Origin of the sequence: Cytobacillus sp. T106, from assembly GCF_040492155.1 — a bacterium.
GTDB classification, from domain to species: Bacteria; Bacillota; Bacilli; order Bacillales; family Cytobacillaceae; genus Bacillus_AB; species Bacillus_AB infantis.
Genome location: NZ_JBEUMK010000016.1, coordinates 1 through 57,671 on the forward strand (window position 1 = coordinate 1; position 57,671 = coordinate 57,671).

General features: G+C 40.1%; 46 protein-coding genes and 2 riboswitches (1 of these 48 running past the window's edge). Of the genes, 2 read left to right on the plus strand and 44 right to left on the minus strand.

Going from position 1 to position 57,671, the window contains the following annotated elements:
* Positions 1-228 precede the first annotated feature (228 nt).
* The 13 genes from ptsG to ABU165_RS21185 all read right to left on the minus strand — a co-directional run bounded on the left by ptsG (position 229) and on the right by ABU165_RS21185 (position 19,011).
* On the minus strand, positions 229-2,295 hold the full coding sequence (ptsG, locus tag ABU165_RS21125) for a glucose-specific PTS transporter subunit IIBC (RefSeq protein WP_094769990.1): 2,067 nt from the start codon (positions 2,293-2,295) through the stop codon (positions 229-231).
* Positions 2,296-2,484: 189 nt separating this feature from the next.
* Complete coding sequence (gene glcT, locus ABU165_RS21130; RefSeq protein ID WP_009791724.1) at positions 2,485-3,327, minus strand: glucose PTS transporter transcription antiterminator GlcT; 843 nt, start codon at positions 3,325-3,327, stop codon at positions 2,485-2,487.
* Positions 3,328-3,556: 229 nt separating this feature from the next.
* Positions 3,557-4,885 (minus strand): NCS2 family permease, encoded by a 1,329-nt coding sequence (locus ABU165_RS21135; protein ID WP_094769991.1) that lies wholly within the window; start codon positions 4,883-4,885, stop codon positions 3,557-3,559.
* A 111-nt stretch (positions 4,886-4,996) separates the two neighbouring features.
* Positions 4,997-5,098: riboswitch (purine riboswitch) on the minus strand.
* Between the two features lie 85 nt (positions 5,099-5,183).
* The gene (gene guaA, locus ABU165_RS21140; RefSeq protein WP_318060934.1) at positions 5,184-6,704 is read right to left on the minus strand and encodes a glutamine-hydrolyzing GMP synthase; all 1,521 of its coding nucleotides are present in this window, start codon (positions 6,702-6,704) and stop codon (positions 5,184-5,186) included.
* Positions 6,705-6,974: 270 nt separating this feature from the next.
* Positions 6,975-7,076, minus strand: a riboswitch (purine riboswitch).
* A 37-nt stretch (positions 7,077-7,113) separates the two neighbouring features.
* Positions 7,114-9,315 carry a transglutaminase TgpA family protein gene (locus ABU165_RS21145; RefSeq protein ID WP_318060932.1) on the minus strand — a complete coding sequence of 734 codons (2,202 nt, stop codon included), beginning with the start codon at positions 9,313-9,315 and terminating at the stop codon, positions 7,114-7,116.
* Positions 9,312-10,529, minus strand: a complete 1,218-nt coding sequence (locus ABU165_RS21150) for a DUF58 domain-containing protein (protein ID WP_101552935.1) — start codon at positions 10,527-10,529, stop codon at positions 9,312-9,314. Before ABU165_RS21150 ends, ABU165_RS21145 begins: the two co-directional genes overlap by 4 nt.
* A gap of 1 nt (position 10,530) precedes the next feature.
* Positions 10,531-11,484: an AAA family ATPase gene (locus ABU165_RS21155; protein WP_035403445.1), complete on the minus strand. Its 954-nt coding sequence runs from the start codon at positions 11,482-11,484 to the stop codon at positions 10,531-10,533.
* Between the two features lie 377 nt (positions 11,485-11,861).
* Positions 11,862-13,292 (minus strand): vWA domain-containing protein, encoded by a 1,431-nt coding sequence (locus ABU165_RS21160; RefSeq protein WP_318060931.1) that lies wholly within the window; start codon positions 13,290-13,292, stop codon positions 11,862-11,864.
* Positions 13,293-13,308: 16 nt separating this feature from the next.
* Positions 13,309-13,680, minus strand: a complete 372-nt coding sequence (locus ABU165_RS21165; RefSeq protein WP_170939625.1) for a DUF4064 domain-containing protein — start codon at positions 13,678-13,680, stop codon at positions 13,309-13,311.
* Positions 13,681-14,327: 647 nt separating this feature from the next.
* A complete protein-coding gene (locus ABU165_RS21170; protein ID WP_094769996.1) occupies positions 14,328-14,618 on the minus strand; it encodes a hypothetical protein in 291 nt (96 codons plus the stop codon).
* A gap of 19 nt (positions 14,619-14,637) precedes the next feature.
* Positions 14,638-14,916: a hypothetical protein gene (locus tag ABU165_RS21175; protein ID WP_187445547.1), complete on the minus strand. Its 279-nt coding sequence runs from the start codon at positions 14,914-14,916 to the stop codon at positions 14,638-14,640.
* Between the two features lie 104 nt (positions 14,917-15,020).
* Positions 15,021-15,311, minus strand: coding sequence for a hypothetical protein (locus tag ABU165_RS21180; RefSeq protein WP_148951065.1), 291 nt, complete (start codon positions 15,309-15,311; stop codon positions 15,021-15,023).
* A gap of 58 nt (positions 15,312-15,369) precedes the next feature.
* On the minus strand, positions 15,370-19,011 hold the full coding sequence (locus ABU165_RS21185; protein WP_318060930.1) for a chitobiase/beta-hexosaminidase C-terminal domain-containing protein: 3,642 nt from the start codon (positions 19,009-19,011) through the stop codon (positions 15,370-15,372).
* A 414-nt stretch (positions 19,012-19,425) separates the two neighbouring features.
* Here ABU165_RS21185 and ABU165_RS21190 point away from each other — a divergent pair, with 414 nt between their 5' ends.
* On the plus strand, positions 19,426-19,725 hold the full coding sequence (locus ABU165_RS21190) for a hypothetical protein (protein ID WP_009795838.1): 300 nt from the start codon (positions 19,426-19,428) through the stop codon (positions 19,723-19,725).
* 203 nt (positions 19,726-19,928) lie between these two features.
* On the opposite strand, the gene ABU165_RS21195 is transcribed toward ABU165_RS21190, so the two are convergent.
* The 20 genes from ABU165_RS21195 to ABU165_RS21290 form a co-directional block, all read right to left on the minus strand.
* The gene (locus ABU165_RS21195) at positions 19,929-21,617 is read right to left on the minus strand and encodes a hypothetical protein (protein WP_318060929.1); all 1,689 of its coding nucleotides are present in this window, start codon (positions 21,615-21,617) and stop codon (positions 19,929-19,931) included.
* A 102-nt stretch (positions 21,618-21,719) separates the two neighbouring features.
* A complete protein-coding gene (locus ABU165_RS21200; RefSeq protein WP_318060928.1) occupies positions 21,720-22,565 on the minus strand; it encodes a hypothetical protein in 846 nt (281 codons plus the stop codon).
* A 147-nt stretch (positions 22,566-22,712) separates the two neighbouring features.
* On the minus strand, positions 22,713-24,158 hold the full coding sequence (locus ABU165_RS21205) for a VWA domain-containing protein (protein ID WP_318060927.1): 1,446 nt from the start codon (positions 24,156-24,158) through the stop codon (positions 22,713-22,715).
* A 314-nt stretch (positions 24,159-24,472) separates the two neighbouring features.
* Complete coding sequence (locus ABU165_RS21210; RefSeq protein ID WP_318060926.1) at positions 24,473-25,150, minus strand: hypothetical protein; 678 nt, start codon at positions 25,148-25,150, stop codon at positions 24,473-24,475.
* Positions 25,131-26,000, minus strand: coding sequence for a hypothetical protein (locus tag ABU165_RS21215; protein ID WP_318060925.1), 870 nt, complete (start codon positions 25,998-26,000; stop codon positions 25,131-25,133). The genes ABU165_RS21210 and ABU165_RS21215 overlap by 20 nt, the downstream gene beginning before the upstream one ends.
* A gap of 9 nt (positions 26,001-26,009) precedes the next feature.
* Positions 26,010-27,239 carry a hypothetical protein gene (locus ABU165_RS21220; RefSeq protein ID WP_318060924.1) on the minus strand — a complete coding sequence of 410 codons (1,230 nt, stop codon included), beginning with the start codon at positions 27,237-27,239 and terminating at the stop codon, positions 26,010-26,012.
* Between the two features lie 49 nt (positions 27,240-27,288).
* Positions 27,289-27,975: a hypothetical protein gene (locus ABU165_RS21225; protein WP_318060923.1), complete on the minus strand. Its 687-nt coding sequence runs from the start codon at positions 27,973-27,975 to the stop codon at positions 27,289-27,291.
* 29 nt (positions 27,976-28,004) lie between these two features.
* Positions 28,005-28,847, minus strand: a complete 843-nt coding sequence (locus tag ABU165_RS21230) for a hypothetical protein (RefSeq protein ID WP_318060922.1) — start codon at positions 28,845-28,847, stop codon at positions 28,005-28,007.
* 44 nt (positions 28,848-28,891) lie between these two features.
* Entirely contained in the window at positions 28,892-30,220 is a 1,329-nt protein-coding gene (locus ABU165_RS21235; protein ID WP_318060921.1) for a hypothetical protein, read from the minus strand.
* Positions 30,221-30,258: 38 nt separating this feature from the next.
* Entirely contained in the window at positions 30,259-30,909 is a 651-nt protein-coding gene (locus ABU165_RS21240) for a hypothetical protein (protein ID WP_318060920.1), read from the minus strand.
* Positions 30,909-31,295: a TadE/TadG family type IV pilus assembly protein gene (locus ABU165_RS21245; protein ID WP_318060919.1), complete on the minus strand. Its 387-nt coding sequence runs from the start codon at positions 31,293-31,295 to the stop codon at positions 30,909-30,911. Before ABU165_RS21245 ends, ABU165_RS21240 begins: the two co-directional genes overlap by 1 nt.
* Before the next feature lie 22 nt (positions 31,296-31,317).
* Complete coding sequence (locus ABU165_RS21250; RefSeq protein WP_318060918.1) at positions 31,318-32,691, minus strand: VWA domain-containing protein; 1,374 nt, start codon at positions 32,689-32,691, stop codon at positions 31,318-31,320.
* Between the two features lie 29 nt (positions 32,692-32,720).
* Positions 32,721-32,951, minus strand: a complete 231-nt coding sequence (locus tag ABU165_RS21255; RefSeq protein ID WP_318060917.1) for a hypothetical protein — start codon at positions 32,949-32,951, stop codon at positions 32,721-32,723.
* A gap of 87 nt (positions 32,952-33,038) precedes the next feature.
* Positions 33,039-33,977: a type II secretion system F family protein gene (locus ABU165_RS21260; RefSeq protein WP_318060916.1), complete on the minus strand. Its 939-nt coding sequence runs from the start codon at positions 33,975-33,977 to the stop codon at positions 33,039-33,041.
* A 2-nt stretch (positions 33,978-33,979) separates the two neighbouring features.
* On the minus strand, positions 33,980-34,906 hold the full coding sequence (locus tag ABU165_RS21265) for a type II secretion system F family protein (protein ID WP_318060915.1): 927 nt from the start codon (positions 34,904-34,906) through the stop codon (positions 33,980-33,982).
* A 12-nt stretch (positions 34,907-34,918) separates the two neighbouring features.
* Positions 34,919-36,247, minus strand: coding sequence for a TadA family conjugal transfer-associated ATPase (locus ABU165_RS21270; protein WP_396349996.1), 1,329 nt, complete (start codon positions 36,245-36,247; stop codon positions 34,919-34,921).
* A 15-nt stretch (positions 36,248-36,262) separates the two neighbouring features.
* Entirely contained in the window at positions 36,263-37,423 is a 1,161-nt protein-coding gene (locus ABU165_RS21275; RefSeq protein WP_318060914.1) for a CpaE/TadZ family protein, read from the minus strand.
* 34 nt (positions 37,424-37,457) lie between these two features.
* Positions 37,458-38,246, minus strand: coding sequence for a Flp pilus assembly protein CpaB (cpaB, locus tag ABU165_RS21280; RefSeq protein ID WP_318060913.1), 789 nt, complete (start codon positions 38,244-38,246; stop codon positions 37,458-37,460).
* A gap of 680 nt (positions 38,247-38,926) precedes the next feature.
* Complete coding sequence (locus ABU165_RS21285; RefSeq protein WP_318060912.1) at positions 38,927-39,616, minus strand: N-acetylmuramoyl-L-alanine amidase family protein; 690 nt, start codon at positions 39,614-39,616, stop codon at positions 38,927-38,929.
* 111 nt (positions 39,617-39,727) lie between these two features.
* Complete coding sequence (locus ABU165_RS21290) at positions 39,728-40,312, minus strand: histidine phosphatase family protein (RefSeq protein WP_318060911.1); 585 nt, start codon at positions 40,310-40,312, stop codon at positions 39,728-39,730.
* Positions 40,313-40,721: 409 nt separating this feature from the next.
* On the opposite strand from ABU165_RS21290, the gene ABU165_RS21295 reads away from it, so the two are divergent.
* Entirely contained in the window at positions 40,722-41,906 is a 1,185-nt protein-coding gene (locus tag ABU165_RS21295) for a DUF4317 domain-containing protein (protein WP_318060910.1), read from the plus strand.
* A 120-nt stretch (positions 41,907-42,026) separates the two neighbouring features.
* Here the strand turns inward: ABU165_RS21295 and ABU165_RS21300 are convergent, their stop codons facing one another.
* From ABU165_RS21300 to ABU165_RS21350, 11 genes are all read right to left on the minus strand, one after another.
* On the minus strand, positions 42,027-42,419 hold the full coding sequence (locus ABU165_RS21300) for an RloB domain-containing protein (protein ID WP_318060909.1): 393 nt from the start codon (positions 42,417-42,419) through the stop codon (positions 42,027-42,029).
* Positions 42,403-42,885 carry a hypothetical protein gene (locus ABU165_RS21305; protein WP_318060908.1) on the minus strand — a complete coding sequence of 161 codons (483 nt, stop codon included), beginning with the start codon at positions 42,883-42,885 and terminating at the stop codon, positions 42,403-42,405. The genes ABU165_RS21300 and ABU165_RS21305 overlap by 17 nt, the downstream gene beginning before the upstream one ends.
* A gap of 27 nt (positions 42,886-42,912) precedes the next feature.
* Positions 42,913-44,256 carry an AAA family ATPase gene (locus tag ABU165_RS21310; protein ID WP_318060907.1) on the minus strand — a complete coding sequence of 448 codons (1,344 nt, stop codon included), beginning with the start codon at positions 44,254-44,256 and terminating at the stop codon, positions 42,913-42,915.
* 538 nt (positions 44,257-44,794) lie between these two features.
* Entirely contained in the window at positions 44,795-44,977 is a 183-nt protein-coding gene (locus ABU165_RS21315; protein ID WP_318060906.1) for a hypothetical protein, read from the minus strand.
* 131 nt (positions 44,978-45,108) lie between these two features.
* On the minus strand, positions 45,109-46,791 hold the full coding sequence (locus ABU165_RS21320) for an ATP-dependent nuclease (protein WP_318060905.1): 1,683 nt from the start codon (positions 46,789-46,791) through the stop codon (positions 45,109-45,111).
* Between the two features lie 71 nt (positions 46,792-46,862).
* Entirely contained in the window at positions 46,863-47,615 is a 753-nt protein-coding gene (locus ABU165_RS21325; RefSeq protein ID WP_318060904.1) for a hypothetical protein, read from the minus strand.
* A 344-nt stretch (positions 47,616-47,959) separates the two neighbouring features.
* A complete protein-coding gene (locus ABU165_RS21330; protein WP_318060903.1) occupies positions 47,960-52,192 on the minus strand; it encodes an NACHT domain-containing protein in 4,233 nt (1,410 codons plus the stop codon).
* Positions 52,193-52,306: 114 nt separating this feature from the next.
* Positions 52,307-52,573, minus strand: a complete 267-nt coding sequence (locus ABU165_RS21335) for a hypothetical protein (protein ID WP_318060902.1) — start codon at positions 52,571-52,573, stop codon at positions 52,307-52,309.
* A gap of 40 nt (positions 52,574-52,613) precedes the next feature.
* The gene (locus ABU165_RS21340) at positions 52,614-53,633 is read right to left on the minus strand and encodes a hypothetical protein (RefSeq protein WP_318060901.1); all 1,020 of its coding nucleotides are present in this window, start codon (positions 53,631-53,633) and stop codon (positions 52,614-52,616) included.
* Between the two features lie 145 nt (positions 53,634-53,778).
* A complete protein-coding gene (locus ABU165_RS21345) occupies positions 53,779-56,931 on the minus strand; it encodes a type I restriction endonuclease subunit R (protein ID WP_318060900.1) in 3,153 nt (1,050 codons plus the stop codon).
* 3 nt (positions 56,932-56,934) lie between these two features.
* Positions 56,935-57,671, minus strand: partial view of a restriction endonuclease subunit S gene (locus tag ABU165_RS21350; RefSeq protein WP_318060899.1) — the 3' portion only. Its footprint extends 514 nt past the window's final position; only the last 737 of its 1,251 coding nucleotides appear in the window; its start codon lies beyond the right edge, outside the window — the gene reads right to left on this strand; it ends in the stop codon at positions 56,935-56,937.

Sequence of the window (57,671 nt, forward strand, 5' to 3'; positions counted from 1 at the left end):
GAAGCAACTATATTAGAATAACATTTTCTCGTAGCGTTTGTCAACAGCTTTTTTCAAGATTCAAGTTGAAAGCTTTTGCCGAAAACGACTGCTCACCTATATTAACATCGTTCCTCTATACACGTCAACACCAGAATAAATATTTTTATACATGAAATATATCCCATTTATAAAAGCCGGCTGCTATCCGCAGCCGGCTTTACATTTACTTCTATATTATATAGGAGCTTATTTCTTAATCGTAATAATATCTTCTTCTTTCAGATCGACGCTGCCAGTTTTGTTAATAACAACTGCCTCGCCTTCAGCCAAATTAGTAAATACAATCGGCGTCATAATGGATGGTGCATTTTCTTTTACAAAGTCCAGGTCGACCTTCAAGAGAGGCTGTCCTTTTTCCACTCTGTCATTTTCTTTAACGAGTGTTTCAAAGCCCTGACCTTTCAGGTTGACTGTATCGATGCCGACATGAATCAGAATTTCGCGGCCTGAATCTGAAAGAAGGCCAAGAGCATGCTTCGTTGGGAACAGATTGACGATCTTTCCGTCAACCGGAGAAACGATAGTACCCTCACTTGGAACGATCGCGAAGCCATCGCCCATCATTTTGCCGGAGAATACAGCATCAGGTACATCTGTAATCGGCTTGATTTCTCCTTTAATAGGAGAAACGAAAACATCTTCACCCTTATGCTCTGTCTGAAGCGCTTCTGGGTTTACTTCCTCAATTTGCTGCTCAACACCCTTTTCAGGAGCCTTTTCTGCCGGACGAGGTTTTTTGCCGGTCATGATATCTTTCATTTGGCCTTTAATCGTTTCAGATCTAGGACCGAAGATTGCTTGGATATTGTTCCCTACTTCAAGGACACCGGATGCCCCCAGTTTCTTCAAGCGGTTTTTATCTACATCTTTAATATCATTTACAGAAACACGCAGGCGCGTGATGCAAGCATCAAGATGAGAGATGTTTTCCTGTCCGCCCATTGCTTCAAGGATCTGGTACGGCAGATCTCCACCTTTATTCTCACCTTCAGCAACATCTTCCTCTTCTACATCTTCGCGTCCAGGTGTCTTAAGGTTGAACTTGCGGATCGCAAAACGGAAGCCGAAGTAGTAAATAACTGCAAAAACAATACCTACCGGGATGACAATCCATGCGTTTGTCTGAGGGTTGATCAGACCGAACAGGATATAATCAATCAATCCTCCGGAGAAGGTCATGCCAATTTTTACGTCTAATAGGTGCATTGTCATAAAGGACAATCCGGCGAAAATTGCATGGATACCGAAAAGTACAGGAGCAACGAATAGGAATGAGAATTCCAGCGGCTCAGTAATACCAGTCAGGAATGAAGTCAAAGCTGCTGAAGCCATTAGGCCTCCGACAATCGCTTTTCTTTCCGGACGGGCTTCATGGTAGATCGCCAAAGCAGCTGCCGGAAGACCGAACATCATGAACGGGAATTTACCAGTCATGAAAGTACCTGCCGATAGATCTTGGACACGGTCCTTAATTTCAGCCATGAAGATCCTTTGGTCGCCACGCACCAATTCACCTGCATTTGTTGTATATTGCCCGAACTCATACCAGAATGGTGAATAGAAAATATGGTGCAGTCCAAAAGGAATAAGAGAGCGTTCAATAACACCAAACACAAACGCTGATAATGTAAGGTTCGCGTGAACCATGTTTTGAGAAAAAGCATTAAGTGCAGATTGGATCGGAGGCCAGATGATAATCATCAAGAGCCCAAGGACTACTGCACTTGCAGCTGTCGCAATAGGTACAAAGCGCTTTCCTGCAAAGAATCCTAAGTAAGACGGAAGCTCAATTTCAAAGAACTTATTATACATGGATGCTGCGAGAATACCTACAATAATACCGCCGAACACACCCGTCTGGAGGGTTGGTATTCCCAGTACATTGGCATATTCCATACTTCCTTCAAGGTCTTTTGCTTCAATGCCCAATACAGTACCCATCGTTACATTCATAATGAGGTAACCGATGATGGCAGCCAGGGCAGCTACACCTTCCCCGCCTGCAAGGCCGACCGCAACGCCGACCGCAAATAAGAGGGCAAGGTTACTGAAGACTATATTACCGGCGTTTTCCATGACGGAAGCGACCATTTCCACTCCGCCATTTTCCAGGAATGGCGCTAAATCAAGCAGCGCAGGGTTTTGCAGAGCATTACCAAAGGCTAGCAGGATACCTGCAGCCGGAAGGAGCGCTACCGGGAGCATTAATGCCTTGCCGACTTTTTGCAAGACACCAAAAGCTTTTTTAAACATGTGAATTCCTCCTTTTTTTATAAGCTCATAAAGCGTTTCCAATACTGAGCACAATTAAGCAGAAAGCAAAAAAGGCATGAGGAAAAAATAACCGAAAAAAGCTGTACAGGTGTATATTACCCATAAAACTTGTTTTCAATTATCTAATCACTCATGCCTGATCGTATCAGTAACACGTAATTATGATATCTATTTGATTTTCTTTTGAAGCCTCTGCAGGTGCATCGTCAAATACACCGCTTCTGCATCAAAAACCTTTTTTCGCAATGCTTGCTGCATCACTTTAATGAGCTTCCAGGAAAGATTGTAACACACAGGATACTCTGACTTCAAGAGGTCTGCAATTTTTTCTGGCTCTTCCACCTGCTCGCCGGTATGGACCCTCTCGATTGTAAACCTTAGATGCCGGACAAGCCTCATATAATCAATGCTTTCTTTATCGATTTTTATATCAAGCTGCTCTTCAATCATATTAACCAGATGGGTCACAAGCTGCGAGTGCTGGTTAACCTCGGAAAGATTCCGGTTCATGACGGCACTGTGGATATGGAGGGCGATGAATCCAACTTCCCCTTCAGGCAGATGGACCCCGGCCCTTTCTCCAATCAGCTGGACAACATCTCTAGCGACATCATACTCGAAAGGATACAGCGCTTTCGTTTCAATCAGGAAGGGATTGCGCATTTCCATGCCAATGGACAGCCTGCTGACAGCGAACATCAGGTGGTCGGTCAGCGCCACATGGATATGCTCATTCAATTCAGAGTTAGTCCGCTGCTTAATCAGTTCAAGAGAGGAAATAATAACATCCAGCAGTTCATTGTCCACATGCGGGAGAAGCTTGATATAGTTTTCCTGCTCTTTTTCATTCTTCAGGATAAAAAGCTTTTCTACTGAAGCTTCATCAATGAAATCACCTTTCTTATGGCTGAAGCCAATCCCCTTCCCTATGAGGACAACCTCGCCATGCTCCTGGTGATGGCCGATCAATACATTATTGTTTAATGCCTTTTTCACTTCAAGCGTTTTCATATCCTCTTCCTCTTTTCAGTCTCCATCAAGTAGTTTCATGTTATAAAAGACAAAATCGGAAGTCAATAAAAAGAAAAGCGGAGGCGGCTGTTCACTAAGGAACGCAGGCTAAGTACGCCACGTCCTGTGGCAGCGCCTGCATGGCCCACTTCCTGTGGGCCTCAAGGATAAGACAATCCTATACACAAAAACAAAAAGAGCCCCCAGTATAAGGAGGCTCCCCAAATAATTATTTCAAGAAAATAAAGTATAGGACAAACACTGCAAACAGGAAGTACATGATCGGGTGGATCTCTTTAGCTTTGCCTTTTACGATCATGGTGATTGGGTAGAAGATAAAGCCGATTGCGATTCCGGTTGCAATGCTGTATGTGAGCGGCATGGCTATGATCGTCAGGAAGGCTGGAACAGCAATTTCGAATCTCTTCCAGTCAATCTGCCCAAGCGACGAGACCATCAGGACACCTACAATGATCAGAGCCGGAGCTGTAACTGGCGCTGTTATTACATCGAGCAGCGGGAAGAAGAACAGTGAAAGCAAGAAGAACGCAGCCGTCACAATTGCAGCGAATCCTGTCCTTGCTCCGGCAGCCACGCCAGCAGATGATTCAATATAAGATGTTGTTGTTGAAGTTCCTAGTATAGCTCCCGCTACAGTGGCACAAGAGTCAGCCAGCAGTCCTTTGCCTGCGCGCGGAAGGATATTCCCCTTCATGAGACCCGCCTGGTTAGCGACCGCGACGAGTGTTCCTGCTGTATCAAAGAAGTCAACGAACAGGAACGTCAGAATAACCACAAGCATTTCTGTCGAAAAGAATGAACTATCGCCAAATGCTGTAAAAGCAGCTCCGAATGTAGGCTCAAGGCTTGGTACAGCCCCTACAATACTTTCAGGAGCATTGATCAGTCCGAAAATCATACCGGCTATAGCAGTCACTGCCATCCCGATGAAGATACCGCCCTTGACGTTTTTTGTCATTAAGATGACCGTAATAATAATACCGAAGATGGCCAAAAGGACATTTCCGTCTGAAAGATCTCCAAGCCCGAGCAGGACAGCATCATCATTGACAATGATTCCGGCGTTCTGGAACCCGATAAAGGCGATGAACAGCCCGATTCCCGCTCCTACTGCAAACTTCAGTTCAGCAGGAATGGCATTGATTATTTTTTCCCTGATGCCTGAAAGCGTGAGAAGTATGAAAATCAGACCGGAAATGAGCACTCCGCCGAGTGCATGCTGCCAGGAGATTCCCATCGTCAATATGACTGTATAGGCGAAAAACGCATTTAAGCCCATCCCCGGCGCAAGTCCGATCGGATATTTAGCAATCAGGCCCATCAAGATCGACCCGATGGCAGCAGCAAGGGCTGTCGCCACGAAGACTGCACCCTGATCCATCCTCATGCTGTCAGGAAGATCAGGAACCGACTGCAATGACAATGTGAGCGGGTTGACGGCCAGGATATAGGCCATTGATAAAAAGGTAGTTAATCCGCCAATGATTTCGCGGCGGTAATTCGTGCCAAGCTCTTCAAACTGGAAATACTTTTTCATTCTTTTCCCCCCTAGTGTAAAAACCAAATAAAAAACGCCCGCCGGTTTCCGGGAGCGTGACAACAGGTTCCTGCCTATAGGGGGAATTTATAATAAGTTCAGTAAAATGATCCCTATAAACATTTACCTCGTAGTCAAGCTATTTACGGCAGCTCGGTAGAAACTTTCAGGCCATATCCCTGATATTATACGACGTAATACGACATATTCAGTTCTTCTTCATTTTAGCAGGAGCGCTATTTTCAGTCAATAAAAAAAGCGAACATTTTTCATGTTCGCTTTTTTATTGTTCGTATTTTTATTCCCATTCAATTGTTGCAGGCGGCTTGCTTGTAATATCATATACAACACGGTTGATATGATCCACTTCATTGACGATTCGGGTGGATATGATCTCCAGCACATCCCATGGCACCCTTGCCCAGTCTGAAGTCATTCCATCAATAGAGGTTACGGCACGGATCCCGATTGTATAATCATAGGTACGGGCATCACCCATCACACCTACGCTGCGGATATCAGGAAGAACGGTAAAGTACTGCCAGATATCGCGGTCAAGACCTGCCTTCTTGATTTCGTCCCGTAAAATCGCGTCTGATTCACGAACAATTTCGAGCTTTTCATCTGAAATTTCTCCGAGTACACGGATTCCGAGACCTGGTCCAGGGAATGGCTGCCTCCATACCACTTCATCAGCGATACCAAGCTCAGTCCCCAATGCCCTGACTTCATCCTTGAATAAAGTATTTAAAGGCTCAATCAGCTTAAACTGCATATCCTCCGGCAATCCCCCGACATTATGATGGGACTTGATTGTCTGGGCAGTTGCCGTGCCGCTTTCAATAATATCGGTATACAAAGTTCCCTGTGCAAGGAACTCAATTCCTTCCAGCTTGGCCGCTTCATCATCAAACACATATATAAATTCGTTCCCGATGATTTTCCGTTTTTGTTCCGGATCGCTGACACCTTTCAGCTTGTTAAGGAAGCGGTCTTTTGCATCAACTTTAATAACGTTCATGTTGAAGCCCTCAGAGAAGGTCTTCATGACACTTTCGGCTTCTCCTTTCCGGAGCAGGCCATGGTCTACGAAAATACATGCCAGCTGATCACCGATCGCTTTATGGATAAGGACAGCGACAACAGAAGAATCCACCCCGCCGCTCAGTGCGCATAAAACCTTCTTATCGCCTACAGCCTGGCGGATTTTCTCTGTCTCGATTTCTATGAAGTTCTCCATTGACCATTCGCCTTTGCACCCGCAGACGCCAAAGACAAAGTTCTTCAGTATATCGTTTCCGTATACAGAATGGCGGACTTCCGGGTGGAATTGAACCGCATAAAGCCCGCGCTCTTCATTGCTCATCGCAGCGATTGGGCAGGAAGGATTGATTCCATCAACAGAAAAACCTTCAGGTGCTTCTGTAACAAGGTCACCGTGGCTCATCCAGACTGTCTGCTCATTCGGAAGTCCGGCAAAAAGCTTGGACTCATGTTCGAGTGTCAGGACAGCCTTGCCATACTCTCTGTGCTTCGCGCGCTCAACTTTGCCTCCGAAATGCATAGTCATCAGCTGCATGCCGTAGCAGATGCCGAAAATAGGCAAGCCCAGCTCAAAAATTCTTTCATCGCAGCCGAAGGCATTTTCGCCGTATACACTGTTCGGGCCGCCGGAGAAAATGATGCCGCTAGGATTCATTTCCTTGATTTCTTCTGCTGTAATTGTATGGGGGTGAAGCTCACTGTACACCCCAAACTCGCGGATCCTTCTAGTTATCAGCTGATTGTACTGACTGCCAAAGTCTAGCACGACAATCATTTCCTGGTTTTGCAGTTCTGTTTTCCCCGTCAAATCTGTCCACCTCGGTTATGTTATTTTTTCTTATCCTGCTCTCCCGGCCCTTACTTTAACCGCAGTCCGAAACAGCAACTCTTATCTCATGCTCCATATATCCGGTTAATTTCGACCGGCTCTTGCCGCATGCCTGTCCAGCACCAGCCAAATCAAACAAAAAAAACCGGAACTCTCCTCCGCAAATACGCTGAAGGCAGAATTCCGGTTTTTAAGCATAAATGCCATAAAACGCTATATAGAATGACCTGCCTTCATAGTCAAGTCATTTAAGGTGACCTGGTAGAGACTTTCGAACCGTATTATCGAGGATATATGAAGGTGCATATTAAATTATGATTCTCGTGAACATTGTATCAACAGGTCATTTTTTTGGTCAAGCTATTGTCTTTTTAATTAAATTTTCCCACAATTCCCTGATTTCTTCCCAGCGTCCTTCTTCTTGGCTGCCTCTGTACAGAACCCGCTCATACTGGGCAGTAATCCTGCTCATTTCCTGTGTAGAGAAGAAATGATCGATATATGCAGCATATTCCCTCAGCGTCTGGTCCTGTTTCCTTTTCAGGCCATAGCGTTCAAGCTGTTTGAGCAGAGTCAGATACGCTGAAACAAAGCGGCCGTCCTTATTTTTCATCCGCCTGAACTTCCAGATGAAATAGACTGGAAGCCATTTGGACCTTTTCAGGTAAGCAGCCGCAGCGGCCGCGGCAAGAAGCAGTAAGATCAGAGACATCGCCTTCCAGGAGCCAGTGAAGAATTCCTTTGCCTTTACACCCAGGTCAGCGAGCGTAAAGGATGATGCCTTATCACTGTTTTCTTCCGGGGAATCTGGTGCAGCCGGCTCTTCTTCCGGCTGGGCCGCAGTTTCTGCCGTATCCGTTTCAGCAGTGTCTGGCGATTGAGTGTCATAGGAATACTGGATATTATTTGAAAAGCCCTGTGTCGGCTCAAAAGGAACCCAGCCAATTTCAGGGAAGTAAACCTCCACCCATGAATGAGCATTGTTATTCGTGACTTCAAAGGTCCTGCTTGTTTCACTTTCCCTTGCCTGATATTCTCCTTCTGTATAGCCTTTCACCCATCTGGCAGGGATACCGAGGCTTCGTACAAGAACAGCCATCGAGGAAGAGAAGTTATCGCAATAGCCCCTTTTTGTATCAAACAAGAATTGATCTACATAATCATCGCGGGCACCGGGAACGGCCACATCTGTCTGGTCATAAGCAAAGCCGGACATCCGGAAATAGCGTTCTATCTCCCTAGCCTTATTAAACCAGCTTGTTTCATTGGCCGTAATCTCCTCTGCCAGCTCTTTCACCCTTGCCGGAAGATTATTAGGCAGCTGGGTATACCTGTCAAGGAAACTGCCGTCCAGACTTTGGCCATCTCCGGACTCCTGGAGTGCAGAAACACTATATTTCGGCACCTCATAGCTCACACTGTATTCCTTCAGGGGAATCGGCTGGACAGCATAAACTTTTTCAATCGCCGGATCCAGTTCAAAGCTCACATCCCCTTTTGGCTGTATGCTCTCAACACCAAGCGGGTATACAATATGCGGAGATGATTGATACAAATAGACTGAACTTGTTTCCGGATTGGTTGTCATCCCTTCTCCAGAAAAAGAGGAAATCGGCACTTCGTCTTCCTCAGTGAACGGAATGCGCTCTTCCCCTTCTTCAGAAGCAAGCCATCCTTTGCCTGTATACACATCCTTCGTCTCAACCTTCCAGTAATGGCGCGATTTCACTTCAGTACGGAAAACAACCTGGTTGTCTCCGATAAAGGGTCCGCCAAGCCTGGAATCATCGACTCCATAGCCTACCCTCGCAACAGAACCGCCTGGTCCGTCCCCGCTGTTCTGTCCATATGATTTTATATACGGGACTGGATCGGGCCAAATAGGCGCTGCCTTGGGAGCGGCAAGGCCGACCGCCACACTCAGTACAATCATCACCGCAAGAGGGGCCATCCATTTTCTCGAGAAAGTCCTCTTTTTTAAGATTGTCTCCCGCTCCATAAGCCTGTGGAATGTCAGGATCCCCATCACACCGAAACCGGCGATTACAGTACGGACAATGGCGCCGTCTGCCTGGTATGGAGTAAAGGTATCAAGCACAGTAATATAGGTCAATGTCATAAAAAAGAAAATAAAAATCTGCCTTCTATTGATCAGCCAATATTGAAGCAGATAGGTCATCAGCCAAATCAGCACAAAGAACAAAAGGCTTCTGAACAAGTCTGTGAGCTCCGGCCATTCGGCTGCCGACACAAAGGCCAGATTTTCTTTGATCTCCATGAAAAACGGCAGCACCCATTCCGGTGAAAAAAAAGCTCCCTCATAATAAAGATAATGCAGGGAATACAGGATATACAGGCATTTAACAAAGCCGCTGACCACCATATTCACGTGAAAATAATACATCACAAGGCCAAGAACAATGAACAAAATAAACACAAGTATGTTAGACGTATCTGTCAGCTGTTCAAGCGGGCGCATCCACTCCCACAGAAGCAGGAATCCGAACATATATAAAATGACAGAAGTGATGGTGTGCCTGTTCTCATCTGCCCTCATCCTCTATTCACCTCCGAAAAAGCCTCCGAAAATTGGCCTTCATGGACAAGCACGACCCTGACCCCGCGCGCGTTGGCAGAAGCCCTCAGCGCAATTTCCTCCTTGGCTGCGGCCTCACGCTCGTTTTTCAGCAGAAAAATGGTGACGGCATTTTTATGGGAAGCATAGAAGCTGGCCTTTTCCACCAGCCGCTTCGTCAGCTGAGCCGTGATCAGCATAAGCGAGACATTTTGCTGGGCAAGGAAATTCTCTGTTTCCAGCACCCGGTCAAAGGAAACCGGGCAGTCATCCTTCACTTTTGCGAGGTGATAAAAGAGCTGCTGCTGCTGCCCTTCCCCGCCTCTGACAGGAAATGCCGCCCTTTCCGTTCCCATCGTGATCAGGCCGGTCTGGGCGCCCTTGCGGAGGATGCCTCTGATGACCGAGGCTGTAAATGATACAATTCCCTCAAACCTTTCGTCAGGGGCGCAATCCATCATAATATACACATCATGAGATTTCCGCTGCTCAAATTCCTTTGTCATGATGTCATTCCGCCTGGCGGTCGCTTTCCAGTTGATCCAGGAAAACCGGTCTCCGGGCTGATATTCCCGAATTCCGACTGCCATGGAAGTATCCCTCTGGACCCGTTCCTTCGATGCAGTCATTCCCTGGTCATAATGGTTGTCTGCCGGCTTATAGATAAGCTCTTCATAAGCGGGATAAACCATGATCCGGCCCTCCGCCTCCACAAGCTTTTCCTTTTCAATCAAGCCAATTGGATCACCCGTTTTCAGGCGGATAGCCTCAAAGATATGCTCGCCGCGGGGCAGTCCATCCACTTCATACTCAAAAGAAACTTCCCGCTTGAACCAGGGAAACACAAAGGATTTTGCTTTATTCGCTTTTGCGGAAAAAGACAGCGCCTCATTCAGGCAGTCCTCGGCAATGAGAAAAAACAGCGGGAAAGAGTTGTCCCGCTTCAATGTTACTTTTACCTTAAGCTTTTCACCGGCATTATAATCAGTCTTTATAAGATCCCTTTCAGCACGGAAGGTGCCGACCGAATAAAAGGACAAAGCAAGCCCGTACAGGGCAAAAGGAAGGAAACTGTAAAATAGGAACCAGCTCACAAATCCTCCCTGGAACATTGCATAAGAAAATGTGATCAGAATGAGGAGAAATAATACGATCAGCTTCCAGACATTTTTGCCCAGATGTATCAGCTGCTTCATCTTACTTCACAGCCCTTTGGACAGGGACCGGCACTCTTGCAATCACGCGGTCCACAACTTCCTCGGCAGATATGCCTTCAAACTTGGCCTCGCTCTTCAGGATGATTCGGTGTGCCAGCACAGCGGGGGCCAGGTATTGGATATCATCCGGAAGGACATAATCCCTGCCATACATGAAAGCGAAAGCCTGGGCCGACTTCATTAGCGCAATCGATCCGCGCGGGCTCGCTCCAAGATATACACTGCTATGGGTCCTTGTCCTGTTGGAGATATCAACTATATATCTTTTGATGGTTTCATTCACATGCACTTCTTTGATCTGCTGCTGAAGCTCCCTCAATTCTTCAAGGTCAATGACTGGTTCCAGCTCATCGATCGGCGGCACCTTCTGTGCACGGTTCAGCACTTCCATTTCTTCGGCGACTTCCGGATAGCCCATTTTCATTTTCAGCAGGAAACGGTCCAGCTGAGCTTCCGGCAGAGGGTATGTCCCTTCATATTCAATCGGGTTCTGGGTTGCCATGACAAAGAACGGCTTCTCCAGCCTGTGTGTCACCCCGTCAATGGTCACACTGCTCTCTTCCATCCCCTCAAGCAGGGCAGACTGAGTCTTAGGTGAAGTCCGGTTGATTTCATCAGCAAGGATGATATGCCCCATGATCGGCCCCGGACGAAACTGAAATTCCATCTCTTTTGGATTATATATAGAAACGCCTGTCACATCTGATGGAAGCAGATCGGGAGTAAACTGGATCCGGCGGAAGTTGGCGCCCACCGATTTGGCCAGCGCTCTTACCATCATTGTTTTTCCAACACCAGGGACATCCTCAAGCAGAACGTGCCCGCCTGCCAGCAGTGCCACAAGGCTGAGCTCAGCGACATTGCGCTTTCCGATCATAACCTTCTCGATATTATGCAAAATCCTTTCAGCCGCGGGATTCATTTGATCGCGCATCTATATCCCTCCTGTATTATGACTATTAAGCAGGCCAAAAGGCGCGTACTTAACATGAATTTCTCTTGAATTATGATACTAATAACTTATATTCGACAGATTCTATTAAAAACCTGTAAAAAATACGGACCTGGGAAAATATTAACGAAAGGCCAGCATATCTATTGTAGGTAATTTTCAAAAATATGTAAAATGGAAAGATTTCCGGCAGTGCCGGAAACGTTTAGGATTAGTGAGGAATTAGAGAATTCTATTTTTCAATTTATCTTCCCGCCCAAGGTGATTACATGCTTAATATTGTGCAATATCAGAAACTAATGAAAGCATGCCCGCAATAGGCAGGGCATGCTTTCACGTACAATTAATCAAACGTTTGATTAACGATTTTCCCTTAACTTTTCCATCCGCTCAGCCCAGTCATTGATCTTTTGGTCGATCCTTTCCACTTCATCATCAATTTCCTGATGCTTGCTATTGATAATTTCTTCCTGAAGCCCTTCCAATACCTTTTCATGCTCTTCTGTCTTTTTAAGCAGCTCCTCTTCCATGGCGGCATCGATCAGTTCATTTTCCTTCAGGTTCGCAATGGCGTCCCGGATGCGCCCGGCCTCATTCCTGATGGCATATCCAAGCCCCATGCCCATCTGATCAATGTCCATCTTCTGGAATGAGACAGCAAATGTATTTTTGGGAGTAGACCACTTAACGCCAATTATGTCTATCAGCCCAGGCACCCACTCATTGGAGATGCTGCTGTTCAGCTGATCGGCATTGTCGGCGCCGATATATTCGCCCTTGCCTGCCTCAGCCACCTTCTTGAGCTGATCCTCTGCTTCCTTATCCACATTAAAGCCGATGATGTTCACCTTCCGGCTTTCATTGGTTTCAGCAAACAGCCTGGCTTCCTCCACCGGATTTCCGTCACAGGTTTCCGCTCCATCGCTGACTATATAAAGGGTAATATCACCCTCATAGTCCATGCTCGCCTCCCTTGCAGCCTTTATGGCGCCGGCCAGCGGAGTCCAGCCTTTCGCCTCTACCCCTTCAACAGCCTTGAAGAAAGACTCTTCGTTATATGACTGAAGCGGATAAACCTCATCAATCGTCGTACATGAAATCTGCTTGTCCTTGTCCTCCTGTGTGCCTGCATGCCCATACACATAAAGGGAAACATCATTTTCTTCGCCAATGGTCTTGGCAAAGCTTCTGACTGCACTCTTGGCAATTTCCATTTTCTGCTTGCCGTCTACGTCAAGCAGCATGCTGGAGCTGGCATCAAGGAGAAGAAGAGCCTTTCCGTCTTCCTGTTCTTCACCGGTTTCAGACTGTGCTGCCTGCTCCGGCTCAGGCAGGAGCGGTTCATCAAATTGCGGCTCATAGTCCATGATTCTGCCGATGGACTGCTGATAGGCACTGTTGCCAAGATAATAAAGCAGTGCCTTGAACATCATATCCGGATCATCCGTTTCCTTTGTGACCTTTTGCATGTGACCCTCAAAGTCCTCCCTGATCCCTGAAAGCGTATTGAAATCAGGCCAAAGCGCGGTTTCCTTTTCATAGCTGAAGTCCTTTGTCAAAAGGCCCGGCTCTGCATTCCGGAATTCTTCCACCGTAGAAGGAATCACAACCGTGCTGATTTCATCTGTGACTTCACTGCCTTCTTCTTCATTGTCCTTCCCGGACTCTTTTTGATCAGCCGAACCGGCATCGGACCGGGCTGGTTCCGCCTTGTCCACTTTCTTTTCCCCAGAGCAGCCGGCCAGTACAAACAAGACGGCCAGCATCAGCAGCATGTATTTTTTCAGCATTCTTTACCCTCCCTGATCAAATTTCTTTTTCAAGTGTTAAAGAATGTTCCTGCCTTTCCTGCGGAACCCTGAAGCCTAAGGCACCCGAGATGATATATAAAACACTTGGCACGAACATCAAAAAGATCGAAATCGGAAAGCTCAAAACGCCAAATGCGATCATCAGCCCCCCAAATAGCTTGTGATTCATCCTGTTTACCAGACAGCCGACAATCAATGCCCCAGCCTGGATCATGAAAAACAAGAGCGTGACAATAAAGATAATGCCTGCCGCCTGCTGATCATCTGAGGCAGCTGCCACAAAAGCAATAACAAACCCTATAAACGACAACAAAATACCGATGATGCCGCCCACCAGCCCTAACACAAATTCCGCTGTCCTTTTCACTCTCAATCCAACTCCTAAGTTTATGCGATTAATAATCGTATATGATCATTGCCTTCCATAATTTTACGTTTGCCACTCAGTTTCGTTCCTGGGTTTTTGGTCCTGTTTTTTGAATTTCTATTGGTGTTTTAGGCCTATCAAGACACGATATGCGCTGTATTATTTCTTGCCTTAAGCCAGGTCCCCCCAGGAATGCTATTTCATCCTAAAGCATTCTCAATATCACCCAGGCTGCCATTAGCAGCATAAACACCGCCACGATTCTGATCCCTGCCCAAACCGCTTTTCCGCTTACCCTTTCCCCCTCATACCTTCCAGCTGTCCCATCAATTACAGCAACACCAAGGCAGCAGAGGAAAAGCAAGCAAAAAAACAGCAGATTATATTTTTGCTCCTGAAAATCAATCAGCCAGTTTTCAGATACTGTATAGGCATATATGCCAAAAGAAAGGCTAACGGCGAGAAAGAAGAAAAGATTGAATTTGGCAAGGGTTTTTTTCTTGATAATATCAGCTCCCTTATGATTTATTATTTCTTTTGGATAATTTTTCTATTTTTTAAAATCAAACTTATATTCCCTCTTACCTGCCGATTAAACATAAAAAAAGAGTTCTCCACGGGAAAACTCTTACTTTACCTTATTCAGCTTATAGCAGCCCCATTGAAAGCCGCCACAAAAGAAAGAAAACTGCAATTGAAATGCCGCCATATACTGCTTTTTTACTTACCCTTTCCCCCTCATCCTTGAGAGAGGCCCCGCTTATGCCAGCAAGAATAAGTCCGATTGAAGCTAACACAACAAATGTGACAATCTGGTTGAAGTACTTTTGGGTATCAATCATCCAGTTTTCCTGGATTGTGCAGGCATAGATGATGAAGCCTCCGAGTACCACTACCGTGTAAATCGTTGCAATACGGGAAAGTGTTTTTTTGTTCATTGAATTCCCCCCTAAAAGCTCATACTATGCGCCAAAAGAGAAAGAGTACCGCGATGACCGCCCCAGTGCAGAGTGCTTTATTATTCAGCTTCCTGCCTTTCTCCCTTTCACCCGCAGCATCGACTGATGCCAGGAATAGACCAACAAAACCAAGGACACCAAACAGCAATAATTCATAAAAATGCTCTTCCGTGTCGATAGACCCGCCTTCCTGAACAAAATAGGCATATATACAAAAGCTAACTAAGACCAATATGGTATATGATACAGAGATAAAAGTTAAAGTTCTCTTTTTCAATATCCTCTCCCTCCCATCATTGAGCTGCTGGATCTACAGGCTTATAAAAATGGAAGCTCCACAAGGAAGCTCCCATTTCAAATCATACAGTCAGACTAAGCTTTTCACATAAAATAAACTGCGAGCCTCCAGGCAATAAAATAGATAGCTAAGGAAACTCCTGCATAAACAGCCTTTTTGCTGATATTGCTGCCCTTATCCCTTAACGAAGCTATATCGATAGCAGCCAATATCGCTCCTATCAGGAAAAGAAAGCCAAACAGCAGCAAATCATGCTTATATTTTCCGATATCAATCTGACCATCCTCCTGCACCCTGTAATAATATACGAGGAAGCTGGCAAAAAGCGCCGCCACATAGGTATGTTTAATGATATTCAGCGTTGTTTTCTTCACCCTATCACCTCAGGGGATTCTACAGAAGATTGGCTGATTCCGGCTATGCATGCCTTACTTAAGGCTGAGGGAACAGGTGGCCCCATCTCTGTTTTAAAAGCTCAAGCAGGTAGTTTACCAGATTAGAAATTTTCTCTTTCACATCCGGAGTCTTCGGAAGCGGAGAAGGAATTTCTTCCCCTTTAGAGTCAGTGAAAAGAATATCTGAAGTGTCTACATGCTTGCCGACGCTCCATTTTTGTACGTTTTCGGCGCCTCTGATTTCAGCTATTTTATTGCTGTCGATGAGGACTTCTTTGACTTCTGTTCCTGTGAAGTCAACAATGCTGCCGTGGGCGGCCGATTTGATGATAACCTTGGTTTTCTTCAGGCCTTCCCCTTTAAGGGTGGCATTTTTCTTGATTGTGATGCCTTCTTTGATTTCAGAGGAGGCATCCATCATGACCAATGCATTTTTCTCGTTGACAGTAAGTTTTTTCGCTTTGTAGCCAACCAGGTTGTAGATTTTATCGTATTCAGGTTCTTCCGGCTGTTCTGGTTCTTCCACTTCTGCCGACTTAAGTGACGTCTGAATCAGCACTGGATCATGGTCACTGGCACGGCCGTGTTCTTCCATGAATGCAGAGTTGATGTGGACGATGTCGACCTGTGTTCTGTCTGCCAGGTTATTGGATACAAGGATATGGTCCAGCACCTGGGCATTGCCCTGGTAAGAGTAAGAATAGCGTTCTTCGGCAGGGACTTTTTCGATCATATTGGTCAGTTCCTGGCCTTTTAGTGCCTGCAGCGGGTTCGAGAATTCAAAATCGTTGAAGTCTCCAAGCAGGACGATATTGGCTTCAGGGTCATCTGCAAGTACGTCTTTTACAAAACCGTTCACAATGGCGGCAATCTTCATGCGCTGTACTCCACTTCCAAGGACTGGCGGCTGATTTTTGCCGAACAGCGGCTGGTCTCCGCCTTTGGAGTTAAAGTGGTTCGCAACGACAATCACCTTTTCTCCATTGAATTCGAACTGGGCTGCAAGCGGCTTACGGCTTGAGTCAAATGCCGGATCAGTCGGTTGAATACGGCCCGGGTTTAATGTAAGCTCGCCGTTTTCGAAGTCTACAGATTCAGTTGCTGTTCCTTTCGTGCCAGGTACCAGGGAGACGCGGTCTGCTTTATATAGGAAGCCGACGCGGATGTTTCCGCCTGGTGCTCCGCCGTCCTGGTTATTGACTGGAGCAATATCTGTATAAGAATACTCTGGTCCGCCGAGCTCTTTGATTTTGGCAATCAGGGTTTCATAGCTTTGGCTGGCGTCTGTGTTGCCGCTGTCTGTCTGGCCGTCATTGTCCTGAACCTCAGTCAGGCCAACGATATCCGGCTGTTTCAGATTTTGGACGATGGCTTCTGCCAGTCTTGTCACTTTTTCATCATCTGTCTTGGTTGAAAAGTTTTCTACATTATAGGAAGCGATTGTGAGCTTGTCATCGACAGGTGTTATGTCTGTTTTTTCCCGCTCGTTATCACCTTCTACAAATTCCGGCAGGCTTGCTTTATCAACAGCAACCTTATAGCCGCTGAAGCCGTAGCTCACCACACCTGTGATGCTGCCGTTGAAGCGGTCGCCCATTTTGGCAACAAAGCTTTCGTCATTAATATCAAGCGTGATTCTTTCCGGATTAAAATCGTCTTTTGTAATGCGGAGGCCGCCTTCGTCTGTGTTTGTTGGGACAGATTCAGGGACTACTGTCAGCTCGCCGTATTTCTGCGGCGCGACAACTTTAGGGTTGTCCACCTGGATCAGCATGCCTTCCAGGCTTTCGAAAAAGTCAATCCCGTCTTCTTCAGGATCGAATACTGTCAATCCGTCATTATCAATGATTTCTGTCGGGATCTTGCGGTCTGCCCCGATGTTCACCGGCTCCGGAAGCTCCTGGCTGCCTGCAGCAGTGACAGTTGTGGCTGCGATCTCCGTTACCGGCAGATCATTCTGCAATCTGTCAGAGTAGCCTTCCATCACATATTCCTTCACCTGGCCGGATGCTTTGACAACATCGCCAAGCTTAACGCCGTGGGCTTTTTTATACACAAGGATACCTTCTGACGTTTTATCATCTTCATCAGGCTGGAGGTCCTGCATGTAAAAATTGTTGGAATCCAAGACTTTCACTACAATTCCTTCAATATCATTTACATTCTGGCCTTGATATGGAGAATAGTGGCCAGCTCCCTGGATATCATGGATGCGGACATTTTCTTTTTGAATGATATAATTCAGGACTGATGGCTTGCTAGTTTTCAAGCCTTCTTTTACACCAATGGCTTTGATGGTTGTATCTTTTGTAATCTCGATTGGTGTTTCATACAGCGTGCTGTCTTCAGTAGGCTCGGTGCCGTCAGTTGTATAGTAGATGGCGGCTCCTTCAGTGCCTGTTGAGAGTGTGACCTTGCCGCCTTCTTTGATCAGTCCTGGTGCCGGCGAGGAAACGATTGGCTGGACAGTCGAAGAATCAGCAATGATATCCCCTGCGTTGCGCGGTATCAGCTGGTATACATCCCTGTAAGAGCCAAGGACTCCTGTAATAGAATCATAGGAAGTATTGATAGTAAGCAGTCCGGCTTCCTCAGGGCGGATCTGGAAGGACACGCCGTTTTCATCAACAGCTGTGTAGTTGCCGTTGCTGAATGACTGGATTTCAATATTTTTCAGAGTCAGCAAAGTGGCTTCTTTCTCTTCTTTCAGGTCAGCAGCCGTTACTTCCTCTGCAGCTGGCACCTCTGCTTTATCCAAAACCTTTACATCGCTTGCTGCTACTTCAATCTCAAGGAGAGAATTGTAGTCTGTCAGTTTGCCGGAAGCCTTGACTATATCGCCCGGCTCCACATTCAGGCCATTCCCGTACAGCACGATGCCGCCGGTCTCATCCTGAATATAAGTGGCAGAGCCAAGGACTGCAGTCACTGTTCCTTCTGCAAAAACAGTACTTTCAAGCGGAAGCGCTCTGACTTCGGAAATCGTCAGCTGCTCTGCAATCGTATAGTCAAATTGCGATACTTCGCTATTGTCCAGCTCTTCAGCTGAAGCAAAAGCTTTAATGGTTGCTGGTTCATTAATCGTAATGGGGCTGCTGTAAACAGGACTGCTTGCGTCCGGTTCAGAGCCATCAAGGGTATAGTGGATCACTGCGTTTTGTGTAGCTGTCGAGAGTGTTACTTTGGTGCCAGCAGGAACTGCGCCGGCTCCTGGTGAGGCAGTGACACGTTTAACGGTTGTGGTGTCTTCTTCAATGATTGAAAAAGCGGTTGGGCTTTTCAGTCCTGGGACTGAGAAATAAGTTTCCAGTGAGCCTGTGATCTGGACTCTTTTGCCCAGGTTTTCGGGGTGGTCCACTAGGTTGAGTGCTGTGCGGATGCTGCCTGATGGAAGCTGGACCGGCAGGATTTTTTTTGCATCTGTTTCAGAGGGTGAATCAGCGATGCCCAGGTTGGTGGTTGAAGTGAATGGGGCTTCCTGGTGATAGTTTGTCCCTGATATTGCCGTCCCGACAATATACCCTTCCACTGTTGCCGTGCCGGTATTGTTAGCAATGGCTTCCGCAACCGAAATAACATCGGCCGCTTTCGCAGTGGAGGATTGAAATGGAGAAACAAGGCTAAAGATTAGTGCAAAAATGAGTACAAGGCTGAACAATTGACGCTGTCGTATTCCCATCTTTTTGATCCTCTCCAGTATGAGTTTTTTAGCAGGATGCTTAAGTCCCGGACTGATAGCCCGAAAGGCTGAAGACATCCTATTCCATCTACTAGTAAATCACCACAAAATTATCCTTTCAATAAATATTTGTAAATATTGTGTAAATAGCGAAAAATGAGTTTTTGGCACTAGAAAGAAGATGGGTATAAAGATGTTAATTAGAGTGCCTGACACATAAAAAAGAAATTTAAGTGCCATTGTCCACGGCTCGTACCTGACACTCTCAAAAGACACTTTTTCTCATTGTGTCCACAGAGGGTGCCTGACACAGAATTTTTGATATTTGTGATTGCCTGCTTTGATAATTCCCTTGATAACCAGTAGAATAGAGTCATCTATGGGGTAAGCGAGAAAGGCAATGGAGGCTTTGCGATGAGAGCACGCTATGAATTGAATGATATGAACCTGACATTGAGCAATGTCACGCTGAGGGACTCAGCTGAGAGCTATGTCCTGCTGAAGGCTGCCGATGAATCCGGCAATGAAGTGACCATCAAGATTTCTCACGATCAGGCAGAGTATCTGGAAATGGAGTTCAAGGATCTTAACAGGCGCCGGCATGGGCACAGGCCAGCCGAGGCCCGCAGGCAGGATCCTGTTGAAGAACCAAAAGAAGATCCAGCGGAAGAAGAATACAATTTATTCAATATGGATCTGTTTCCGGACGAATAAGCAAAGAAACCCTCACAAAAGCCTTAATGGAGCAAGGTTTTTGTGAGGGTTTCTTATTTTTTGTTATTGGCGGTTATGTGCGGTGCCAGGTACCATAAAAAGACACTTCACCGCTTTTTGTCCACGGATGGTACCTGGCACCGTAAAAAGACACTTTACCGCTTTCTGTCCACGGATGTTACCTGGTACCTAATACGCACACACTACTGCAGCCCCTCTATCTCCATCCCCCTTACCGGCAGGGAACTTTCTCCTGTGTCGAGGTAGGTGACGTTTACTTTGTCGTTTTCCTCTAGATAGATGCTCATCGGGCTGTTTTCTGATGAGACGATATAGCTTTTTCCACTTTCGAGCAGGAAGTAGACGGTTGTGTAGTCGCCGGTTTTTTCTTTATAGACGCGTACGACTGTTCCGCTGATCTGTTTTTCTTCGGCCTTGGAGCTGCCGTTGACGCTTCCGCCGCCGCGCTGCAGGGCTGTTTTATAAAGCTTAAGCGCCTGATTTGGCGTATTGGCATAGGCGGAGATTTCCGGATTTGCCGCTGACACGATAAAGTAATTCTGCAGGAATCCGTTCGCATCCAGCACCGGCGTCAGCCAGCTGGCTTCTCCGTAGAAGTTATACAGAATCGGCATTTCGCCGCTCCATTTTTTCTCAATAAATTTCTTATCGATGATCTGCAGGTTCCCCTGCGAATCCATATAGGACTCTTCCAGATTCCCTGTGTAGAAGGTCGCTTCGCCCGTCCTTGAATTTGTCAAAGAGTAGCCAAGCATGCTGTCTACCCCTTCTTTTGGCGAGGTGAAATCTGTGAAGTAATACATATCTCCATTTTCATCGAAAATCGGGCTTACATTTGCCTCTGTCCCTTCATCAGAAGGCAGCTTCACTTCGGATTTTCCGAAGACACTGTTCCAGAAGCCCTGGACATAGTTTCCGTAATAGCTGTTCTGCAGGCTGACGGTTTCAGGCGATACCGCGCCATCGATGAAGTCAGGTGCATCTGCCAGCTTATACGACTTCATTTTACCGTTTTGCGGATCGACCACAACGATTCCCTCTGCATTAAAGCCATTCCTGGCAGAGATAAACTCTCCGTAGGTGCGGACATAATAAGGCTTTCCGTTATCATCCACTTCCAGCTGCACGTCACCGTTGAATATCCTCTTTGGATAGTTGTTCCGGATGTGCCGCTCTATGTTCTTGTTAAAATAAGACGAAGGCGTGTAGGTCATCTTTTCTTTCACAAACTTTGGATTGGCATTAGAATCCGTCGCACTGATGGTAAAATACCCCGGCGTTTCGTCACCCTTCATCCACTTGAAGAATCCGGAGAACTCCACTGGCGCAATATAGACATAATCGCCGTTCACCTTCTGGATCTGCAGGCTGCCAAGCTCATAATAGCTCGTATCCGGCACCTGGCCAAATGCCTTTTTCATCTTATTGCGGGCAAATTTCGGCGGCACGCTCGCCGGTGTCTTTTCTTCATCAAAAGCTTCGATTTCCGTCTTTACATCCATCTTCGCTGACTCATACTTTTCATCTGCGTTAAAAACGAACGCGGTCAAAAAGTAAATTCCGGCCAGCAGGGATACCAGAAACACAATGCTCTTAACAAGACGCTCCTTCCCTGCCGCCAAAAAGGCGCCGACACCTGAAGCCAGAATGAGAACCAGCCACACTGAAGAAAAATTCCGGTCCAGGTTGGTTAAATAATAAAAACCGAATGCGGCGATAATGGAAATGGCCGCCGCCACTGTCATGCCAACGGGGCTGAAGCGGCTCTTCTCTTTCTTATCCTTTTTCCCGCTCCTGCCGCCTTGAAGCGGCACAAGCAGAACTGCTATCACCAGACCGATTATAATCGAAAATATAAAAATGCTTCCCATATGCTTCCCCTTTCAGGAGTTATTATTTCTTGATGCATAGTATGTATACGGATGAGGGGCGAAGGGGTTTCGTTTTGTTGGGAAAAGGGTCAGCAGCTCACTTCACTTATTGAAATAATTTCTAATGATAGGCACAATTTTTTCCTTGAAGTCCTTCTTCCCCTGCACCTTCCTATTCAGCCTGAGTGATTCCTGGATATTTTCCTTATCAATCTCGAGTGGATTTCCATCAGGATCTCTTTCGAAGGTGGACATGGATTTTTCTAATTCTTTCTCATTGGTCTCCATTGCTGCTTGCAAGAGGCCTTTGAGCCTGGGAGCCTTCACTTTGCCTGAGGAGACCAACTCATAAATACGTTTATATGCCGGAGCCATTGTCCGCTCTCTCAGCCCGAAAGTGTACATAATAATACTGTACCTTTCAAACTCTTCCTCCATTTTCCGCAAGAAGGCCAGGTCAAAAAAGCCTCTTTCCCTCGTAATCTCCCTTTGATAGCCTCCTACTGTATACACAATGTCCCTGATTTGCGAAGACTCTTCTATAATCACCTTCGTTAATACAAGGATTTCCTCTATGGCAGCTTCCAACTCGGGGTCTTCCCGCACCAGCTCTCCTTTATGCTTGCCCAGCAACTTCACCATTTGCTGATAAGGCTCCATATTCATATGCATCCTTGGAACAATGCCTGTAATAGTGTTATGCACCATGGTATTGTAGGAAATTAAATAGTAAGCAGCTTCCTCAACCTTTTCAGCCTCTGGCTCCCGGCCTGATGCGTCCAAAAGCAAATACCCTGTGATTTTACCCAATAGAGTATTGTACACCGTCAAAAAGTAATACTCTTTCCCATCATAGTAGGCATAATCCCACATATCCCACTTTTCGAGTAACTTCTTGTGCTTCTTGATGGTTTGGATATGCTGTTTTGTTGGTTTGACGTTGATCATTGGGGCACCTGCGGTTTGTGTATGATAAAAAGCCCTGATTGGCATGTTAGCCAATCAAGACTTTAGAGATTACAAGGTTATAGTTTAAAATAGTTTGTTAGTCCTTATCTCAACAAATGCTGTCACCAATACTATTGATCGCATTAACTAATTATTTTGGTTTTCATTGTACTTTTTTTCAATTTCCTGTTTAACACTTTCAAAATTTGAATCGGCTAGGCTTCGTAGTTCGAGCCTAATTTCGTCGTTTAGGTCCGATACAGAGCTAAATCGTTCATCAGCCAGATCTGACAGGAGGCTATGTGCTTCTCTAGTAATTTGTTCTTCATCTCTCAAGGCTGTAAGTGTTTTTAGGATATTGAGGTTTTCATAACGGTTTGCCTGATTCCATTCAATGCCGAAGGTTGGGATGTTTTTTAGTTTTAAATCGTATCTCTGGCTCGAAGCATCGTTTATAGCGTTATTTCTCCACTCATCCCACTTTTTCGCTATCTGTTTGGCTTTATCCAGTTCTTCCTTCAGCTCACTCTGATTGCGTGCATTGCTAAATAACCCTTTTGCGCTTTTGGCTACTTCCTTCAGCTGATTCTGCCCCTCTGCATCTAAGTCAAAACCAATAACATTGACAATCGGCTGAATATCAGAATCTCCAAGGCTCTTGGCCTGTTCCACAGGGTTGCCATCACAGGTTTCAACTCCATCGCTGACCAGATAGATAATGTTGGTATTCGTATCTCCTTTATAGGACAGCAAATCATTTTTTGCTTCCTCTATTGCAGCGGCAAGCGGGGTCCATCCAGCAGGCTTGACAGTCTGCAAAGTGCTATTGAGTTTTTCGCCGTTGTAGTCACCCATTTCATAGATGAGTTCATTGCTCTTACAGGAAAACTCTTTGTCCTGGTCAGAACCTGTACCTTTATGTCCATAAACCCTTAAGGCAACATTTGCTCCTTCAGGGAGGTCTTCGGCAAACTCTCCAATAGACTCCTTAGCGATATCCATCATGGTTTTGCCATCGATTTGGTTTGCCATGCTTCCGCTGGCATCCAGGAGAATCTCTACATTCAGGTTTTCTTTAAACTGGTAGCGCTCGTCCTTAATATCCGGACTGCCAAACGATTCCATCTCCAGTTCATCCAATACTTCTGCCGGATTAGGATAGTCTTCGTGGAATAAGTTCAGCAACTTTCTCCAATACAATTCAATCTCTTCGCCGGTCGGTTCCTCACCAAGCTCAGGAAGCTCCTTTAATTGTTTTAACAGTCCTTTTTGCTGTTCAGGAGTTAGCTCATCATAATCCTGCCCGGAAAACATGCCTGCTTCTGCATTGGCTAGCTCAACAGTGGTTTTTGTTGGTTCTGGCAATGAAGCTAACATCTCTTCAATTGAGGTTTCATCTTTGCTGTCTGTACTGTCTTTGTTGTCTTCAGCCTCTTTCATGGCAGAGGTTTCTTTTTGATCATCTTGTTTTGTATCCGTCTGTTTATCGCTGCATGCTGTCAGCAAAGTGAGCATGACTATAGAAATAACAAAAATGTTCCGAAACTTTTTTCCCATAGTGGAAAAACACCCCTTAAAAATTAAAATTAACAAAATTGAACCATTCCTATTCTACTGAAATTTGGATAGTCTACATTTCATACGGGAGTAATGATTGTATGCCTTTCTAGCTCATTGCGGGGAGTATCGGGCATTCCCCTGGCCATCTTCTCTGGTATAAGACCCTTGTAGCATGGGGATTACCTTTTCATGCAGTTTTCTGCTTGAGCTATCATCCAATTCTTTTGTTACATTTTTCACAGTTTATGAAGGTATTTATAGCCTAAGACTTATTTGTTCTTCCCTAGATTCTTTGGATTGTAGGAATAGTTTTTAGGTCAGTTCCTTGCAAAAACGGCATTAGCACATTAACCTGGCTTCCACTCTTTATAAATATTTGCAACAATAATCGTTTGCAGCGGCAATATAAGTATTAGAAACAATATCTTCAATATTAATAAAGTTATATATACATCTGTATAGAAAGAGAGCAGGGTAACCAATACATTCTCAAAGAATAACTGAACAATTGATAGCAGGACAATGAGCAAGCACACTTTGATTAAATTTTTCTTCAGAAAAGAGGCTGATTTTTTTATTGCTGATCTGAACGTCATGGTATTATCAGCAATAAAAAAAGGGACGAAATAGAATAAAAATAATACCAGTAATCCTGGAATGATAAAGAACAGTCCGCCAACGCAAATGAGCAAGGCGTATATGCAGGCAAAGATATATAAAGGAATTACTTTTTCAAGAGTAAAGGCGAGTGACCTTTTTATAGGATTGTCTTCTCCTTCCCCATCCAGCAGTGTGAATTTAATAAAAGGCACTTGGCCAACAGTCAGGAATGTCAGCATGAAGATAGCATTCGCGGTATCACCGATTAAATTTGGGTATTCCGTATACAATGTTGCTTTGTATATATAATTGACGATCAAGGCGTGTGCTATTAGAAGCGGAGCATATGTTACTAAAGAAACCAGTACAATTTTATAGAATTCCGAGAAGTACAAAGCGAACGAGTTAGAGAAGATATTTTTCATCTTTTTCTCCTGTACTGGAATTCCTGATAAGAGGCAAGGATTTTTCTTCTAGATGTTTTTGTCCATCTTTTCGTTTTAACTCTTTTAATGATGCTTTGATATTCTTTAAGTCAATGTCCATCTGATTACCTTCAGAATCCCTTTCAAAAGTGGCCATTGATTTTTCTAGTGCGTCTTTATTAGACTCCCGCACAGCCTTCAGTAAGGCTTTTAGTCTTCTCTCACTTATTTGACCCGTTTCCATTACATAATATAAGCGTTCGTAATCTCCCTCAAGTTCTCTCTGTCTAAGGCCATACCTGTACATCATTTCACTATAACGGAGAATTTCTTCATTCATTTTTTCATAGAATTCTTCATCGAAGTATCCCCTATCACGAGTTACCTCTCTTTGATAACCTCCTACCGTTAGTACAATTTCCCGTACCTCTTTCGATTCTTGGATGCTCTTCTCGCAATGTTCAATTATTTTGTCTGCACTAGCTCCCAATCCGGTATCAATTCCCATTAATAAAGTTTTATTATCTTTTAATCGCTTTACCAAGTCTTCAAAAGGTTTCATGTCTGGATTCGCCCTGGGAACTAATTCGGCAATGGTATTATGAACCAGTGTATTGTAGCGGATCAGCATAAAAGCTGGATTTTTTGCTTTAGAAAGCGGAACCACCCGACCATCATAGGTTAAAAGCAAATAACCGGTGATACCACCGGTTATAGAATTATAGGCAGTCAAAAAATAATACTCTTCCCCGTCAAAGTAAGCAAAGTCCCACATATCCCACTTTTCAAGGAATTTTTTATGTTCTTTTATATGCTTGATGTGTTCCTTAGTTGGTTTTACATTAATCATTCAGACACCTCATTTTCCAAAGACTGATTTAAAGAAGCCTGTTACCTTTTCCTTTGCTTTCTTGTATTTCTTTTTAACATCTTTTACAATCTTCTCTCGATTTCTGTACAGCTTCTGCCCGGCACTCGCTAGGCTAAGAACTCCGCCGACTATTACCATTCCCGCAGCAATTGGCTGGGCTCCTGGAATAAGTGCAACTGCTGGGGCCAACCCAGTTATAATACCTCCAGAATTCCCCACTAAATCCCATGTTGCATTTGTCTTATCCTCTGAATTTTTTGCATTTCTTAGCTTATCAACATTTCTTATTGTGTCATTAACAGTTAAGGGCAAGGTTATTGCGGATACGACAGCATTGCCGGGGGAAAATGTCTTACCTGTACGGTATAACTCATCATATTTTTCAAGTGACCCTATAATATCACCAGCTTTTTTTAAATCGCTGGCTTCTTTGATACTTTTAAAAGTATTATATTTATCAACCAAGCCCTTTGAGTCCTTGACCAGGGATTGGGCATCATAAAGGGCATCTATTGAAGCATCCCCTTTTGTGAACATCTTAAATCCACTAACTGCAAGTCCCTTTTTATAATCTAATAAGTCCTTTAGTTCTAACTCATTTCCTCTTACTACTTTATCAGTCATATTTAATGTACTCTTAAGGACATCTTTAACTGCAAAATCAAGGCCAGCTTTTTTATCGGGATCTTTGAAATTGAAAAAAGGATCTTCAGCCTCTGTATTGTTATTTATTCCAGGCTGTGTGATCCCTCCGCGGAGAATATCATGAGGATCGATTCCCGGACTCTTATAATCAGGATTATATGGAGGTCCTATGGGTGGATTAACCGGTACTGAATTGTCCGGTAAGTTTGAAGGAATATTGGGAGTCATTCCTGAGTCAGGTGATTTTGTATCACTTGATGGATTAGTTGATCCATTACCATTGCCGTTTGGATCTAAATTCCATTCCGGCTTGTTATCCCAAGGACTTAGATTCCATTCCGGTCCTTTTTGCCAGCCTGGATTCACCCATTCGGGCGGAGTCTCCCATTCGGGCGGAGTCTCCCATTGAGGTTCAGACCATTCAGGAGGACTGGTCCACCCAGGACTCTTCCAGTTCGGTGCCTTATCCCAAGTACCCCATGCGTATGCGTTCAAAGCAACAGCACTGGGATTTAATAATATTGTGACTGCCAATACCAAGAAGGATATTAGGACTCTTTTTAGAATTATCATATAGAGTAGCCTCCATTCAAAAAAACTTTCAGGCTTGCTGGTGTCCTGGTTACACTTGCTCGACTGCTCTCCACTTCATCACATAAAATGTCACTAGTATAACCATGAAAGGAAAGATGATCATATTAAGTAGCATCTGACTGAAAAGATGGGCAGCGTAAGAAGATGTAATAGAAAAAACGAGAGTTTGAGAGAAAAAAGTAATGACCATTTCCAGCAGCCCGATTCCTCCAACAATAAATAACAAAGCTAGGAAATGTTTTTTTCCCATTTTGAAGGAGGCCTTCCATACCTTCCTAACAGGTTTCCCTTCAAGTACAGACAGATAAGGAACCAAAAACAAGAAAATCATAATCAATATTCCAGGTATAATAAATAAAAGAGTTCCAGCTATTGTGAGAATTCCATATAGCAGAGCAAATACAAAGATGGAAAAACCTAAAAGAGCTAAGGTTTTATAGGCATTTCTGATTGGATTGTCCTGCCCTTCCTCTTCATCATACACATATTTAATGAAAGGAATTTGTGCGATAGTAAGAAGAACCAATGTTAGAAATCCATAGAGCAAATCAGCCCCAGGAGTTGTATTGTTAATAACCGGTGTGACAGCATATACATAATTCATAATCAGTGCGTGAAAGACCAGCAAGGGCAGCAATATACTTACTGCAAACAAAAGCAAAGCTCCTATATTTGTTACGTAAAAATGAACGGCCTCCTTAAAAGGGTGATTCATAGGAATTTCTCTCCTTGTAATTGGTTCATCTAAATTGGGTTTCTTAGCATCGGAATAAAATCCTTTTCGAAAATAATTCGTAGTTGCTTGATATAGCGTTCAGTGAATAAGGCTTTTCCTTCATTCCAGTCCATATCATAAACCAGGTCGCCTGAGGATTTTTCACCAAAACTAAAGTCCTCTAAACTTTCATCTATATATCCTACAGATTTTGGGTTTATATAATAGTCTGTATAATGGAGTAATTTTCTCGTTTTTGAAAAAAAGTCTGTTATCTTTCTGTTTTTTTTCAACCATTTATCAATTTCGCTAATTCCTTTTATAGTAGATTTTTGCATATGGAGTTCGGTATATCTATAAAAATTGTATTCTGCAGAGTTTAATATGACAGCTTCTGTTTCTTTGTCTGTTAAGACCCCTTGAAGCATAGTGTTTTCAATATCCAACAAATTGCTGTGTAATCGCTTTGTCTCAGCTTTTCCATGTTCATAGAACTTTACCATTCTTAAATATTCCTCTATATGTAATTTGAATTGCTCGGTCTCAGCAGGATTATTCTCTTTCCAGTGAATCAGCAGCTTCTCTAGGTCTTTCAAATACTTTAGCGATTTATTATAGCTGACACTCATTTCCTTAGTAACTACATTAATTAGAGAGGAAGCAGTAGACAAATTCCAGTATGCTTCTAGAATATCGGAAGACATAGCAGGCCTTTCACAAAAGATAAAAAAACCCGTATTCTCGTTATTTTTGGTGAAATTCAAGCCCCAAAATTTGTTGTTATTTTTTGAATAAAAGTAGGTCCATGGATTCATGTTTTCAAGATGCTTTTTATATTTTCTCGCAGCTTCCAGCGCTTGTTCCACTACCAAGTACACCCCCTGATTAAGAATGGAGCATAAATCGCTCCATTCTCTTATCTAGAAAATAATGAAATAACTCCTTTTGCAAGTTTGACCCCAGTATCAACAATCTTCTTTCTAGCTTTGTTGCGGAAATCAACCACTTTCTTTGCTGCCCCAGTAATTTTATCCCAATGTCTTGAAATCAACTTCGTGGCAGTCCCTGCTGCCCAAAGCGCACCGCCAACCATTATCACACCTGCCCCAACAGCTTGAACGGCCGGGATAGGAATGGCTGTCATCATTGTACCCGCATTCATTAAAAAGTCGCCGCCGCTAGCCATTGTTGTTCCTATAGCCTCACCTTTTTCTTGTCCAGACTTGGCATCACCAATACTTTTAAAACCTTTATAGGTATCAACTGCAGCAAAACCAGCGCTAATGCCTGCAGTGGCAAAATTGAGCTTAGCTAGAGGAGACATTTTTGAAACTGACGAAGCAGTCTCTAGTGTTGAACTGCTTGCCGGTGAAAGTGCACTTGTGTCATTTAGAGCTAATCTAGCTTTCCTTAAAGTATCCAAAGAATCCTTTACTTTAAAATACTTATCCGCGCTATCATGCCCATAAAGGAGCATGTCTGCAGGAACACTACCCTCAAACCCCAGCTTAAATCCGTTAACAGCGACACGGGTTAAGTAATTAGTCCGGCTTGGAAAGTTTACATTAAATTTCTCGGGATCCTTTACTGCATCATGAATCATCTTCACTTGGCCATTTATTATCGTATCTCCTACATATTTGGTCACTTTGTAGGGATCTAATGGCTTATTTTCTTTGTTCGGGTCAGGTTGCCCATTGTCAGCTTGACCGCCTGTTTGTTCAGCAGGTGGATTATTTTGCTGATTAAGATCTTCTAAAGTCTCCAATCCTGGATTTTGATAATCTGGATTTAGAGGCGGGCCAGGTATAAAATTATTGTTTCCTCCTGGATTCTGAGGAGAATATTCGGAGGGGCTGCCTGGATCAGGCTGTTCTTTTCCGTTCCCTGAAGGATTCTTTCCGGGCCCATCTCTACTACTGCCAGGATCAGTATTCCATTCAGGTGGAGTAACCCACGGCGAATTTTCCCACTTTGGAGCATTATTCCATTCTGGGGGTGTATCCCAGCCGGGTTCGCTGTTCCATTCAGGAGGCGAATCCCAACTTGGTTCTTGCCACTCAGGCGGATTGCTCCATTTAGGTTCATCCCATTCCGGCGGTGTACTCCAGCCTGGTTTACTCCATGCAGGCGAATTAGTCCAAGTATCCCAAGCATACGCCTGTAAAGCAAAAACACCTGGATTCGTAACAATTAAAACAAACACAGCAACTAGTGAAAGAAATAATTTACGAAGGTATTTCAAAAAGGGCACCTCCTGCTTCATTTAGAGAGAAAGCAGATCTATAGCGCTATATTTAAGGGCCAACTCATTGCTTCTAGAAAATCAAAGCTCGGGCCTTGGCCGGTCTGTTTGATGTAGCGCTGGTTTTCAGAAAGATATTCATCGAATTTGACTGCCTCATATCTTGTAGATGTATTAACTTCTATTCGATTTTTATCATTCAGTGAAATGGTTGTCTCTTCAACTTTTCCATTATTATTCAATATGTTAATTTGTACTTCGGTCATAATTTGGTCCCTTGCCCCAGCTAAACTGCTTGAGATTTTGCTTTCCAGCAAACCGTTACCAGGCAGTTCCCTTTTGAGCACATTATTAATAGCAATATGTCTTTTTTCAGTCTCACTGTACTGATCGGATGACAAACCTTGAATTTCGTCATTCACTTTATCCCGCAGTTTTTCTGGTTCAATTTCTCCTTCCAGAAGCTGTTCGAGAATAGCCCGATCATACTCATCTATTGCCTCATCTAATGCTTCCAGTAAGATACCGGATGCGACAATGCTTGCCTGATCTGCATTATTGGAGGCATGCTGTTTTTCTATAAGTACATTTGCAAAGTTAGCAATCAGCATAAACATTAGTGTGAATATTCCAAAAAAACTTATCATAAATATCGTGGTATTACCATTTTCATTCTTTAAGTTGTCCACTACTTCATCACCCTGCCATTGATTGACTTGGCAAATGATATATCTGGCATAGATCCTGTATACTTCTCTGGAATAAATATCAGCCTTAAATCCACATTAAGTGTGAGTTCAAAGTTATTGTTTTCTCTACTACTTTCTACGACTCCATTAAAATTGAGATTTCCCCCTGCGCTAGCTAAAACATCACTTGCTGCAATATTTGCCTTATCTAAGTCTTCTGAGGTAGAGTAAACCTTCGCAGCTTCGTTAACTGCAGATTGAGCGACCATGACGGCGTAGCCTGCTACCAGAAATTGAATGAAAATCATGAGTATTAACAAAACAAGGGGCACCATTGCGAGGAATTCTATGGTGGCCGATCCCCGTTCATTTCTTACCTTTTTCACAATGCGCCCCTCACTTTTCCATTTAATTAGATACATTCTTTTCATATAACTCATCTAATTGCTTGCGAATATTTTCTTTATCAGCCTCATTCACATCAATTAAAACCTTTGTCAATTCGTCAATTACTTCCCTCTGACGTTTATAGTACTCATCTCGGAAATCAGTTATTTGTGAGAGCTGCTCATCGGTTATTTTGCCATTTTGCTTTATTTGGCTTAATGACATTGTGATTTTCGACTTTTCAATATTATGATTCTTTACCCATTCGTTTTTAATTGAACGGATATCAAGTTTTTGGTAGTTAAAATCTTTCTGATATTTCGTTCGCTCTTCATAATACCAAGTACGCCACTTCATAGATTCTTCTACAGCTTTATCCAGTTGATCTTGCAGCTGCTGCTGGCTCGTAACGTTCTGATATGTGCCCCCTGCAGCTTTTGCAACTTCTTCCAGCTGTTTCTGGTCCTTCCCTTTGACATCAAATCCAATAATATTAACAACCGGCGCAACACCAGAATCTTTCAAATCCTTCGCTGCTTCTATCGGATTACCGTCGCATGTCTCGATTCCATCACTGACCACATAAACCATATTCTTATTATCCTGTCCCTCAAATTGCGCTAAGTCCTTTTGTGCTTCTATCAAAGATTGTGCAAGCGGTGTCCAGCCGGCTGGATTGAATTGATCCAGCGCACTATCCAATCCTCCCTCATTATATGGCTGGGGAGAATATACCAGTTCATTTGATGAACAAGACATCTTTTTATCGGAATCGGAGCCTGTCCCTTTATGTCCATAGACTCTTAAACTGATGTTTGCTTCTTCAGGCAGTGATGAAGCAAACTTTTTAATAGATTCTTTTGCTAATTCCATCCTGGTTTTTGAACCTAATTTGTTGGCCATACTTCCACTTGAATCCAGGACAATTTCCACATTGAAACTCGCTTGTGATTCTTGTGAGCTGCTGCTTTCTGAATCAGGTCCTTTTACCTCCGTCGCCGACTCCATAATTGCTCTTGGATCTTGGTATTCCTTTTTAAATTGGGAGTACAAATATCCGAATATCTCTTTGAGCTCCTCATCAGAAGCATCTTCCGGCACTTCAGGAACAGCGTCTAAAGCAGCTTCTACTTCTGCAGTATCTATGCTTAAATCATCACTTGAAAAGGATCCTTCAGGGTAGGTAATGATTTCTTCCAAAGTTTTCGGCAGCGGAGGACTGTCTAAAGCAGACAATTCCTCTGCATTGCCGGAAGCCTGCTCAGTATCTGCAGTCTCTTTCTGAACTTCTGTTTTTGCTGTCTTCTCATCTTTCTCTCCGCTGCTTGCGGAGCAACCTGAGATGATAATCGCACTAATCAGAGGCGCAAAGAGAAGCCTGTGTAAATTACGCATAGATGCCCTCCAAGCTTTACAATAGATTGTTAGTTATTAATTGACTCGATTATATCTGAAATTTTTGTAACAATAGCACTTGCCAGTCCCTCTCCCTGGCTCTCCATTGCTCCAGCAAGAGCAAACATTAGAGCTACAACTACAGCTGCCAATCCTACCCACTCAATTGTAGAGACTCCATCTTCATTTTGAACCTTGCTTTTCACATTTGCATACATTCCTACCACACAATCATTCATCTTCGCTACCATTTTCTTCATTTTAATTCCTCCTATTAAGATAGTTATATTTTTAAAACATAGAACTCCTGATCCAAGCCTGCAGTTTTGGCATCACCCCTTTCAATGTTATGAGGTAAAGAATCTTAAAAGACTGTCCTCACCGTAGACCATATTCAACAATACCAGGCCGATAATCAGCAGCATAATTAAAGGTGCAATGATAAATGATGTAATCATCGTTACTTTTGGAGAGGCTTTTGCTGCCTGTTCCTTTATTTGCTCCAAGCTTATCTTTCTGATGTCTTCTGCCTGGCTTTTTAAAGTTGAAGCCATTGGGACTCCTAATCTAGTAGCCTGTATTAGCGATTTAATAAAACTTTGAAATTCCTCATTATCATTTCGTTCCAGAAGCCCGCCATAGGCTTTCTCCCTGGGTACCCCCAGATCAATTTCCTGCAGAAATAGAGCAAATTCTTCTCTGATCGGACCTGAAAAATATTTAATAACCTCTTTTAATGCACTGTCCATATTAGAGCCGGCCTGCAAGCTGACACTGACTGTGTCCAAAAAATCGGGCAAATCACTCCTCAGCTGCTGCTGTCTTTTTTTTGCTTTTGAACGCACGAGAATGATAGGAACGAAGAACCCTAAAATCGGAAGTGACACAAAAGCAATATTGGCTAAGGGCAATCCTAACAAAACAGAAAACAGTCCACCAAGGAACCCAATGATTACACAAACAATTTTAAAGCCTTGAAAACGGCCAACAGTCATATCAAAGGGGTTTCCTGCTTTCTTTAAAAGTACTTGTATTTCGGACGATTCACTTAATAAATTCACTCTTTCACCAATAGTGGAGAAATCATCAGCGTATCTTGCCAAAAAGGCGATTACTTTTTCTGCTGCAGTTATCTTCCTTGAGGCTTGAAAAGAAGAAGCTGCCGCGATTTCATCCATGTGAAACTTTAATCCTTCTTTTCTTTTGGCAAATTGATATAGATTAACTAATCCAAGTGCTAACGTTAACCAGCAGAGAATAACAGTTATTAAAATTAATGAATCCATAATTACACCTTTATATTGGTAACTGCTCTTACCATAATAAGAGCCACTACCATTCCAATTGTAAAAATCGTCATAAGGATAGCACCAGGGACAGTGAAAATAAGATCTATAAAACCATCCATAATGTTATTTAGCATAAATAGTAGAAAAATAGGCATTGCCGGAAGGATATAGGAGACAAACCGTTGTTCTGCTGTAGCCGTTTTAATGGTTTGCCGCAGAATCTTTCGTTCTTCGAGAGTCTGCGCCATTTCATATAATACTTTTGTTAAATTTCCGCCTGAGCTTTTTTGAACCATTAACGCTGATATAAAAAGTTTGTATTCCCTGGTCTGTATCCTTTTTTCCATTTCCACAAGAGCCCTGTCAAAGTCCAGGCCTAGCCGGATATTTTGTGTTAACACTTTAAATTCTTCTTTTGCTGGAGAATTTATTTCAGCAGCTACAACTTCTAGACCCTGGATAATAGTCATCCCCGATTTGGTTGCATTGCCAAGGAGTCTGCAAACCTCTGAAAGCTGGTTATTTAACTGCTCCGTGTATTTATTTTTTCTAACGAAAAAGATAAGCCAATAGCTTGCTATCATGAAGATTGCTGCTATACCAGCGCTAATGGTTAAAGGTATATTAAAAAATCCAAATAATAAAATAGCAATAAAGAAACCGATAAAGATCAGGATTGCATAAAATTCCGAAGGCAGTACGGGAATATTGGCATGAATCAGCTTCTTCTTAAAATCTAAAGCGTATTCTGTTTGATCAAATCGGTCTCCAACTTTTGCTATCAAACTGCTTCGCTGCCTTTCTCTTTTAAAAAGGTCTAGATACTTCTTTTGAATTTCCTTCTTTTCTTTCCTGTACCCAAGGTAGTTGTACATCCCCCATATAAACAGCAGCACAGCTGCCCCGAATAAGATAGCACTTTCCATCAGGCTCACCTCCTATGCGGTAAATAGTGTAGAAGGAATATCAATTCCAAAAACTTTTATTCTTTCCAGACACTTGGGCAGATGTCCCGTAGGGGTAAAATAACCATCCACCTGGCCGTTGCTCTTCAAACCGTTTCTTTTAAAAGTGAAAATTTCATTTATAGTAATTTCACCATTGTCATCATTCCTGTATATCTCGCAAATTGAGGTGATCTTCCTTGTACCGTCCGTCAGCCTGGAGCTTTGAACGATAATATCAAGCGCTCCGACTATATATTCACGAATGATGCTCGAGGGAAGGTCCATGCCTGCCATGATTACCATCCCCTCCACACGCCTAAGAGCATCAAATGGAGTATTGGCATGTACAGTGGTAATGGAGCCTTCATGTCCAGTATTCATAGCCTGAAGCATATCAAATGCTTCAGCGCCGCGAACCTCACCTACAATTATGCGGTCCGGCCGCATCCTCAAAGAGTTTTTCACCAGGTGACGGATGGTGATTTCTCCTTCGCCTTCCATGTTTTCTGGCCTTGCTTCCATTCCTACAACGTTGGGCTTATCAAGTCGAAGCTCAGCGGAGTCCTCAATAGTTATAACCCTTTCCTTGGCAGGTATGGAATTTCCCAGGACATTTAGAAGCGTGGTCTTTCCACTTCCTGTACCACCCGAAATAAGTATATTCAGCTTTGACTTTACGATAGCATCCAAGAAGACTGACATGTCATCATTTAAAGTTTCAAAGTTTAAGAGGTCTGCCATCTTAAATGGATCTTTCCGAAATTTCCTAATAGATACAAGCGGCCCATTCAAGCTGATCGGAGGAATGACAGCATTCACACGGCTCCCGTCCGGAAGTCTGGCATCTACCATTGGAGAGCTGTCATCAATCCTTCTCCCCAAAGGTGCCACAATCCGGTCAATAACGTGGCGGACATGGCTGTCATCCCGAAAAGAGATAGGTGCCAGCTGCAGTTTTCCCAGCTTCTCTATATAAATTTCCTTTGGTCCATTAATGAGTATTTCAGTAATGGAAGCATCATTCAGAAGCGGCTCCAGCGGTCCATAACCAATTGACTCATCAATAATCCTGGTAAGAAGCACTTCTTTGTCATGCCTTGGAAGAATGATTTTTTCCTCACTCATATATTGGCTGATCAGCTGTTCGATCCTTAGCTTCATCTCTCCCTGAGGCAAGCTTGTTAGTACCTCGAGATTAGCTTCTTTTAAAATCCTCGTCTTATAATGGTCTACCAGTTCAGAGATATAATGATTTTCCATTAATGTTCTGGAAGATGATCGGCTTACCTTCTTTTCTGTCCTTTTCTCAAATAGTGACACAGGTCATCAACCCTTTTACTCTAAAATTTGGCTCACCCATTTTTTTATGGACTTTGCAAACGGGATAAGTTTCTTTTCGGTAGCTTCCTTCCTGAATGGCTCGCTTTTATTTATGTGTGCCTGGACCCCTTTAATATCCCGGGGGATTTTATAGGCTACTGGATAATGAATGATATTTTTAAGATCCGCAGGCTTTATTTCGTTTTCGCGCCCTACTTCGTTTAAGAGAAGCTCCAGCCTTCCTTCTGTTTCAATGCCAAGCCTTAAGAATAGGCCTTCAACTTGCTTAAGCATGCTTACAGAAGGTGTATCTAAATTTAACGTGTAATAAATCTTATCGGATTCTTCCAGGGCGGAATACGTATGCTCATTCATGATTGTGGGTAAATCCACAATTACAAAATCATAGCTTCTCCGGCAGGTTCTCAGCAGCCTCGATACAAATCCTTCGGGCAAATTCTCAGCCACCTCCGCATCCCGCGGGCTTAATAGAATTTCCAGCTTGGAGTATTTCTCTTTCTCTGAAACATTACGGATATGGCTCTCATTCAGCTCCTCAATAACAGGCAGCAGATCAGCCAAAGAGCGGTTGGACTCAATCGATAAATAAGTTTCGATTCCTCCGAACTGGAGATTCAAGTCAATCAGGATAACCTGGGCAGTGGATTCAAGTTTTAAGGTTTGTGCGAACGAGCTGGAAAGAATCGTTCTGCCGCTCCCGCCTTTTCCGCTGTAAAAGGAGAAAATTTTACCTCTGCCCCTCTTAAAGGACTGGCTTGCTGAAGCTGTTTCTGAGAGCTGCTGTTTCCTTTGGACAGCCATCTGAATAATACTGTCCAGCCTTCCATACAGCATCGTATTTTCATCTGGAAGGATAAAATAGTCCACTACTCCTGACCTGGTAACATTCCTTAATAAGTCAAAGTCCTGGGAGAAAGCAATGAACACGATAGGAAGCATAGGGCTTGCCGCATGAATATAATCAATCGTATCCACAGAAGCTTCACCCTCAGACTCGATCAAAAACACCAGGTCAGGCGCTAAACGGTCCAATTCTGCCCGAACCTCATTATGATTTATCGTCTCTACCTGTTTAAAATCAGTAAAAAGACCTCTAATATTCGTGAGTGATTGCTCTTCATCACTTACAAGCAGGATTTTTATTTCGTCACCCATGTTAGTCCTCCATTACGATCTGGTTGATTGTCTATTAATTGGCTGATCCATTAGCTTTCGCTTGCTCTTCCTTCTTTTTCTGTTCTGCTGCCTTTTGTTCTGCAGCCTTCTGCTCTGCTGCTTTTTGCTCAGCCGCTTTCTGTTTTTCTGCCTCTTCTACTCCTGCATCGGCCTTTTCCCCTTCAGCAGGCTCCTCCGCCTTCACTTGTTCCTCTTTGCCCACATTGGCTTTTAGAATCCTCATGCTCTCTGCATAGTTTTGCATGTGAATGATTTTAGGGGCTTCTTCTTCAGGGACTTCAACTACAATTCCATTAAATTTTTTATTGCTCTCTAAAGCAGATGTAACAGGAACATCTTTCATAAATATCTCTGTCACAGGCTTTCCATCAAAATTGTGCGAAACAACGATATCCACCCTATCGAGCGCCTCCAACTTCTGGTCAAAGTTCACTCTCTCTGACTGCGGAATCATTAACAGTCTATTATTCTCGTCCCTGACATTGGATACAGGCTTAATCATCGTTTTAGTAATAACATCTTCTGCAGCTAACGGAACAACTAGTACCTTATTAATTAATTTTCCGACATCAGTTACATGAGAATTATTCAGATACCTGTTAGGAATCTCAACAGTTTTTACCTGATCTCTCTCAATAAGCGTCCTGGAAGGTATATCCCTTGCAGCTACATAAATCTCTGTCATCCCTCCTAGCTCCGCATTCAGCTCGCTGACTTTCTTTAGAACGAAATATCCCGCTGCTGCTGCTAATAAAACTGATACAAGAATAAATATGATAGCTCTCCTCTTCGACTCCAACATCCTGCGGCTTCTCTCCTATAGGTAATATTTATTTTCACAAGAAAATCTTTCCTGTTAAATCCCTACTTTTTACCTCGTTTAAACAATTTTAAAACAGCTTAATTTCAAAAATTTTCTTTTTATATACTATATATTAACTATCATGCGTTCACATTTCCGTCAAACACGCTTCCAGTTTTGTCGAATTTTGTCTGTAATTATCTTCCTAGCAACTCTTTAAATCGAGATTTTTTTTTGAGACAAAAGTTGGGCAAGCGAGCAGGCGAAGAGTTATATAACCACCTTAAAATTGTAATATTTTAGGTTATTTATTTTACAATTGTTAAATTTTGTGGGTATTTAGTATTATTTTTTAGGGAAATGTATCTAGAAAGCATTTTGACGACGAGATACCAGTTCAATTTTCTGCCTAATAAGTATTTAAAGAGTAATTTTTCACTTTATGGAATTGTTTAACTCATTAAGAATATTTTCAGGTCTGCCAAAAGTCTGTGATTCTTTAAGTATTATTTTGTCGGTTTAAAGCGCTGCCGGCTTCTTCTCTTAGTCAGAAAGGAGCACCTTCTCCAGGCAAAAATAAAAAGGCTCCCGTTTAAGGAAACCTTCTTTTATTCCGAGTTTCTTCTATTAATATAGAATCTATCTCGAAGTGATAATATATGATTTAAGATCATTCTGCTTTATTTTACCCGCAGGCGCTGCCCGGGGTAGATGGTATAGGCACTGTCTAGTCTGTTCCAGCTTCTGATCTGCTGAATGGGGCTGCCGTATCTTCTGCTTAATGCATACACAGTCTCCCCGGTATTAACCAGATGGTAGACTGGCTTATTCTTCTTCCGCAGATTGAAGGCCCTTGCGATTCCATTGGCATGTCCCCGGGCTATGCTTTCAAGAAAAGAGCCCTTCCTGAGCTTGGCGGCATCTGCCGGATTGTCGATAAAGCCGCTTTCAGTGAGGAGCGCAGGCATGCGCGATTCGCGGAGTACATGGAAATTGGCCTGCTTTTTCCCGCGGTCGGCGAAGCTTGTCTGCCTGATTATCTCTTGATGGATGATAGTCTGATAGGTGGAAGTCGGTGCCCCAATTCCCGGATAGGTATAGTCCTCATATCCGGTGCCTCCGCCGGCATTTACATGGAGTGAAAGCAGGAAGTCAGCCCCCCAGCTGTTGGCGGCATCTGTCCGTCGCTTCAATGATACTGTCTGATCTCCGCTGCGGCTCATCCTCACAAGAACTCCCTGGTACTCATTAAGCAGGATGGACCGCACTCTTGTCCCAATTTCCAGCGTAATATTCTTCTCCAGCAGCCCTGTTCCCGCTCCTCCCGGGTCAGCTCCCCCATGGCCCGGGTCAATAAATATTTTTACCATGCTTTTCACCACCTCCCTACTGTTTATGAGGAAAGTCATTGGCCAGCCTGTACATTGCGGGTGGCGCTTTTGCTACAGTATTCCAGATACGCAGTTTGCCTGGACATTTGCTCAAACTAAAGCCGGCCTCCAAAGCCTTTCAAAACCAGCCATATTAAACTGGTCATCAAGTGTAAGTTTGTATATATCCGGTTTGGTGGTACATCGATGGAAATCGAAATTGAATTTCTCATCAAAATAATTCAGCAGGCAGGTCATGATATGTCCATGGATGCCGACTGCGATTTTTCTGCCGCTGTATTTAGAAGCTGCTTCTCTTAGCGCGCATATTCCCCGTTCCTGGATTTCCAGGTTTGATTCTCCGCCTGGATATTTAAAGCCAGGGTTTTCATACACATATTTCAAGGCTTCCAGCGGCTTTTCAAAATGATGGCTCCTCGATGCCAAATCCCCTTCCCGGATACGCGGGTCCGTTTCCACATCTTTTCCTAAGTTTCTTGCCAGTCCTTCGACTGTTTGTATTGCTCTCACATAAGGGCTTGAGAGAATATGCTGAATTCCCTCTACTGCCAATAGATCAGCCACCCTGCGGGCGTCAGACCAGCCCCTCGCAGACAATCCCCGTGTTTCTTCATGCACCAGCGAAAACTCAGAATGGGCATGTCTTATAAAATAGATTTCAGTTTTCATATCCATTCACCATTTTTCCCTTTTTGATTTCAGTATAAATGACAGATAGGGCCTCAACCAATAAAAAAAGCCCGTCTCCCAGACGGACTCCAGCACTATTCGTTTTTAATAAATATTTCCATATCACTTGTTCTTTCACCATCAAGCATATAAGCAACGCTTTCGCTTTCTCCGGCTGCCCCATTAGTTCAATGTTCTCAGTATATCTTCCCCTGCATCTTGCTGTGCCGATAAATGAAGCTCATAATTCAACCATTAGCACCTCCCCTTTGGAAAAATTCAACCGTTAGACGACAAGGAATGGAAAAGGTTTCAAAAGTTATTTAGGCAGTGTTCATAATAGGTTTTCACTATGACCCTTTATTTGTTATCCTAGTACATATGCCAAGAAGGCAGCTTAGGAGTGTTAAAAAACATGAACAAAAAAGACATCGCCCAAATTCGGAAGCAGTTCAAGATCAATAATGATCTGCTTAAAATCTCCGATATTTTTAATGTGTATATCATGAAGGATTCCAGCGACATTTTTCATTATCAGAGCCAGCCTTTTGAGATGCTGGATCAGGAGCAGCAGGAGCTGTTTCTGCACAATTTTAAAAAGATGCTCGCCGGCCAGCTCGATGAAAAGCTCTTCGAATTGAAGTTCCAGCGGGATGCGGATAACAGCAGCCAGCTGATTCTTCATCAAGGGCTGCTGAGCAGTGATGTGGAGGGCTGGGCAGAGCAGATGCTCAAGATTGTAGAAAAACTGCTTGCAGTCCGGCAATATGAAAAAGATATCGTCATCACATTCATCCGCGGGGAATATTACAAGCCGACTAAGCGCCGCAATGACGAAGCAGAAGAAAGCGAACGGGATACCGTCTATTCCCATCCCTTCATTCTCTGCAGCATCAATAATACCCAGGAGCCGAAGAAGGAACTGCTTTTTGACTATGTAGAAAAAGAATTCAGATACCACTTTGTCATGGATCCAATCATCAACCTTAATGCCCCGCTCTCCGGGTTCTTATTTCCATGTTTCACCGATAACGCAGCGGATGTCAACCATGTTCTCTATTCTGCAGGCAAGGTCCACGAGCCGGATCACCTGTTCATAGAGGATGTGCTTAACGGGGAAGAAACGATGACAGCCCAGGATGATAAAATTGTTTTTGAGGAAATTATCAAGGACGTCACAGGAGACCAGCTGAGCACCTCTGCACTCTCCACGGTCTATGAGGAAATCAACCGCATGATTGTGGAAAATGAAGAAGAAGAGCCGCCAAAGCTCGATTCCAAAGACTTAGAACGCGTCCTCAAAATGAGCGGCTTTGAGGATGTCGATTCCGAAAAAGTTGAATCTTCCTATCAAAAGATCATCGACGACGACAAATACGAAATCAAAGCCAGCAGCGTCCTGCCGAAATTCACATCAAAATCCATAAAAATCAGCACCAAAGTCGCCAACATCTCCATCAGCCCCCCTGATCTGCGGTATGTGAAGCAGATTGTGGTGGATGGCAAACGCTATCTGATGATTGAGGTGGAGGAAGAGACAGTGATTGAAGGGTTTACGATGATTCCGGAGGCATTTGGCGGGGGAGATACGGAAGAATAAGACAACAAATTAAAACCCGGTATCCTTTTGAGAAAGAACCGGGTTTTGTATATGGTTAAGAACTAGAAAAGAAAGAGAAATCAGGTCTTATTGGAATCAAGTATTATTGAAAAACACTGCTTAATATTCTAACAATCGATTCATAATATGGTGTATTGAGCTTCCAATTTCATTCTTTAACAACCTATTATCATCTACATAGTTATTTATATTTTTTTTAAAATCAGTGAACTTATCAATGAATAAATTAGCATCATAGTTATTTTTTTTATAAGTACAACCATATTCTTTCATCTTTTCATTTAGAGTGTACTCTATAAGCTTTTTATTACTAGTTTTACGAGGATTTGTTCTAATTTCCTCTTTGTCCATTGATAAAGAATCATCAAGATGCAATAATAAATAAAATTCAAAGTTAGGATTTGTAATCCCTAACAAAAACTCATTTTCTTTACAAATCTCAAGTACTTTATCATATTGAAAATCTTTGAAACTTCTATAATCCCTGTCCAATATTAAACATATTATCCAGGTCTTTTTGATACGTACTTAATTCATTCAAAGTTCGAATTTGTTCAATAATCTGGTTGTTGTGTTCAATTATTAAATGCTCCTTAGCATCCCCCAAAATTTCTTCTAATTCACTATATAAGTCAACTTCATTAATTTCCTCTTCTTCAAACTTATCACTTAAATCTAAAAGTTTATTTTTGTTCTCTTCAGTAAGTTGTTCATTTGCTTTAATGTAATTTTCTATTGTAGCAGTAATTTTATATTGATTAGAATGGGATCCTCTAATCCTTTCCAAAATTAATACATCAATTAATGAATCTTTCCTTACACTTTGCGCAAGTTCTCTTATATAGATATTCTCAGTCTTCTCTCCCTCAATTACAAAAAAGAATTTTTTCTTTACTTCTTTTTTCTCCTCGACCACCCGAGACTGATTAGGCATTAGATTTGAAAGTCTAAAAGTCACTTTTTCATCCCCATTCAACACATCACTTTAACTATATAAATTATTGAATACTTTGAATTCAGGAATACTTCCATATCTTCCTTCTAAATATGCTTTTAATATATCCTTATCAAACCTTTCCCTATATCTTTCAAGAGAGTAAAGATTTGATTGACCATCATCTTGTTTTTCTACAAACCATATCTCATCTCTTCTAAGCAATTCTAAATCCAAAAGTCTATCCTCATGAGTAGTCACAATTAGTTGACCAGGATTTTCTTTCTTTAAGTACTCCTTTATAAAATTATAAGTTAGATTTGGATGCAAACTCCTGTCTATTTCATCTACAATAAAAACTTTCTCATTATTGCTTGCCAATATATCATAAATCTCAACTAGTCTGACAGTTCCGTCAGATTCTTCACCGAGTGTGTAAAAAACATCCTCTGTAGAGTGTTTGAATGTAACAGTCTTAATTATTAAATCTTCTTTAGTTCTTTCTATTTGATGTATATTGTATGGGGTTCTGAGAAGGGCTTGCGCTTTCTCTGCTTCTTCGTTATAAATTTCTTCTAGGATCTTCTTCACAAGCATTGATGGCATTTCTTTATATAAATCTTTCTCATTAATGACTTTCGTACATACCTCTTTAACTCCTGTTCCAAATGAATCCAAAAAGTTTGATAAAGCTAGACCGTTATCTTTTTTAATATATGTTATTCCACTTTCGGAAGTAGCCTCATCTGGAGATATTACTTCTAACTTATTATTAAACCAATCAAAGATTGAGTTGAGAATTGAAATTTTATTTACACTCTTTAAATTCTGCTTATTTTTATTTAAATCAGTAATGAATAAGGAATTAAATAACGCTTTAGAATCTTCAATGTATACCTCTAAACGCAACCTATCCTTATCATTAAGGTTTAATATTTGATGGTTAATATTAAATGTACTTTTATTTTCATCTATACTTCTTGTAAAAATCTCAACCTCCTTATTCCCCTCCAGAGAATATAACCACTCACTTTTTATCATCTTTTCATATAGATTTAAAGAAAATCCATATGCGTAAACAGCCTCATCAATTACGATTTCGTATTCAAAGCGGGTATCTCGAGTATTATTACTAGGATTAATTTTACAATATTTATCACGAGCGATGGTATTAGGGACCCCATTTAATATTAATTTTCTAGAAAATTTAATTGCATCAATTAAATTAGATTTCCCTGAAGCATTGGCACCGTACAAGGCTGCAAATTTCAACAGCGATACATCATCAAATTTTATCATATGTTTTGCATGTCTTCTTGTATTACCAGTTGTCATTGAAAACTGAGTAAGATTGTTAAAGGAAAGATAATTCTCAAACCGAAAATTAACTAACATAAAATCATCCCCTTTAGGTGGATTTTTCACTTATTATTGTTATTATACCAACAATAAAGACTCATAATACATATATTTTATATTTTAATGTGAAATTTTCACTCTATGAGTATAAATCCAATAGGCGAAGCGGTATCAGATAAATGGTTTGAAAATGGAATTAAAGTTTATTCATTTTCATAAATATTGCATTCCTTTGGTTTTTGTATGAAAATGAGCAAATCCAACATAAACAACAAAACAGCAGTCATCCTTCTGCACGGAAGAAAAAAGCCTTCCACTGTTTTGATTAAACAAGTGAAAGGCTTCTGTAACCTTATAAATTTATATTCCTACACTTCAAGAGGAAGCGGTTGATTACATCATGCCGCCCGTAAGATGAGAGTGTGTAATATCGTTAACGTGAAGTGCAAAAAGTGTGGTAAATCAACGTTTTGGATACTATTTGCTGTAACATCTTTAACGGGGATTTATCGCTTTTTATGGGATTGCGTTAGCAAAATGTTAACATTTTATTAACGGACCTCTTTAATATAACTTATTGATCTTCTTCAAACTTTTTAATTATATCTTTAACTTCTTTAATATTAATGGATAACTTTTTAGCTATCTCATCTACCTCAAATCCTTTGAGATAGAGAGCTATAGTACCGGCTGTATTATTCTGAATATTTATTAGTACTTCCTCAAGGCCTGTTTTGGTTTTATTACTTTTATGCATAACTCACTTCCATAACAAATTTATTTGTTAATTACCTTAATAAAATAAACTTTTGCTCTTTTGAAGTATTAAAACTTTGTAAATTGCTATTTTAAAAAAGCACCAACCATATATAATAGCTCCTTTTGAACTTAACGATTGTTTGATTTATTTATCCAAGTAAAGATAGTATTAATCAATAATTTTAAAGATTCATCGATTTCTTCGTATTTATATTCCTTTACAACTTTCCCGGCAACTTTCACTTTATCAAATGTGCTTGATAAATTAGTTATTATCGCATTATAAGTCTCTTCATTATTTTCAAGATTATATTTCTTTCTAATATTATTATCAATAAATAACTCGGAAAATTTCACATCAAATGAATCTTCAATAGTAAAACAAAAAGTAGGAATAAGATTTTTTTCACTTGGTGGTCCAAAGTCTATTCTTTCGTCCTTATATTTAAAATAATGCCTGTGAAACTCAATATCACACAGTACCTTTCTAAATATTGATTCTGGTACATAGTTTTCAATTTCTCTACCATGAGTTGTAATTAACTTAATGAATTCGTTACTAGGATCATTTTCTTGAATACGTTTCCTTAATCCTTCTAAGCGTGGCTTTAATTTGGTTTCCATTTCGCCTCTATCTCTATCTGCAATAACCAGTGCATATCTACTAGTAGATATAATATCAAAAAATCTATCGGTAGTATCCTTTATTTCCTCATGTCCCTCATTTACAAAAACACTGCAAAAATCAATTAAAGAACCACCATACATGATAAAACTATAGTCTTTTCCCTCTGTAAGACTTATTCGTCTACTATCTGCCTCTAGTTCAATCCATTTTTTTAGATAAATCCTATCACTTGGTCCTTCAACCCAAATAACTAAATTGCTCTGTAATAATTGAGATGGATTAACCCCTAAGTTATTTAGGATTTCAAAAGTATCTTTCTTTTTAATAGACATCACCAAATCTGTAGTCCTATTTCCTCTCTGAAAGACACTAGTGATTGTCCAGTTTTTATCAACCCTGTCAATTAACGCATTTGAATGAGTAGTAATAAAATATTTATTCTTACTCAGTAATTCATCTGAATATAAAAGATCAATTAAAGCAATTACAGCTTTTGGATGCAGGTTACTTTCTGGCTCTTCTATGAAGATATTTCCCCCAGTTAAATCGAAGTGGTTAATATACTTAAATAATGCTGTAAGTATTTTAAGGGCCTGTATAACCCCAGTTCCCAAATTTTTTAAAGATTGCTTCAGGTCCCATTCCTTCGCTGTTCCTGTACAAAAATAAAGATTAACATCATTATTATTTTTATTGATTTCTACTAATACTGGTTCATCCAATACCTTTCGTAACCACTTACCTAGCTTTTCCTCATAGTTCTTGATTAATCTATTACTTATAATCCATTTAATATCACTAGTAAAGTCAATATTCTTTCGTTCCGTATCTATGAAGAAAAGTCTATTAAAGAACTCTGCAGGATTACCATTCTTGAACTCCATAAGATTCTGTAGTCCTTTATTAATATGAATTTGTATATCGTTTTCTAAATAAATTACTCCATAAAGATCTTCTGCTGTATTATTTCTATATGAATCTGTCTCTGAAAAAGCATATCTTTCGCCCTGCTGCATACAGTTATAGATTTTTTGGGCAGTTGAAAAGAAATTCAATATATTTGATTTCCCGCTATTGTTGGGACCAATAAACAAATTTATTTGTCTATATTTTAATTCAGGTTCGTTATTTAATACTGAGCCATAAGATCTAAAACCACTAAAATTAAAATCTTCTATAAACAAAAGTCACACCTCTTAAAAATAAAGTGAATTAAAATAAGCTAAACTAATTAACTATAACCCCAAAAACGATACTAATTCTTCCCAAGAATCTCCATAAAATCATCTACAACTTTCGAAGGTTGATTATAACAATCAGTAGCATTAAAGAAAATTACAGGTATGCCCTTCTTCATAAATAATCTAACTTTTTCGTGATCTTTAGTTGAATTCTGAAATGTATGGTAAGGGTCACCATTACATTCCAATATCCCCCATTTTCCATTTGGATGGTTTACTAAGAAATCCGGTTCTTTTGAGATACCTTCTATAACGCACGCTGGCAATGGAAAAAATAGTATTCCTCTTTTATCAAACTCTTTTGCAATTTCTATTTCAGATTTGGATCTGTACCTTAATCCATTGTAATTAAATTGTGCTTCATTATTGAATATATTCCCTTGATTATTTATTTGATTAGCTGCTAGAGTTGCAAGTTCATTCTGTCTCCAATCTACTAAATCAGCTTTAATCTTTGAACATAAGCAAAGCTTTTTAGGTATGAATCCTATTTGACTAGAATCATACTTTTCAATTTCAATTTCAAATGCTTTTTCTATTTTATCTTCATTATCCTTTATGTATTTAAAATGTTGTTCTTCCACTTTGAGATTAACCATATGAATAGACATATTCTGACCTGTGCTTATTATAGTTGCTTCATCTATCCATGCTCCAATTTCTAATTCAGCAGATAGAAGAGATCCTGCTAATTCCATCTCTCCATAATGCTTTAAGTGTTTTACCATTCCGTATAATATTGAATCCCATTCTTTATCTTCAAACATAGCTTTTCCTCCGCATTTAAATAACATAATATAAATATACTAAATTACTTCTAGTATTAGATTAACTGGAAAAAATCAATTATCAGAACACATTCACAAACTAATAATTCAATCAAATTTCAAGAAAAAGAAGCTCTAGGTTCACCTAGAGCTAAGTTCTAAATTAACTATGGCTTAAAGTAGAATATCCTAAAAATTATTTTTTCTATAAACTTTCAAAGTAAAGTGAGAGCGTATAATATTTATAAATTAGAACGCTGCCTTTCACTTGATTGCGTTAAAATTGAATTTGAAATAACCCATATATATTGAATTATAATCCCTTTTCCTGTATACTCACCTAATCAGAATCTATCTTCCATTTCTAATTCTTGATATTCATCTAAAATAGTATATTTTATATCAGTTTCATTATCGAGCCAACATATGAACCATTCCTCTTTTCTACTACGCTCGGATATCTTCTCCATATAAAGACTCCATACTAGTGTTAAATTTTTTTCTCTTAAATATTTTTCTAAATAATCTGCTCTAAATAATAAGTTGCTTTCATATCCAAAATACTGAGCATCAAATGCAACTATATTATCCTCACTATCCTTCCAAATCCCCTCAGAAAATTGAGTTAACTCAAAAAATTTAACTAAATTAGCATTCGGCATTAGGTAGCTACAAGAGGTTCTTTCTCCAGAAGCAGGATTGATATTTGTTTCCCAAAGATATTCCCGTACTGCATCTTCATATTCAATACCTTCTGATTCATTTTCATAAGTATTATCTAAATATGACGGATGCCAAAAATATTCAAATGCGAATACACCATACGGATTTTTCCAAGATACACTTAAATCTCCTTTCTTTTCTGATTTCAAGGTTATATATTTTTCTTTATCTTCATTAGGTAAAAAAGCCGCATTTGACTTTATGCAAAATTCATCCCTATCAACAAACTTTTTACCATGTTCTCTTTTTTGTACCAGTAACTGCGCTAAAGATATATAGCTATTGCCTTCGAACTCAAAAAATATAAAATCATTCAGATTATTAAATTCCTTTTTACTTTGCGCCCATTTTTTATTAGGACTAAATGGCAAATAGTTTTTAGTTAGATAAGAGTTTTCATTTTTTATGGGATACTCTAACAAACTTGGGTCAATATTCCGTAAGAATGGTTCCCACGGTCCATTATACTTCTTGTAGTATTCCTTTTTAATTTCGAGTATATGTTCTTCTTCTTTTAATGGTTCCTCAATTCCCTCTACTTCTAGCTCAACATCTTCCTCAGATTGTAAAAATTTATTGAAATATTGAAAATTCCTTTCACTTTGTAATTCCTTATATCTTTGAAATTCAGTAGTGTATATCTTTCTCTCTTTATATACAGGGTAGTTATCTGTAAGTTTGGCTAATACCTCATACAATGCAATCCACTGGTACTTTTTACCGATGCGTTCTATGGGATTATCATGTCGGCTATAATATCCTAAATTTCTATCATAATAACCATGTATTTGTTCATCATATCCATATTCAATAATCCTCATTGTAGCAATATTACTTAAATCTTGGTCATTAAATTGATTTCTCCAATCATATAAGGCACTACCAAAGACATATCTTCCAAAATCTCCATAAGCTCCAGTTCCTCTTCCATATTCAGTTGTCATAGATCTAATTATTTGATGAAATCCGCAAAACTCATTGTTAGCAATTTGCTGCATCTCTTTTAACTTATTATCAACTTCTTCCAATGTATACGTTTTTTCATACCATTTACTAGAGTATGGAGGGTTAATTTTTTCATACTTCTTAGGATCAATAGTGCCTTTATTAGCAGCAAATAAAATAATACCTCTCGCATAATCTCTAATTAAAACATTCGGGTAGACTTCTTCTTGTTCAAATATTTTAGTATAGATAATATCAATTATTTTTTCTAATTGTGGAACATCATTTGTTCTAAGTATTGCACCATATGCACTTGCAAGCAGTCTTTCCAATACGTAGGGATCGTTAACATCAATGAATAGTTTAATATTCTTTAAAATAATTGATGGTTCATTCATATATAATTTTACTAGAGCTATAGTAGAAAGATCTCTTAGCTTACGATCTGTAGAAGTAAATAGCCAAATAATACTCAAAGAAAGCAGTTCAAAATTTTCATACTTGAAGTGTCTAAAGCTCAAGTTTTGATTTAGAATGATTTCTAAAAGTCGCATAGGTACTTCTGAGTTATTATTTATAGATAATGTCCAACTTCCATCCCTTATAGACATTGGCATAGAATAGATATTATCATGTAAAAATTTAGCATTTAAAGGGGATTCTATAATATAAGACTGCTTTAACAAGTTTTCATATACTAAACTTTGTAAATCTATATTTTCTTGTCTTAGGCATAAATTTATCCAGTACAAAGTTCTTTCGTTTATATTTTGTACATTTCTCCATGAGATTCCTCGTACAAAGGATTCCGCTACATCAAAGGTTATAGAGTTACTTTCAACTAAATCTAGTAATTCTAAGTTTAGCTTTTCAGGGACAATTATTGAAAGACTCTCATACACTCCATAAAATAGCGGATTGTCGGAAGATAATAATTCCCCAAACAGTTTTTTATCTTGGCCATACTTTTCTAATAAAACTAACGATATATATATATCTGCAAATCTTTCATAAGTGAAATATACTAAACTTTCACCGCGATATCCCGAATTAATTGATAAAATATTTTCTTCTTCTAATCCTAAAACCAATGTTCTATAACCGATTGTATACGGACTAGCCGTACCGTCTAATATTTCATAAAATTCACTCAACTCAATGGAATAACTTTTATTTTCAATAAATTTCGCAGCAATTTCTTTCAGTATTTTATCAACCAGATTTAGAGAATTTGTATATAAAAATCTTTGATCTAGTGATAATCTATTATTAATCTTATCTATATATCTTTCTAATACCTCAACTATACTCCAACCCCTATATCCTACGTATTTTTCTTGGAATGCTTCACAATAAATTTGTAAGAACAAAGGGTTATAGCACTCATTTTCTAAAGAAGGGAATACTAATGGATTTATTTTATAGTAATTAAAGAAAGGATCTAATGCATCCAAACCTAAATTTTTAAATCCCTTGTGTTCTAATTTATGCAACGGAAAATCAGCCTCAATATTTTCAGGTAATACGCTTCTTACGTAGTTACTTCTTACAGATAAGACCACAGCAATATTTTCAAATTCCTTAATGGAATTTAGAAAATTCACCAAGTAATTTTTCCAAAAATATTTTCCTTCACCTTCATTTAAAGCATCTATTATAATTACAGTTCTCTTATTTTTTTTATTGGCTCTATCATTAAATTCTTTCAGAAAAGACTCTTTAGATCCTTTGTATTCAATCAAGCTAAATAATTGTTTGAATGGATGATCATGAGTGTTTAAATGTTGTCCCAAAAATAAGAAAACACTATGACCTTCTTCCTGCAATCTTTTAGCATTATCAGCTAATAAATGTGATTTACCTATTCCCGCATCTCCATATATCAATAAATATGGCTCATTAATTAAAACCGGCCTTACTAAATCTATGTAATCGTTTAATTCTCTTTCATCATTATTTATTGCGTGAATTGGATTGATTAAATCTTCCCTTACATTCTTTCTCACTTCTTGATATAGTTTATATCTCACACCCTCTACTTCCGCAATAAAGCTATTAATCTCTTCAGAAAGATGTTTCAAACTACTTTCTAGATAGAATTCTTTATCTTCACAGTCAATCTCTTTTAAACACTTTAGTATTTTTTCAATAAATTTTGTATCATCGTAACCTAACTCTTCTTTATGTTTTTGGAAAGTTTCACTAAATTTCATAATACTCAGTTGCAATTTACCTAATAACTCACTAAAATGTTTAAAGAATCTTTTATTACTTACTAAAGAATCAAAGATTGCATTAAAATCTGTTTCTACATTCGCCTCTGAAATATACCTTTTACCTAAATCCAATATATTTTGATTCAGCATTTTCTCTAAATGTTCATCCGTATATTTTTCCAAATAAGCTCTTTCTTGAATTTCTATTAAATTTCTTTCAAAGTATTCCTGTAAATTCTTATTACTTTCTACAATGCTACTTTGAATATTAGATAAAATACTCATCTCATTGGACTTAAAATTTTTATCTCTGTAATCTTCAAGATATGTAATTAAATCTTTTAAATATTGATTTACAACAGGATGGTCTTCTATTTCTTTAAGCTGCACAGACTTTCTATAAAGATTTATTTCATTGATTGCAAGTTTAGATAATTGCTCTACAAATGCCGCTTTAGAAACAGAGTTATAAGTAGCTCCAAAAACATAGTTAAATACCAAAAGCCCATTTTTTTCGTCATTTAAAAACTTTTGGAATGCATTTGAGTCGACAAAAGTATCGTTATATTCTTTTTTAAAGGTTTTTATCTTTTTAAGTTTCCACTTAATCTTTAATTGTTCTATTAACTTACCACTTATTAAAACCACAAATTTCCCAATTAAAGGTTTAACGACAAATAATATATCTACCATTTCCTATACCTCACTATACTTATCTCATTCGCATCGCTATGATATGATTTTGTGAGAATAATATCACCTTACTCATAAAGATTATCTGAGGGTTGCATCAATTTCCAAATGTATTTACTTATTATCCCTTTTAATAAAAGTTGGACAATTTCTCGGTATTGTAAATGCAGTAAACTCTTTACCCATACCCATTTCTGGTTGTTTAAGGACGGCCACTTTTAAACTCGGATTGCTAATACCAATTGGCATAGCACTATCTCCCTCATAAATTGCATTAAGATGGTCTATGTATTGCCCCTTTGTCTTACCACAGCTACATTTTTTCATTTTTAGGTTGAGGCTAAATATATCGTTACACTCAAGGCATAATAAAAGTTTCATTTATATCACCATTTGTTTCTGCTTATCTACGCAAAAGATTCTAATTTGATTCATACCAATAATACTCGTCTAAATATTTATTCTTAGTTGGAAAACCGGAGCTAATTAAATCTGACAATTTCTTGGATTGTTCAGATTCAACTAATGTGTATTTGCACATATGTATTAATTTTTCTTTTTCAATTGGTAAGTCATGTACCTTTAATTCCTCAAATAAATTAAACAATTCACCAATTACTCCAAGTATTATAGCTGTTTCACTAGTATAAATTAGATTTGATTGATTTTTGATATATTCTCTTTGGAAGTAACTCTTAAAATTATCCAAATCCAAATTAAAGTCCAATTGTCTATAACCTTCAAAAGAATAATTCTCAAGATTTCTTTCCTCGGTAAGGTGCTGCGGGTAGCTATGGGTCAATTCCGTAATACCGAATTCTTTTGTATTTAAAGCCGAATATTTATTCCAGACATAACCATGTGAACCACCGCTACCTAAATCTTTAGTAATTATCAGCTTACCTTCCTTTAAAGATGGATTGATATTGATTTCTATGCCGTACCTAGCATAACTAGCCACAAAACTACCATTCTTCCTTATATTATTTTGATAACCATTATTATTTACTAGCTTATAGATATCTTCAACGAAATTTTTGCTACTCCCAGTAACTATATATCTTGATTTTCCTGTTAAAGCAATAATGCTATTGGCTAAATAGAATTTTGCATAATACGCAGTAATTTCAATCCAATGCTGTAATCCGCCGTCATAAAGCTTTAATGCACATAAGTAATTATAAAAAGCCTTGTAAAAGTTAAATAAAGATTCATGTAACAATAACGCCTTAAAATATTCTAAATCATCCTGTTCTAATTCAACTTCAACCTGATTATTATTAATAGAGTTTTTAAATAGGTCTATGTTTTCAGGATATACTTTTTTAATAAAAAGGGGAACATTCCACTCGCTAGGTCTAGGAGGTATTCCTCTTATAGATAAACTTTTAGTCTTATAATCCGTTTCTTTATAAAATTCAATTAAACTTTTTCTATCCATACTTTCCCCCTTAAACACCTTATATTTCGGTTTATTTCTGTCCATACTTAAAATAAGTTGTTAGTGCAACTTGTATGTCAGACAGGGAAGAGATGCACAAGCATCTCTTCTTTTGATTTTGTAAATATAGCGGGTATGTCTATGGTTACGCCCTATACTTCTTAAAGTTCTCTGCCTGCTCAAATATCTCTTTAAAAATCTCGTCTTTAGGAACAGGAGGGTAATCGTTTTCAGCAAGCGTTAATATAAGATCAACTTTTAGCTCTGCCTTAATATCATCTCTACTCGACCAGTCTGTATATCTAGCTTTATCCGCGATGATTGCCTTTATTTCTTGTGATAGTTTAATAAGTTTCTCGTGCGGGTACTCAAATTCATGTTTCTCGGAAATTGCTTTGAGAATATCGTAGAAGGCCTTTTCCTCATAATCAATTCCTAAATCCTTGAAAGAATCGCGCTCTTTCATTAGTTCTGCGAACAAATCAGCAAATTGTTCTGCAACATCATCCAAAACATCGCTTTGTAAAGCTTGGAAATCTTTTCTTTCATTATATTGCTCAACCAATTTTTTAAATCTCTTTGAAAAGTCGACACCCTGAATTTTATTGGTCTTCTTAAATTCCTCAATTGCTTTTGACAGTAGTTTTTGTAAAAGTTTAATTTTAGTGTTTGGTAGTTTGATTTTATTGATCTTAGCCAAGTATTCATCACTAAATAAGTCCGCATTATTTTTCGGATCATTTTTATCAAGTTTGAATACTTCTTCTACCCCTTCACTTATTAACGCTTCCTCCATCATCTGCCTTACTTTTTCATTCATTTGAGCAGTGTCCGGAGCATCACCTTTTGTTAGTTTATGGATGATGGACCTTATAGCTAGGTAATAGTGAATATAATCTCTTTCCATTTGGCTTATATTTTCACTAGACACACATAAATTGTAGGCAGAGCGAAGTTTCTTCGTTATAGCCATAAAGCGTTTTTCTAATTGCTCCGTTTGTTGTACAAATTCTGCCGCTAGATTTAGGCACTGTAGCTGTTGCAATGGGGTTCCTTGAAAATATGCAGTATTATCAAATTTATAAAAGATTTTTCCTAATAAATCTAGCTGGTCCTTTACAATGACAACTGCCTTATCGATACCATCAAAATTTTCGCCCTCTACAACACCATATTTTTTCATCGCTACATTTAAATTGCTCTTTATTCCAAAATAATCGACAACTAATCCAGTTTCTTTACCTTCATAAACTCTGTTTACTCGTGAAATAGTCTGAATTAATGTGTGTTGCTGAATAGGCTTATCAATGTATATTGTATCTAGTGATGGTACATCAAATCCGGTTAACCACATATCGACAACGATGGCTATTTTGAAGTTTGATTTTTCATTTTTAAATTGTCTATCTAACTCTTTACGATATTCTTTCGTACCTAACAGGTCATACAGTTCTTTACTGTCATCTTTATTACGAGTCATGACCATTTTAATTTTTTCCATTGGTTTAATTTCTTTTTTTTCTTTATCAGAAAGCTCTACACCTTCGTCACAGACTCTAACTTCTGCCCATTCTGGACGTAGTGCAATAATTTCCTTATACAAGTCATAAGCAATATGTCGATTGGCAGCGACAAACATTGCCTTACCTTTTACTGTTGCACCTTCTTCAATTCTCTTTTCATAATGCTCTACAAAATCTTCAGCCACTAATTTTAACCGTTTAGGATCACCAAGAATAACTTCCATTTGGGTTACTGCTCTTTTACTTTCATCAATCTGATATTCATTAGCCCCAGCAGTTTCGCACACTTTATAGTACTCTTCGATTTCATGTAATTTTGTTTCATTTAGATTTACTTTAGCTGCTCTTCCCTCATAAACAATCCGTACAGTTATTTCATCATATACAGCTTCGATCATTGTGTATGCATCTTCTACTTCCCCAAATACATCTATGGTTGCATCCACCGGTGTTCCGGTAAAACCAACATAAGTTGCATTAGGCAGAGAATTGTGTAAATGCTTGGCAAAACCATATTTTTTCTCGACACCATCTTTAGTGATTTTTATTTTTTGGTCAAGATTTGTTTGTGAACGATGGGCTTCGTCCGAAATACAAATAACATTGTTTCTATCTGTTAACAAATCAACATCTTCATTAAACTTCTGAATAGTAGTTAAGAATACGCCACCACTTTTTCTATTTTGTAGGTAAGCCTTTAAATCTTCCCGACTTTCCACACTTATGACTTGATCATCACCAATAAAATACTTAGCATTTGTAAATTGTCCCGCAAGTTGATCATCTAAATCAGTTCTATCTGATATCAAGACAACAGTAGGGCTTTGTAGATCTTTATCTCTCATTAAAAGTCTTGTAAGATATAGCATGGTATAACTCTTACCAGAGCCTGTCGCTCCAAAATACGTACCACCCTTACCAGAACCTTGCGGCCTCATGTTCCTTTTAATACTTTTTAATAATTTTGTTGCCGCATAATATTGCGGATAACGAGGAACAATTTTTTCTTTTTTATTGCTTGTATCAGGGAAGTAAATAAAATGACGAACCACTTCTAGGAAACGTTTTGGGTTAAATAGACCCTTCACCATTGAATAAAGTGAATCAATACCATCTTTTTCAAACGACTCATTACCTTCTATTTTTCGCCATGCATAAAAGAAGTCATAGGGAGCAAATAATGAACCAGCCTTATTATTTACTCCATCACTAATCACACAAAATGCATTAAACTTAAAAAGCTCAGGGATATCCCTCTGGTAACGAACAGTCAGCTGAGTATGGGCATCCTTTATTGTCGTATTTTCTTTAACAGCACTCTTGAACTCTACCACTACTAGAGGTAAGCCATTTACATAAACAATTGCATCTGGAATACGCTTTTCAAACCCTTGTATCTCTAATTGGTTAACTATTCTAAATAGATTATTTTCGATATTATCAGGGTCGAAATCTATTAATTGAATAAATAAATCCTTTTTGCTCCGGTCTTCTCGTTTAAGAATAAAACCATCAGAAATCATTTTGATAATGGCTTTATTGCTTTCGTACAAAGTTGATGCAGGTAGCACTTCCATTTGCCGTATGATGCTTTCAATCTCATTCATCGTAATATCGTCAGATGAATAACGATTAAGTAAAAATACCTTTAAATCATCACGTAGAAGTACATCACTAACTTGCTTATGAATATCATTACCATTCTGGTGTTGATAGTTTTCAGCTTCAAAAAGCTCTATTACGGCTTGCTCTAAAGTTTCTTCTGTGAATTTCATTTCCTAACCCTCCACAGATATAAGTTTGGATAATAATATGTTCTTCAAATCATTTATAAGCTCGTTTTCTAACCTTTTTTCTTCAACAAATTCCATAATTAAATGAACTTTGTTCTCAAATTCAAAAATTATTTCTGGTGTTGGCTTTAGAATTATAAGTTTCTTTAACTCTGATAGTTTTATGCCTAATACCGTAGTGCCTGTTGCACGTCCCTCCATATCTTTCTTGGCTTCGGTAGTGCATAACCAGAAATATAGAAATAAACCTCTAGATAAATTCCTATTTACCCTTATACCATATAAGCGTTGGCTTAATACATAATCCTTCCTATTAGCAACATATAGTAATTCTCCCATAGGAGCCTCGGATGTCATAATAACATCTCCAATTTCAAGGGGGGATCTCATCCAATCTTTGTACGTCTTTTTATTCACATAACTTATCATCTCTTGTTTCACTATTGCACCATTACTAACATTCATGGCAGAAATTACAGGATAAATAAACTCTCCATCCTTATCTCTTAAATCCATTATTGATTTACTTTTTCCTCTGTGGGATATAATTATCTCTACAATATCTTCCAGAACCCCAACTTCCCAACCTTTTGGAATATCCTTTTCTAAAACATCATTATATTCCAATTCTCCCCCATTGGATTTATATGGGTTGCCATCTTCATCAGGGAATTCAAAATCAACAAACCATTGTTTGAAAATAGATTTTGCACTTTCCTCTA

Excerpts from the sequence above, each read along its gene's own strand:
- ptsG (WP_094769990.1), bottom strand. The coding sequence starts at position 2,295 with ATGTTTAAAAAAGCTTTTGGTGTCTTGCAAAAAGTCGGCAAGGCATTA.
- glcT (WP_009791724.1), bottom strand. The coding sequence starts at position 3,327 with ATGAAAACGCTTGAAGTGAAAAAGGCATTAAACAATAATGTATTGATC.
- ABU165_RS21135 (WP_094769991.1), bottom strand. The coding sequence starts at position 4,885 with ATGAAAAAGTATTTCCAGTTTGAAGAGCTTGGCACGAATTACCGCCGC.
- guaA (WP_318060934.1), bottom strand. The coding sequence starts at position 6,704 with ATGATTGTCGTGCTAGACTTTGGCAGTCAGTACAATCAGCTGATAACT.
- ABU165_RS21145 (WP_318060932.1), bottom strand. The coding sequence starts at position 9,315 with ATGAGGGCAGATGAGAACAGGCACACCATCACTTCTGTCATTTTATAT.
- ABU165_RS21150 (WP_101552935.1), bottom strand. The coding sequence starts at position 10,529 with ATGAAGCAGCTGATACATCTGGGCAAAAATGTCTGGAAGCTGATCGTA.
- ABU165_RS21155 (WP_035403445.1), bottom strand. The coding sequence starts at position 11,484 with ATGCGCGATCAAATGAATCCCGCGGCTGAAAGGATTTTGCATAATATC.
- ABU165_RS21160 (WP_318060931.1), bottom strand. The coding sequence starts at position 13,292 with ATGCTGAAAAAATACATGCTGCTGATGCTGGCCGTCTTGTTTGTACTG.
- ABU165_RS21170 (WP_094769996.1), bottom strand. The coding sequence starts at position 14,618 with ATGAACAAAAAAACACTTTCCCGTATTGCAACGATTTACACGGTAGTG.
- ABU165_RS21185 (WP_318060930.1), bottom strand. The coding sequence starts at position 19,011 with ATGGGAATACGACAGCGTCAATTGTTCAGCCTTGTACTCATTTTTGCA.
- ABU165_RS21190 (WP_009795838.1), top strand. The coding sequence starts at position 19,426 with ATGAGAGCACGCTATGAATTGAATGATATGAACCTGACATTGAGCAAT.
- ABU165_RS21195 (WP_318060929.1), bottom strand. The coding sequence starts at position 21,617 with ATGGGAAGCATTTTTATATTTTCGATTATAATCGGTCTGGTGATAGCA.
- ABU165_RS21200 (WP_318060928.1), bottom strand. The coding sequence starts at position 22,565 with ATGATCAACGTCAAACCAACAAAACAGCATATCCAAACCATCAAGAAG.
- ABU165_RS21210 (WP_318060926.1), bottom strand. The coding sequence starts at position 25,150 with ATGAAAAATATCTTCTCTAACTCGTTCGCTTTGTACTTCTCGGAATTC.
- ABU165_RS21215 (WP_318060925.1), bottom strand. The coding sequence starts at position 26,000 with ATGATTAATGTAAAACCAACTAAGGAACACATCAAGCATATAAAAGAA.
- ABU165_RS21220 (WP_318060924.1), bottom strand. The coding sequence starts at position 27,239 with ATGATAATTCTAAAAAGAGTCCTAATATCCTTCTTGGTATTGGCAGTC.
- ABU165_RS21225 (WP_318060923.1), bottom strand. The coding sequence starts at position 27,975 with ATGAATCACCCTTTTAAGGAGGCCGTTCATTTTTACGTAACAAATATA.
- ABU165_RS21250 (WP_318060918.1), bottom strand. The coding sequence starts at position 32,691 with ATGCGTAATTTACACAGGCTTCTCTTTGCGCCTCTGATTAGTGCGATT.
- ABU165_RS21255 (WP_318060917.1), bottom strand. The coding sequence starts at position 32,951 with ATGAAGAAAATGGTAGCGAAGATGAATGATTGTGTGGTAGGAATGTAT.
- ABU165_RS21260 (WP_318060916.1), bottom strand. The coding sequence starts at position 33,977 with ATGGATTCATTAATTTTAATAACTGTTATTCTCTGCTGGTTAACGTTA.
- ABU165_RS21265 (WP_318060915.1), bottom strand. The coding sequence starts at position 34,906 with ATGGAAAGTGCTATCTTATTCGGGGCAGCTGTGCTGCTGTTTATATGG.
- ABU165_RS21275 (WP_318060914.1), bottom strand. The coding sequence starts at position 37,423 with ATGGGTGACGAAATAAAAATCCTGCTTGTAAGTGATGAAGAGCAATCA.
- cpaB (WP_318060913.1), bottom strand. The coding sequence starts at position 38,246 with ATGTTGGAGTCGAAGAGGAGAGCTATCATATTTATTCTTGTATCAGTT.
- ABU165_RS21285 (WP_318060912.1), bottom strand. The coding sequence starts at position 39,616 with ATGGTAAAAATATTTATTGACCCGGGCCATGGGGGAGCTGACCCGGGA.
- ABU165_RS21290 (WP_318060911.1), bottom strand. The coding sequence starts at position 40,312 with ATGGATATGAAAACTGAAATCTATTTTATAAGACATGCCCATTCTGAG.
- ABU165_RS21295 (WP_318060910.1), top strand. The coding sequence starts at position 40,722 with ATGAACAAAAAAGACATCGCCCAAATTCGGAAGCAGTTCAAGATCAAT.
- ABU165_RS21310 (WP_318060907.1), bottom strand. The coding sequence starts at position 44,256 with ATGTTAGTTAATTTTCGGTTTGAGAATTATCTTTCCTTTAACAATCTT.
- ABU165_RS21315 (WP_318060906.1), bottom strand. The coding sequence starts at position 44,977 with ATGCATAAAAGTAATAAAACCAAAACAGGCCTTGAGGAAGTACTAATA.
- ABU165_RS21325 (WP_318060904.1), bottom strand. The coding sequence starts at position 47,615 with ATGTTTGAAGATAAAGAATGGGATTCAATATTATACGGAATGGTAAAA.
- ABU165_RS21330 (WP_318060903.1), bottom strand. The coding sequence starts at position 52,192 with ATGGTAGATATATTATTTGTCGTTAAACCTTTAATTGGGAAATTTGTG.
- ABU165_RS21335 (WP_318060902.1), bottom strand. The coding sequence starts at position 52,573 with ATGAAACTTTTATTATGCCTTGAGTGTAACGATATATTTAGCCTCAAC.
- ABU165_RS21340 (WP_318060901.1), bottom strand. The coding sequence starts at position 53,633 with ATGGATAGAAAAAGTTTAATTGAATTTTATAAAGAAACGGATTATAAG.
- ABU165_RS21345 (WP_318060900.1), bottom strand. The coding sequence starts at position 56,931 with ATGAAATTCACAGAAGAAACTTTAGAGCAAGCCGTAATAGAGCTTTTT.